Origin of the sequence: Chromobacterium sphagni (genome assembly GCF_001855555.1) — a bacterium.
Classification (GTDB): domain Bacteria; phylum Pseudomonadota; class Gammaproteobacteria; order Burkholderiales; family Chromobacteriaceae; genus Chromobacterium; species Chromobacterium sphagni.
The window spans coordinates 1-54147 of sequence record NZ_MKCT01000023.1 but is presented as its reverse complement, the minus strand read 5'-3'; the positions used below and the strand labels follow the sequence as shown (position 1 = coordinate 54147).

Here is a 54147-nt window from a genome sequence, read left to right as displayed (position 1 = left end):
AACGGGCCCTCCAGCAGGGCGATGGGGTGCTGGATGCCGGCTTCGCGCAGCGCGACGGCGTCTTCGATATTGAGCAGGGCAAAACCGTCGGCCAGATCGGCCAACGCCTTTGCAGTGTCCAATACCCCGTGGCCGTAGGCGTTGGCCTTGATCACGGCGAATAGGCGGCGGGCTTGCGCGTGCTGGCGGGTAAACTGGAAATTATGGCGGATGGCGGAGAGATCGATCTCCAGCCGGATAGGGCGTGTCATGTCAAGAAAGTGTGAACAAGAGGTGTGCTATTATACACCCCCGTTCTTGGACTTTTGCCGAACTGCCGTCCGCCTTGTCGCTATGACTTGATTGCCGGCAGACGGAACAATAATGGATACACTGCAGATACTTCTCGATTTTTTCACCGGCTATGGCTACCTGGCTGTATTTGCGGTGTTGCTGGTTTGCGGTTTCGGCGTGCCGATTCCCGAGGACATTACTCTGGTGGCGGGCGGCGTGATCTCCGGCCTGGGCTACACCAATGTGCACTACATGTTCCTGGTGGGCATGGCCGGCGTGCTGGTGGGCGACGGCATCATGTTCATGGCCGGCCGCACTTTCGGCAACAAGGTGCTGACATTCCGCCCGATCGCCCGCATCCTCACCCAAGAACGTTTCGAGGCGGTGCAGGAGAAGTTCGCCAAGTACGGCAACTGGGTGCTGTTCGTCGCCCGCTTCCTGCCGGGGCTGCGCTCCCCGATCTTCATCACCGCCGGGATGACCCGGCGCGTGCCCTACTGGCGCTTCTTGCTGATGGACGGCTTCGCCGCGCTGATCTCGGTGCCGGTGTGGGTGTATCTCGGCTATTACGGCGCGGCCAACCGCGAATGGCTGATGACCATGGTGCACCGCGGCCAAGCCGGCATTCTCGCCGTGGTGGCCTTGCTGCTGCTGGCGGTCGGCCTGGTTTGGCTCAGGCGCCGCCGCATGGCCTGCGCCAAGAAATAAGCGCGCCGGACAATGGAAAAAGGCCATCGCGAGATGGCCTTTTTTTACGGGCGCTGCGGATGGGATCAGCCTACCTGCAGCAGCTCCACTTCGAACACCAGAGTGGCGTTGGGGGGAATCACGCCGCCGGCGCCGCGCGCGCCGTAGCCCAGTTCGGCCGGGATGGTCAGCTTGCGCTTGCCGCCGACTTTCATGCCCTGCACGCCCTGGTCCCAGCCCTTGATCACATGGCCGGCGGCCAGCGGGAAGCTGAACGGCTGCATGCGGTCCTTGCTGGAATCGAACTTGGTGCCGTTGGTCAGCCAGCCGGTGTAGTGCACGGTGACTTCCTGGCCGGCCACCGCCTCGGCGCCTTCGCCGACAACCAGTTCTTCAATGATCAGTTCGCTCATGGCGTTTCCTTTCGCTTGCTTGGGGTTTGACCGCGCGATTGTAGCAGCCCGGCGGCCGCTTTGTGTTTTCCCCGGTGTGGCATATAACGAAATTCAGAGCGCCAGGTCTCTGCCTTTCCACGCGATGCAAGGGGTGTGCCATGGATGTCACTCAACATGAAGTCCCGCCAGTCCGCCCGGTCGCGCGCCGGGTGGCGTTCCAGCAGCCGTTTGTGTGGTTGAAGAGGGGGTTCCGCGACTTCCAGAAGGCGCCCGCCGACTGCCTGTTCTATGGCGCGGTCTTCGTGCTGATGGGCTATCTGCTGGGGGTTTACGCCGAACAGGCGCCGGAGCTGGTGATCACCTTCGCTACCATCTTCCTGCTGGCCGGCCCCTTCCTCGCCATCGGCATCTACGACATCGCCAAGCAGATGGAGGCCTTCGACGGCCACGGCCGGGTGAAACTGCTGCACAGCATGGCGGCCTGGCGCGTCAACATGCCGGGCTTCAGCTTGTACGCGGTGCTGCTGGCGGTGCTGGTGTTCGGTTGGTTCCGCGTGTCCTTGCTGATGTTCGCGCTGTTCTACGATACCGCGGCGCTGCCCAATCTGAACGAGATCGTCGTCGACGCCTTCACGCCGGACAATCTGCTGTTCCTGGTCGCCTATTTCGCCGTCGGCTTCCTATTCGCCCAACTGGTGTTCTCGATCAGCGTGGTATCCATTCCGCTGCTGCTGGACAAGGAGGTGGACACCATCACTGCGATGATAGCCAGCGTGCAGGCGGTGTACCGCAATGTGCTGACGATGGGGTTGTGGGCCGTTATCATTGTGGCGATGACGGTGGTGGGCTTCGCCACCTATTACCTGGGCCTGATCATCATCATGCCGGTGCTGGCGTTGTCCAGCTGGCATGCCTATCGGGATTTGATCACCTTCGAGCGATGACCTCCAAGCAATGACTCATAGCGTCGTATTCCTCGACCGGGACAGCCTGCCTGTCCCGGTTCCCGTTTTCAGCTTTCCCGTCCGCTACCGCGAATATCCGGCCACCGCCATCGAACAGATACCGGAGCATGCCGCCGGCGCCGAGGTGCTGATCAGCAACAAGGTGCCGCTGGACCGCGCCGCGCTGGCGCGGTTGCCAGACCTGAGGCTGGTGGCCATCGCCGCCACCGGCTACAACCATGTCGACCTGGACGCCTGCCGCGAGCAGGGGGTGGCGGTGTGCAATGTCCGCCACTATGGTGACCACACGGTGGCGGAGCACGCGCTGACGCTGATGCTGGCGCTGATGAAAAACCTGCCGGCCTACCAGCGCGACGTGGCGGCCGGCGTGTGGAGCCAGGCCAAGCGGTTCTGCCACTTCGGCGCGCCCATCCGCGAGATGCGCGGCGCGGTGCTGGGCATTGTCGGCGGCGGCGGCATCGGTCAGCAGCTGGCGCAGATGGCCACGGCGTTCGGCATGGAGGTGGTGTTTGCCGGGCGCAAGGGCGAGGCGACGGCGCGGGCGGGCTATCTGCCGTTCGATCAGGTGTTGGCGCGCGCCGATGTGCTGTCGCTGCATTGCCCGCTGACCGATTCCACCCGAGGCCTGATCGCCCAGGCGGAGCTGATGGCGATGAAGCCCGGCGCCATCCTGATCAATACCGCGCGCGGCGGCCTGGTGGACGAGGCCGATCTGGTGGCGGCGCTGAAGTACGGCCAGCTGGGCGGAGCCGGTTTCGATGTGCTCAGCAGCGAGCCGCCTGCGCCCGACAATCCGCTGCTCAAGGCCAGGCTGCCCAATCTGATCGTCACGCCGCATGTGGGCTGGGCCAGCGCTGAAGCGATGCGCAGGCTGGCGGCGCAACTGGTGGAGAATATCGAAGCCTTTGTCCGGGATGAGGCGCTGAATCGGTTGGTATAAATGGTTTGCTAAAAGCAGAAGTCGCTTTTATTGATAAAAGCCGGCTGTTTCCTACGGGATAGCCGGCTTTTTCCGTTCATGACGCTGTCTATTTTATTTGATTTATTTAATAAGAATTTGAAATTTGTTTAGTATCTGGCTATGTTGGAAAGGCTCGGTCGGCCATCGCCGGCTTGAGCTGCCCCGCTTGTTGCGCCGTTGCCGGTTTCCCGCCACGGTTTTTTTTGCCTGTCGGCGGCAGGGTTCAGTCCGGAATATCGTTGGGATTGATCCGCGGCTGCTCTTCCTCGCCCAGGCCCAGCTTGCCGCGCACACAGGAAATGTAGCGGTTGACGTCGGGGCCGCCGCCGTAGCGTTGGGCATGCCAGATCATTTCGCCCAGGCATTCCATGATCTCGTGCTGGGCGCGGTGCTCGTCGCCGTGGCGCAAGGCCAGTTGCGCGTACAGCGCGCGGATGCCGAAGGGCTGGTCTATCGAGCGCTGCTCGGCGATGGCGACATGCAGGCCCAGGTGCAGGAAGGGATTGCTCTCCCCCATGTCCGGCGTCCATTCCTGTCCCAGGAAAGTTTCCGGATTTTCCAGGATGGGATGATACTCCGGGTGGTCTATAAGAATGGTTAGGACCACCTGTTCCAGGTCGGACAAGGGCTGACTGGATTTGGACTTGCTCCAGGTGTCGAAAAAGAATCGGCGCGCGTCCTGGCGGCTGGGGTTGAACAGCATGGATATGAACCTCCGGCGGTGACAGTCTGGGCTCGGCGGCGACGCCGCATGCGCAGGCGTTGGATTTCAGAGAGTCGCAGGCGGTTGCCACTCCGGGCTGCGGCATTATACGGGACGGAGGTTGCGATGACCACGCTCTACGATTTTACCGTGCGCACCGCCGGCGGCGCGGCGCGGTCCTTGTCCGATTTTGCCGGCCAGGTGCTGTTGGTGGTCAACACCGCCAGCGAGTGCGGCTATACCAAGCAGTATGCAGGCTTGCAGGAGCTGCAGGACTTTTTCGCCGGCCAGGGTTTTTCCGTGCTGGGTTTTCCCTGCAATCAGTTTGGCGGCCAGGAGCCGGGCAGCGCCGACGAGATTCTGGCGTTCTGCCAGGGTCGCTTCGGCGTCAGCTTTCCCGTGATGGCCAAGCTGGAAGTCAACGGCGACGGCGCCGATCCGCTGTGGCGCTGGCTGACCCAGGCGGGGTCGGAGCATCCGCATCCGGTGAAGTGGAATTTCACCAAGTTCCTGATCGACGCGCGCGGCCGGGTGGTGAAGCGCTACGAGCCGGCGGTGGAGCCGTACGAGCTGGTGGACGATGTCCGTGCGCTGCTGGCGCGCTGAGGCGTAAATGAGACAGCCCGCTTAGGGCGGGCTGTAGGCGGCGCAAGCTTATTTGCGGCGGAAGATCAGGTCCCACACGCCGTGGCCCAGCTTGATGCCGCGGGCCTCGAACTTGGTCAGCGGGCGGTAGTCCGGGCGCGGCGCGTAGCCGTCGGCGCTGTTGGCCAGGCCGGCGTTGCCGCTGAACACTTCCATGATTTGCAGCGCGTAGTCCTCCCAGTCGGTGGCGGCGTGGATATAGCCGCCCGGCTTCAGCTTCTGCACCAGCTTGGCCACCAGCGGCGCCTGGATCAGGCGGCGCTTGTTGTGGCGTTTCTTGTGCCAGGGATCGGGGAAGAAGATATGCACGCCGTCCAGGCTGCCGTCCGCCAGCATATTGTCCAATACTTCCACCGCGTCGTGGCGGATCAGGCGCAGGTTGGAGAGCTCTTTTTCCGCGATCAGCTTGCACAGGTTGCCGACGCCGGGGGCGTGCACCTCGATGCCCAGGTAGTCCTGTTCCGGATTGGCGGCGGCGATTTCGGCGGTGGCGCCGCCCATGCCGAAGCCGATCTCCAGGATCTTGGGCGCGCTGCGGCCAAAGGCTTGCTCCAGGTCTAGCTGTTCGGGGCGGTATTCGATGCCCCAGCGCGGCATGCCTTCGTCCATGGCACGCTGTTGACCGGGCGACAGGTGGCCCTGACGCAGTACGAAGCTTCTGATCGCGCGTTGAAAAGCCGGATTTTCCATTTTGCTGGCCTGCTGAAAACTCAAAAAAAACGCGATGTTACCGAATCTTGGCGCGGCTTGCGAGTATTGCCGCCTTGCGCGGCTCATCCCGAGACAGCTCCGCCAGATAGTCCAGCACGGTGGGCCAGCGCAGCGGCGTGCCCAGTTCGCGCTTGATCCGGCTGTTGTCCAGCCGGCGCGACTCGGCCAGGAACGACCATTGCTGCGGCGAAACCCTGGCCTGGACTTCGCTGCGCGGCAGTTGCGGCGGGCAGGCAAGGCCCAGCGCCGCGCCCAGTTGCCGGTACCATTTGCTGACCGGCAGCGGCAGATCGTCGCAGGCGTTGTAGACGCGGATGCCCTGGCGGCGGCGCAGCGCGGCCACGCACAGGCGGGCCAGATCGTCGGCGTGGATATGGTTGCTGTAGCTGTCCTCGTCATCAACTATCAGCGGCGAGCCGTTGGCGAAGCGCGCCAGCGGCAGCCTTTCGTCGGCGTAGATGCCGGGCGCGCGCAGTATCGTCAGCGCGCCGCGATGGCGGCGGACAAAGCGGCGCAACTGGCTTTCCGCGTCGGCGCGGCGGCAGGCCCGTTCGCTTTGTGGCCGCAGCGCCGCAGTTTCATCCAGCACAATGCCGTTTGCATTGCCGTAGACGCCACTGGTGCTGATATAGACAAACTGCTGTGGTATGCTGTCGCCTTTTGCCAGCGCGTACAACAACTTGCGCATCCTTGGGTCTTTCGCGCCGGACAGCGGCGGCGGCGCGCACAGCAGCAGCGCATCGGCGATGCCGGCCAGCCGCGTCAGGCTGTCGCGATGGTCGAGATCGCCGGGAATGGGCTGGACGCCGAGGCCTCTCCATGCTTCGGCCGCCACCGCGCTGCGGCATAGGGCCAGGACTCGCCAGCGGCCCAGCAAGGCGGGCAGGGCGCGGCGGGCGACATCGCCGGCGCCGATTATCAGTAAAGTACGCATGGTGTGCATTTTAGCCAGAATTCGGGATTGAGATACGACATGACTTGCCAGGTGAAGGTGCTCCCCAGCGGGCATACATTCGGTGTGGAAGCGCACGAAACCATTCTTGAGGCCGCTCTGCGCCAGGGCGTGGGCCTGCCTTATGGCTGCCGCGACGGCGCTTGCGGCGCCTGCAAAGGCAAGGTAGTGGAGGGAGAGGTCAGCCAGGACGGCTTCCAGGAGAAGGCGTTGTCGGCCAGCGAACAGGCGCAGGGCCTGGCCTTGTTCTGTTGCGCCAGGCCGCAGGGCGACATCAGCATCGAGGTGCGCGAACTCACCGGCATGGGCGACATCCAGATCAAGACGCTGCCGTGCCGCGTGGAAAAGATGGAAAAGATTCATGACGTAGCGGTGCTGAAGCTCAAGCTGCCGGTGTCCGAGCGCCTGCAGTTCCGCGCCGGCCAGTATATCGACATCCTGATGAAGGATGGCAAGAAGCGTAGCTTCTCCATCGCCAATGCGCCGCACGACGACGCCTTCCTCGAATTGCACATCCGCCACCAGCCGGGCGGCTCGTTCTCCGACTATGTGTTCAGCCAGATGAAGGAGCGCGAGATCATGCGCTTCAAGGGCCCGCTGGGTTCCTTCTTCCTGCGCGAGGATTCGGACAAGCCCATCGTCCTCATCGCCAGCGGCACCGGCTTCGCGCCGGTCAAGGGCATCATCGAGCATGCGATCCACCACGGCATCCAGCGCCAGATGGTGTTCTACTGGGGCGCGCGCAGCAAGGCCGACCTTTACATGGCCGACCTGGCCGAGAGCTGGCAGGCCGCTCACCCGCATATCACCTTCATTCCGGTACTGTCCGAGGCGCTGCCGGAAGACAACTGGAACGGCCGCGCGGGCTTCGTGCATCAGGCGGTGCTGGAGGATTTCGCCGACCTGTCCGGCTATCAGGTGTACGCCTGCGGCGCGCCGGTGATGGTGGAGGCGGCGCATGGCAGCTTCACCCGCGAGCGCGCTTTGCCGGAAGACGAGTTCTTTTCCGATGCCTTTTTCCTGTCCAAGGACATGAAGAGTGGAAAGTAGACAGATAAATTGCTGATTTGCATACAGAAAGCCCCCGGCTCGTGCCGGGGGCTTTTTATTTGTTCTGCATCAATTCGCGTCGGGCGGCGGTTTGATGTGGGTCAATTTCCATGTCAGAATAATGGCTATTATGTCGTCAGCTAAGGATGTCGAGGCCGCGGGCCGGAAGGAGGAATCATGGAATTGTTGACCCTGTTGATGTCTGACGACGTGGGCCGCTTGAGCCTGCTGACTATCGTCGTGACCATGCTGGTGGTGCTGGGCGCGTTGTGGGTGATTTTCAAGAACATCAACAAACCCGGCAAGTAAGGTTTTGTACTCCTGCAGTTTTGGCATTTCCTCTTGATGTGTGTGTTGGCGGGTACGGCGGTGGGCCGTATCCGCTTTTTTTTGCCATGTCTGGCATCGTGAATGGCTGAACTTTCCCTGCGGGCCCGGGGTCTGTTTAATGATGGCAAAAGAATTTCAGCTCGGCGTTTTGACTTGCCATTGTCCTATAGGCGCTTGCGTCCCCGCTTATCCGCACCGGAATACAGCTGGAAATTCTGTATTTTTTGTCCGAGGTCATGGCATCCGCGATGCCGGCTTCTGTTTCGATGCTTCCCGCCTATGCTGAATTTTGCCGCGGTATCCGGCGATGACGTTTTGTCAGGGCATCGACGGGCATGACGCCTTGTCGCAAGCCCAGGTCGCATCTGCAGAGGTCGGCGGGTAGCCTGCCAAGTCCGCTTGATGTAAGTCAACTGAACAGATGACACGTCTGGAAACCCTGCTTTTGCCGGGTATACCATTATTTCAGATGATAAGAATTTAATAATAAACACGAATGCTCGGTTTACATCTCAGATCGGAGAACGAAAATGTCCACAGAAACTGCAAGTCAAGCCGGTATCGCCGAAAGCGCCTCGCCCAGGCTTAAACTGGGCGCGCTGACAGCGCTGGTCGTCGGCTCGATGATAGGCGGCGGCATCTTCTCGCTGCCGCAAAACATGGCTGCCGGCGCCGGCGCCGGCGCCATCCTGATAGGCTGGGCCATCACCTTTGTCGGCATGCTGGCGCTGGCCTTCGTGTTCCAGATGCTGGCCTCGCGCAAGCCTGAAGTGTCGGGCGGCGTCTACGGCTACGCCAAGGCCGGTTTCGGCGACTACATGGGTTTCAACTCGGCCTGGGGCTACTGGATTTCCGCCTGGATCGGCAATGTGTCCTACTTTGTGGTGATGTTCTCGGCGCTGGCCTTCTGGATTCCGGCCTTCGGCGACGGCAACACCCCCACCGCCATCGTCTGCGCCTCGGTGCTGCTGTGGTGCCTGCACTTTCTGGTGCTGCGCGGCGTGCACGGCGCGGCCTTCATCAACACCATCACCACCATCGCCAAGCTGGTGCCGCTGGCGCTGTTCATCCTGCTGATCGTGTTCGCTTTCAAGGTGGATACCTTCAATCTGGATTTTTGGGGCAACGCCAAGCTGGGTTCCATCGTCGATCAGGTGAAAAGCACCATGCTGGTGACGGTGTGGGTGTTCATCGGCATCGAGGGCGCGTCGATGTTCTCCGGCCGCGCCGACAGCATGAAGGACGTGGGCAAAGCCACAGTGATCGGTTTCCTGCTGACCATCGCCTTGCTGGTGGCGGTATCGGTGCTGTCGCTGGGCGTGATGACCCAGCCCGAGCTGGCCGCATTGAAGAACCCGTCCACCGCCTACGTGCTGCAGAAGGCCTTCGGCACCTTCGGCGCCAATCTGATGAACGCTGGTCTGGTGATCTCGGTCGGCGGCGCGCTGTTGGCCTGGACGCTGCTGGCGGCCGAAGCGCCTTACCTCGCCGGCAAGGACGGCGTGATGCCCAAGGTGTTCGGCACCGTCAATGGCAACGACACCCCGGCCGCCTCGCTGTGGCTGACCAACGGCCTGATCCAGCTGTTCCTGGTCATCACCCTGTTCAGTTCGGCCGGCTACCTGGCGCTGCTGTCGCTGGCCACCTCGATGATCCTGATTCCCTACCTGTTGTGCGCCGGCTATTCGCTGTTGGTCGCCAGGCGCGGCGAAGGCTACGCCCAGGGCGAAAGCGCCGCCAAGGAATTCTGGACCGCCGCGCTGGCCACGGTATACGGCGGATGGCTGATCTACGCCGCCGGACCCAAGTATCTGTTCCTGTCGATGATCCTGTACGCGCCGGGCCTGCTGTTCTACCTGTGGGCCAAGAAGGAACGCGGCGAGAAACCGTTCAACCTGATCGAGGCGGTATTGGCCGCGGCGGTGGTGGTGTTGGGCGTGATCGCCACCTGGCAGCTGGCCGTTGGCCATATCAGCCTGTAAGCAAGAATTTCGAAATCCAGTCGCGGGGGCGGATGGCTCGCCCCTGAAGTCAAACAAGACTCAAGGAGTATCGTTATGACCAAGTTCGGTGTTCATTCAGAGTGCGGCAAGCTGCGAACCGTGATGGTGTGCCGTCCCGGCCTCGCTCACAAGCGCCTGACCCCCGACAACTGCCACGACCTGCTGTTCGACGATGTGATCTGGGTGGAGCGCGCGCAGAGGGACCATGCTTATATGGTTGAACAGATGCGCGCCCGCGGCATCGAAGTGATCGAGGTGCACGAGGCGCTGGCCAAGGTTCTGGACGACAAGGCCGCCCGCAACTGGGTGCTGGACCGCAAGGTGAAGGCTGACAACGTCGGCATCGGCATGCTGCACGATCTGCGCGGTTGGCTGAACGAGATGCCATCGTCGCAGCTGGCCGAGCACCTGGTTGGCGGCATCGCCAAGTTCGAGCTGCCGTTCGACCCGAAAGGCCTGTTCGGCGGCTATCTCGACCAGTCCGAATTCGTGATCCCCCCGATTCCCAACAGCCTGTTCCAGCGCGACCCGTCTTGCTGGATCTACGAAGGCGTGACGCTGAACCCGATGTACTGGCCGGCGCGGCGCCAGGAAACGCTGGTGTTGCAATCGATCTACCAGTTCCACCCTTACTTCGCCGGCAAGGCCAATATCTGGTGGGGCGACTGCGACAAGGACCACGGCGCGGCGACGCTGGAAGGCGGCGACGTGATGCCGATTGGCAACGGCACCGTGCTGATCGGCATGGGCGAGCGCACCAGCCCGCAGGCGGTGGTGCAGGTGGCCAAGCGCGTGCTGGGCCGCGAGGGCGGCGCCAAGCGGGTGATCGCCTGCCAGATGCCGAAATCGCGCGCCGCGATGCACCTGGACACCGTGTTCAGCTTTCTCGACGTCGACCTGCTGTCGGTATTTCCGGACGTGGTGGACGACATCGTCTGCACCAGCATGTACGCCGGCGACCGCGAGGGCGAGATCCGCTTCGAGCGCCATGAGGGCGTGAAGCTGGTGGAGATCGTGCGCCAGGCGCTGGGCTTGAAGGAAATCCGCGTGATCCAGACCGGCGGCGACGCCTACCAGCGCGAACGCGAGCAGTGGGACGACGGCAACAACGTGGTGGCGCTGGACCGCCGCGTGGTGGTGGCCTACGACCGCAACACCTATACCAACCGCCTGATGCGCGAGCACGGCGTGGAAGTGATCGAGATTCCGGCATCCGAGCTTGGCCGCGGCCGCGGCGGCGGCCACTGCATGACCTGCCCGATCATTCGCGACGAAATCAAGCTGTAAGGCAATCCATTCTCCGGTCGGCATCCGGCCGGAGAGACCGAATACCGTTTGTTTGCACAAGACAGGTTGACCGCCGGTTTCCACGGAAACGGCGGCCGGCTTGCCCAGACTCTAATCAGGAGCAATATCATGGCTTTCAATCTGCGCAACCGCAACTTCCTGAGAATGCTGGACTTCACCCCGCGTGAGATCCGCTACATGCTGGACCTGGCTCGCGACCTGAAGCGCGCCAAATACTCCGGCACCGAGCAGCAGCACCTGAAGGGCAAGAATATCGCCCTGATCTTTGAAAAGACCTCCACCCGCACCCGCTGCGCGTTTGAAGTGGCCTGCTTCGACCAGGGCGCCAACGTCACCTACCTCGGGCCGTCCGGCTCGCAGATCGGCATCAAGGAATCGATGAAGGACACCGCCCGCGTGCTGGGCCGGATGTACGACGCCATCGAATACCGCGGTTTCGATCAGGACATGGTGGAAAACGAGCTGGCCAAGTTTGCCGGCGTGCCGGTGTACAACGGCCTGACCGATGAATGGCACCCGACCCAGATGCTGGCCGACGTGCTGACCATGTGGGAGAACAGCGACAAGCCGATTTCGCGGATCAGCTACAGCTACCTGGGCGACGCCCGCAACAATATGGGCAACTCGCTGCTGGTGATCGGCGCCAAGCTGGGCATGGACGTGCGCATCGGCGCGCCGAAACACCTGTGGCCGACCGACGAGCTGGTGGCCGAGTGCCGCGAGATCGCGGCCAAGACCGGCGCGCGCATCACCCTGACCGAGGACGCCAGGGAAGCGGTCAAGGGCGCCGACTTTATCCACACCGACGTCTGGGTGTCGATGGGTGAGCCGGCCGAAGTGTGGGCCGAACGCATCCGCCTGTTGAAGCCCTACCAGGTCAACGCCGCGCTGATGGCCGCCGCCGGCAACCCGCAAGTGAAGTTCATGCACTGCCTGCCGGCCTACCACAACAGTGAAACCAAGGTGGGCAAGGAAATCGCCGCGGAATATCCGGAACTCGCCAACGGCATCGAGGTGACCGAGGACGTGTTCGAGTCCGAGGCCTGCATCGCCTTCGAGCAGGCGGAAAACCGCATGCACACCATCAAGGCCATCCTGGTGGCGACGCTGGGCGACTGACGCGATGCCGCAGCCGGCGCAAGCCGGCCCGATATCACACCGACCGGCCAAGGCCTCCTGACCGGAGCCCTTGGCCGGCGTCGTTGAAAAGACCGAGAGAAGGAAACATTATGCGAGTCGTCGTAGCCTTGGGCGGCAATGCCCTGCAGCGTCGTGGCGAAGCCATGACCGCCGACAACCAGCGCGCCAACGTCAAGGTGGCCGCAGAACAACTGGCCGCGGTCACCCGGCTGGGCCACAACCTGGTGATGTGCCACGGCAATGGGCCGCAAGTGGGCCTCTTGGGCCTGCAGAACGACGCCTACGCCCGCCATGTGGACGGCAAGGTGACGCCGTATCCGCTGGATGTGCTGGGCGCGCAGACCGAGGGCATGATCGGTTACATGGTGGAGCAGGAGCTGGGCAATGTGCTGCCCTTCGAAGTGCCGATCGCCACCATCCTTACCCAGACCGAAGTGGATCCTAACGATCCGGCGTTCAAGAATCCCACCAAGTTCGTCGGCCCGGTGTACGGCAAGGACGAAGCCGAGAAGCTGGCGGTGGAAAAGGGCTGGGTAGTGAAGGCAGATGGCGAATACTTCCGCCGCGTGGTGCCGAGCCCGAAGCCGAAGCGCATTTTCGAGATGCGGCCGATCAAGTGGCTGATCGAGAAAGGCGTGGTGGTGATCGCGGCCGGCGGCGGCGGCATTCCCACCATGTACCAGGGCGACAGGCTGGTGGGCGTGGAGGCGGTGATAGACAAGGATCTGGCTTCGGCGCTGTTGGCGCGCGAGGTGGATGCCGATTACTTCGTGATCGCCACCGACGTGAAGAGCGTGTTCGTCGGCTGGGGCACGCCGGAGGCCAAGGCAATCCGCCACGCGCACCCGGACGAGATGGACAAGCTGGGTTTCGCCGCCGGTTCGATGGGGCCCAAAGTGGAGGCGGCCTGCGAGTTTGCCCGCCTGGCCGGCAAGAAGGCGGTGATCGGCGCGCTGGAGGATATCGAGCGCATCGTCAAGGGCGAGGCCGGCACGGTGATCTCCACCGCGCGGCCGGGCATAGAGTGGTACTGATCCGTCCGGAAACGGCGCAGTAAAAACGCAGGGCTGCCAAACGGCAGCCCTTTTTTCTTGCTCTGGCGCGAAAGGGCTTATCCGGATTTGAGCTGGCGGATCAGCGTTTCCAGCTCCGCCGGCTCCCGCGCCTGGCCATCCGCGTCGGAGTCGGCGTCGTCGATTTGCGTCACGCCCTGGTTGACGGCGGCCTGGCCCGCCATGCCCGGTTGCTGCTGGGACGAGGTGGCGCTTTCCCACAGGATGCCGCTGGCGTGGGCGATGGCCTGGTTGACGGCGACGACGGCCATGGCCGGGGCCTCGCCCAGCACCTTGACGTTGCTGGCCTGGGCGGCGGCGTCGGTGATCTGGCAGTTGACTGCGGTGGGGGGCCTTGGGAATCGCGCCGAAATCGCGCGCGTCCGTATCAGATTAACCGGTCGCGTTGGCGGATTGAATCGTTGCGACTACGCAGCCTGGCCGGCCATCGGGATGGCCGGGCCGATCAGGCCTTGATGCTCAGCTGGCGCGCGTATTGCCGGCAAGCGTCCTTGCCGGCCTGGTAACCGGCTTGATACAGCCGCGACAGGTTGGAATATGACCAGTCCAGTTCCTCGCGCGAGGTTTCCTTGCCGATGTGGGCGTCGAAATTGATCTTCAGCACCTCGGTGCGCGGCTGGCCGCGCTCGTCGCGGTTATGCAGCGCTTCGAACAGCCTGAGGTCGTCGCGGGCGATGGCGGTGAGCGGAGCGATGATGGATTGCACCCAGGCGTCGTACAGATTGCGCGGCGGGTGCAGCAGCCTGTCGCTGCCGAGCACGTCGAACACCACGGTGTAGTCGATGTGCGGATGCAGCTCGAACAGGCGCTTGAAGTTGAGGGTGTCGATGGCGGCGCCCTCGATGTAGTCGCCGTCCTCCAGACGATAGGGCGGGTAGATGAAGGGGAAGGACAGCGCGGCCAGGAAATGGTCGTGGTTGATCTCGCGCTTGTCCCAGCAGCGCATGGCGCCGTGGGTGATGTTGTAAGCGTTGAGGTAGAACTGGGGCTGGATGTCTTTCAGCTTGGCGAAGTCGACCACCTGGTCGATGAAGGGCACGTGCGCGCACATGCCCTGGCTGTCGCCGCTCAGGCTGCTGGGGCTGAAGCTGGCCAGCAGCAGCGAGGTCCAGTCGGCCAGCAGCCGCTGTGCCGGCCCCTGGTCGGCCTGCTGCTGTATCGCCTGCAGAACGGGGTTGCGCGCCTGCAGCGCGCGCCAGGCGTCCGCCAGCATGCCGGGCTTGTTGAACACCTTGTAGTTGACCGGGAACAGCTTGTAGATCGGGTCGGACACGCCCAGATCTGCCAGTTTGCCGAGCGCGGAGATGGCGTCGCCCTGCTTGGGGACGGCATAGAGCAGGCCGACGAGGGCGCCGGCGCCGGAGGCGGAGATGATGTCGAACTTGACGCCGGCTTCGGTAAGCGCCACCAGCGCACCGGCCATCAGCGTGGCGTTGGGCGCGCCGCCTCCCAGTACCAGAGCGATGGATGGTTTTGCGGATTGAGCCATGACGTATTTCTCCCATTTGATGTCGTTGGCGAGGACAGGGGCATGTCTGCAGTATGGTTGCTGGGCAGACTTTTGCAACGCAGGCTGCGGCCAAGCGCTTGTAGCGGAAAAACCTCAGCCGGATTCTTTTGTCATTACACAATGAAAGATACCTTGCTATACAAGGTATCTTGTCATACAGTTCAGTCAGACATCCGGATGCAGCAGTCCATCGATGTTGCTTGCAATGCAAGGTATCATGTATTGCCAGTCTATTAGGAAGGCTAAGAGATGAAGACGCAATTGAAAAAGGGCACGCTGGACATGTGCGTACTGGCGGTGCTGGCCCAAGCCGACAGCTACGCCTACGAGCTGGTCAGCAAGCTGTCGCAGGGAATGGAAATCAGCGAAGGCACCATCTATCCGTTGATGCGCAGGCTGCAGAACGAATCCTGGGTCAGCACCTATCTGGTTGAGTCGTCATCCGGGCCGTCGCGCAAGTATTACAAGCTGACCGAAGCTGGGCGGCTGGAGCTGGCGACGATGCGCCAGGAGTGGCAGGAGTTTGTGGCCGAAGTGGAAAACGTGCTGCGGGATGACCCGGCGGCATCGACAGAAGGGACACTGCAATGACGCGCAAAGACTTTTTACAGCAGCTGGAGCGGGCGCTGTCCGGACTGAAGCCGGAAATGGTGCGCGAAATCCTCTCGGATTACGACGAGTATTTCAACGACGCGCTGGCCGACGGCCGCGACGAGGCCGAGGTGGTGGCGGCGCTGGGCAGCCCGCAGAAACTGGCGCGCGAACTGAAGGCGCAAAGCCACTACCGGCAGTGGGAGCAGCACCGCTCCTTCGCCAACCTGTCGCGGGTGATGGTGTCCATCGCCGGGCTGGGCGTGCTCAATTTCTTCCTGGCCCTGCCTTTCCTGGCCTACCTGTTGTTTCTGACGGTCGGCTACATCGTCTCGCTCAGCTTCCTGGTGGCCGGGCTGGCGGTGGTGGTGGGCTGGGGCAGCCACAGCCTGTTCGGCTGGCCGCAATTCACCAGCGACGGCTCCGGCTGGTATATCGGTCGCCATGGCGATTATATCGGTCGCTATGGCGACAATGGGGCGGAAATGGCCTTGAGCAGCGATAAGAACGATCACGCCGGGCAGGTCTGGATTGATAACGGCCGCTTGATGCTGAACCCGGACGATGGCGACCGTTTCGAACTCAAGACCCGGCGGGGCGACTCGCTGCTGGTGTTCAAACAGCAGGGGAAATTGAAGGTCGATGCCAGCCAGCCGACCGTGCGCCAGCTTGCCCAGATTGAGGATGGCGAAGTCAGCATCAATGGCCGCGCGATCCGCGAACTGACTTTGCGTGAAGACAGCGGGGATGTGTTCACCGCCCGCGTCGATGACAACAGCCGCTTGGTGCAGTTTGACGCCTCGGCCGGCGGCACCGCACTTAAGCTTGCCGCCAATGGGCCGAAAAGCAGCATTTTGCTGAACGATGGCGGCAGCGCGCTGGAAATTTCAGAAAGCAAGATCGCGTTGAAAGATGGCACCGACCACATTCAGATCGACGCCTTGCCCGGCCTGTCGGTGGGAATGAGCGCGCTGGTGGTGGGTTTGGGCTTGTTGCTGAGCGGCGCGCTGGGACTGGTGTTCTGCGTGTGGCTGACCCGGCTGACCTGGCGAGTGCTGGTGTCCTATGTGAAGTATCAGATCGAACTGGTGTCCGGCAAGGACCGCGAAAACGCCGCGGCCTGAACCAAAACTTTGCAATCCAATGGGAGTGTTGATCATGAAAAACGATGCCTGCCTGCAGCAATTGCAACTGACTCTGGTGGAACTGCCGGAAGCCGAGCTGCGCAAGATCCTCAACGACTACCGCGGCTATATCCGCGACGCGGTGTCCGACCGCGGCAGCGAAAATCGCCTGCTGGCCATTCTGACCGAAACCCGGCAACTGGCCGCCGCCGCCTTCGCCCGCCGCCGCATCCTGCGCCACAGCCGCGGCCAGCTGGCGATCCAGGCGCTGGCCATCAGCGCGGCGGTCATCGTCAATGCCGCCAGCTACTGGCTGTATCTGCACTGAAACCATGGCAAGGAGAACCCTGATGAGCATAGCCAAGATCGCCGCCGGCCTGCTGCTGACAGCCAGCGCCGCGGCCCGCGCCGAGGAGGCCGGCAGTATAGACCGGCTGAATTTCCGCGGCGACGCCGCCAAGCTGGAGCTGACCGCCGACGCGGCCAAGCCTTACAAGCTGAGCCTCGAGAAGCGCAACTGGTCCGACACCGGTTGCAAGGTGCTGACCACCCGGCAGGGGGGCGAGCTGACTTTCCGGATCGACCTGGGAGCGGTGGCCGCCGAGCGCTGCGCGCTGGTGATCCGCGGCAACGTCAAGCCGGGCAAGCAGCTGGATGTAGACCTGAAGGCGGTGAACGGCGATATATCCGGCCAGTTCGACAAGGTGCGGATTCACGGCCAGGCGGTGCACATCGACCTGAAGGGCGCTTACGGCGCGATAAATCTGTCCGGCGATGCGGTCAAGAGCGATGTGAAAGGCAATGTCGGCGAGTTGAGGGTGAAGGGCGAAGCGGTGAACCTGGACTTCAAGGGCGTTAGCAAGCTGGTGGCGCTGGACGGCCAGGCGGTTACGGCCGACCTCGCGCTGCAGGGCGCGCAGCCGGCGGCGAGCGTCGAGGTCAATGGCCAGATGGTGAAACTGGATTTCAGCGCCGGCAAGACGGCGAAGCTGGATTACCAGGTGGAAGGACAGGCCAACAAGGTGAGCAGCGACTGGATCAATATGCCGGGCGCGCCGCTGAAGGTGAGGGTCAAGGGCCAGGCGGTTAAGGTGTCGTTGGCTCAGGATTGAAATACGGTATGACTCCGTGTCCCTTGCCCGGCCTTGCGCCGGGCTTTTTTTCGGCCATGAAAAAAGGAGCCGGAGGCTCCTTTTTCGATGCGGCCAAGACGGGGCTCAATGGCCTTCGTAGCTGCAGACGGTGAACAGGTCCAGGCCGCCGTCGCGCACCAGCTGGGCGCCGCCCAGCTCCGGCAGTTCGATGATGGCGGCGGCCTCCAGCACGTCGGCGCCCATGCGCTTCAGCAGCTTGTAGCCGGCCATCATGGTGCCGCCGGTGGCCACCAGGTCGTCGATCAGGATCACGCGGTCGCCCGGCTTGCAGGCGTCGGTGTGCATTTCCACCGCGGCGTTGCCGTACTCCAGCTCGTACTCTTCCTCAACCGTGGTGAAGGGCAGCTTGCCCTTCTTGCGGATGGGAACGAAGCCGACGTTCAGCTCGTAGGCCAGAACCGAACCGATGATGAAGCCGCGCGCGTCGAGGCCGGCCACCAGATCCACCTTCTCGATCATGTAGCGATGGACGTAGATGTCGATCAGCATGCGGAAGGTTTTCGGGTTTTGCAGCAACGGGGTGATGTCGCGGAACATCACGCCTTGTTGCGGCCAGTTGGGCACGGTGCGAATCCAGCCCTTCAGGTAGCTGGAGTAGTCGAGATTGCTGAGGTTTTCCATGGCGCTATTGTACTTCGAAATCAAGAGACTGCGATATTTGCCGATGGGCGTCGGCCAACAATAAGGCCCGCCGCTGTGGCGGCAGGCCTTTTTGCCAGGCGGTGCTCAAGTTTTCAGGCGAAGAAAGCCAGTTTGAACACCCACAAGGCGGCGATCACCAGCACCGCCGGCTTCAGGTCGGCGAAGCGGCCGGCCAGGATCTTGATCACCGCGTAGCTGATGAAGCCGAAGGCGATGCCGTCGGCGATGGAGAAGGTGAACGGCATCGCCAGCGCCGTCATCACCGCCGGGGCGGACTCGGTTAGGTCGTTCCATTCGATTTCCGCCAGGCCCCGGGCCATCAGCACCGCCACATAGCACAGCGCCGGCGCGGTGGCGTAGGCCGGCACAGTGGCGGCCAGCGGCGACAACCACAGCGCGGCCAGGAACAGCAGCGCCACCACCACGGCGGTGAGGCCGGTGCGGCCGCCCACCGCGGTGCCGGCGGCGGACTCCACGTAGGCGGTGGTGGACGAGGTGCCCATCATGGCGCCGGCGGTGATGGCTATTGAATCCGCCATCAGCGCGCGCTTCAGGCGCGGCAGCTTGCCGTCCTTGTCCAAGAGGCCGGCGCGGTGCGATACGCCCACCAGGGTGCCGGTGGTGTCGAATAGGTCGACGAAGAAGAACACGAAGATCACGCCTATCAGGCCGGCATGCAGCGCGCCCTGGATGTCCATCTGCATGAAGGTCGGCGCCATGCTCGGGATCGGCGATACCACGCCCTTGAACGGCGACAGGCCAAGCGCGATCGACAGCACGGTGACCACCAGGATACCGATGATGATGGAGCCGGGCACCTTGCGGTATTCCAGCGCCACGATCAGGAAGAAGCCGAAGATGGCCAGCAGGGTGGTGGGGCTGTGGATGTTGCCCAGCGTCAGGTAGGTGGCCGGATGGGCGGCGATCACGCCGGCGTTCTTCAGCGCGATGATGGCCAGGAACATCCCCACCCCGGCGGAGATGGCGAACTTCAGCGATTGCGGTATCGCGTTGACGATGGCTTCGCGCACCTTGAACAGGCTGACCGCCAGAAATACCAGGCCGGAGATGAACACCGCGCCCAGCGCGGTTTCCCATGACAGGCCCATGCCCTTGACCACGCTGAAGGTGAAGTAGGCGTTCAGGCCCATGCCCGGCGCCAGCGCGATCGGGTAGTTGGCCACCAGGCCCATGATGGCGGTGCCCAGCGCGGCGGCGAGGCAAGTGGCGACGAACACCGCGTTGAGGTCCATGCCGGTGCTCGACAGGATCAGCGGATTGACCAGGATGATGTAGGCCATGGTCAGGAAGGTGGTGAAGCCGGCAATGACTTCGGTCCTCACCGTGGTGCCGTGTTCCTTGAGCTTGAACAAGCTTTCCAGCAGTTGCATGAAGCGGTACTCCGGGCGGGTTGCATGAGTATGAAAACGGCGGCATTATCGATCAGCAGGGTCTGAAACACCTAAATCTTGACGTGAAAATATGTCTCTGCTTAACAATCGCCGCCCCGCTGTGCTATCCTGAAAAATTACTCTCCGGCAAACGTTTGTATTTATGAGCCAGCCTATCGGGAACATTTACATCGTGGTTGCGCCGTCCGGCGCCGGCAAGACTTCCCTGGTGGCCGCTCTGCTGCAGGCCGAGCCCAGCGTCGAATTGTCGGTGTCCTACAGCACCCGTCCGGCGCGCAAGGGCGAGATCGACGGCAAGCATTACCACTTTGTCGACCGGGCCGTCTTCGACGCCATGGTGGCGCGCGGCGATTTCCTCGAGCACGCCGAAGTCTACGGCAACTGCTACGGCACCAGCGCGCCATGGATACGCAGCCGGCTGGAAGTTGGCCAGGACATCCTGCTGGAAATCGATTGGCAGGGCGCCGAGCAGGTGCGCAAGGTCTTCCCCGGCGCGGTCGGCATCTTCATCGCGCCGCCCTCGATCGAAGAGCTGGAGCGCCGTCTGCGCGGCCGCGATACCGATACCGAAGACGTCATCCTGCGCCGGCTGGCCTCCGCCCGCGCCGAGATCGACAAGATCGCCGAGTACGACTACATCGTGGTCAACGACGACTTCGAACGCGCCCGCCAGGACCTGATCAGCATCGTCCGCGCGCGCCGTCTGCGCAGCGAGGTGCAGTGCCGCCGCCTGGCCGAGATGTTCCGTTACATGGGCAGCGCCGGCGCGCAGTAAAAATAGTCCGTCCTTGCTGTATTGCAAAGGCGAAAATTCGATATAGTGAACCCCATAACCCTTACATCTAGCTGAGAGAAACCATGGCCCGCATTACTGTTGACGACTGCCTGGACCGCATCCAGAACCGTTTTGACCTGACTCTGGCCGCCGCTTACCGCGCGCGTCAGGTTGCCTCCGGAGCCACCTCTTTCGTAGAGCCGGGCCGACACAAGCCGACCGTGGTCGCCCTGCGTGAAATCGCAGCCGGCCATGTCGGCAAGGAAATCCTCAATCGCGGCAAGGCCTGATTGCTGGACGGAGTAGATGATGGGCACCGGCATAGAGACAGGCATTGACTACAACGCCCTGATCGACTCCGACGCGGCGGCGTTCTTCGGGAATGCCGCGCGTTATCTCAAGCCGGAAGACATCGAGCTGCTCCGGTTGGCCTTCTCGGTCAGCCGCGAGGCGCACGAAGGCCAGACCCGCAAGAGCGGCGAACCCTACATCACCCACCCGCTGGCGGTGGCGACTATGCTCGCCGAATGGCGGCTGGACGTGCAGGGCTTGGCGGCCGCCTTGTTGCACGACGTGCTGGAAGACACCGGCGTCACCAAGCCGACGCTGATCGAGAAGTTCGGCAAGATCGTCGCCGATCTGGTGGACGGCCTGTCGAAGCTGGAAAGGCTGGAATACCAGACCAAGGAAGCCGCGCAGGCGGAGAGCTTCCGCAAGATGGTGCTGGCGATGGCGCGCGACATCCGTGTGATCATCGTCAAGCTGGCCGACCGGCTGCACAATATGCGCACGCTGGACTCGATGCGCGAGGACAAGCGCCGCCGCATCGCGCTGGAAACGCTGGAAATCTACGCGCCGATCGCCAACCGCATCGGTCTGAACAAGGTCTACCGCGAACTGCAGGACCTGGCGTTCAAGCATCTGCACCCGCACCGCTACGGCGTGCTGTCCAAGGCGGTGCGCGCCGCGCGCGGCAACCGCCGCGAAGTGGTCAACAAGATTTTGCAGGCGGTCAGCCAGCGCCTGGTGCAGAGCAATATCGAAGCCACCATCAAGGGCCGCGAGAAGAACCTCTACAGCATCTACAAGAAAATGCAGGAGAAGCATCTGTCTTTCTCCGAGGTGCTGGACATCTACGGCTTCCGCGTGGTGGTCAACGACATTCCCGCCTGCTATCTGGCGCTGGGCGCGCTGCACAGTCTGTACAAGCCGATTCCCGGCAAATTCAAGGATTACATCGCCATTCCCAAGGGCAATGGCTATCAGAGCCTGCACACCACGCTGTTCGGCCCCTACGGCACGCCGGTGGAGATGCAGATCCGCACCCGCGAAATGCACAGTGTGGCCGAGGCCGGCGTCGCCTCGCACTGGATGTACAAGAGCGGCGGCGGCGTCAACACCGCGCAGCAGCGCACGCACCAGTGGCTGCAGAAGCTGCTGGACATGCAGGAGGAGAGCGACGACGCGGTCGAGTTCCTGGAACACATCAAGATCGACCTGTTCCCGGACGAGGTCTATGTGTTCACGCCCAAGGGCAAGATCATGGTGATGCCGCAGGGCGCCACTCCGGTGGACTTCGCCTACGCGGTGCATACCGACGTCGGCCACCGCTGCATCGCCGCCCGCGTCAACCACGCGCTGGTGCCGCTGCGCACCGTGCTGCGCAACGGCGACACGGTGGAGATCATCACCTCCACCCAAGCCAAGCCCAATCCGTCGTGGCTGGCCTTCGTGCAGAGCGGCCGCGCCCGCTCCGGCATCCGCAATTACCTGAAGAGCCTGCAGCGCGAGGAAGCGGTGGCGCTGGGCGAGAAATTGCTGCGCCAAGCAGTTGGCGCCTTGGCGACCACGCCGCTGGCGGTCAGCGACGACCTCCGGGTGGAATATTTCGCCGCCTACGGCGAGAAGATGAGCAGTTTCGACGATGTGCTGGCCGAAATCGGCACCGGCAAGCTGCTGCCCATCGTGGTGGCGCGCCGCATGCTGGAGCTGGCCGGCGAGAGGCTGGGCGAGGGCGTGCGTGTCGGCCCCATCACCATCCGCGGCAACGAGGCCGGCATGGTGCAGCTGTCGCCTTGCTGCAATCCCTTGCCCGGCGACGAGATATTGGGCGTGATCACCAAAGGCCAAGGCCTGGTGATACACCGCACCGGCTGCCCGAACGCCCGCCGCGCCGACCACGACAAGCTGCTGGAAGTGAATTGGGAGGCGCAGCGCGACCGGATGTTCGGCGTCACCGTCGGCGTGCTGTCGCGTAACGAGCGCGGCGCGCTGGCCGATATCGCCACCGCCATCTCGCAGGCGTCGGCCAATATAGAGAGCGCCGACACCCAGGATAGCAGCCGCGATGGCGATGGCCTGTTCAACATCCACTTCCGCCTGCAGGTGGAAGGCGTCGAGCATCTGGAGCGCGTGCTGAACGCCGTCCGCCAGCTGGGGGTGGTGCAACGCGTGGAGAGAAGATGAATCAGTTGAATCTGCATATCAACGGCGAGGCCAGGCGCTTCGTCGGCGTGTCGACGCTGGCCGAACTGGTAGTGGCGCTGGAGTTGACCGGCAAGCGGGTGGCGGTGGAGCGCAACGGCGAGATCGTGCCGCGCAGCCAGTATCCGCAGGCGGCGCTGGCCGACGGCGACGAGCTGGAAATCGTGGTGGCCGTCGGCGGAGGCTGAGGCTGTCTTACCGTATCGAAGGGAAGGGGAAGCAGGTGAGCGATCAACTGGTGATAGCCGGCAGGACATTCAGTTCGCGGCTGTTGGTGGGGACCGGCAAGTACCGGGATTTTCAGCAAACTGCGGAGGCGCTGGACGCCGCCGGCACTGAAATCGTCACCGTGGCGATCCGCCGCGTCAATCTGGGGCAAAACGCTAACGAGCCGAATTTGTTGGACTTTTTGCCAAAGAACCGGTATAACCTGCTGCCCAATACGGCGGGGTGCTACTCCGCCGAGGACGCCATCCGGACTTTGCGGCTGGCCCGGGAGCTTCTCGACGACCATCGTTTCGTCAAGCTGGAAGTGCTGGGGATCCGAACAATCTGTACCCCAATGTAAAAGAAACCCTCAAGGCCGCCGAAGTGCTGGTGGCGGAGGGCTTCGACGTCTTGGTCTATACCTCGGACGATCCCATCGTCGCGCGCGAGCTGGAGCAGATCGGTTGCTGCGCGATCATGCCGCTGGCCAGCTTGATCGGTTCCGGCATGGGGATACTCAATCCGTGGAACCTGCAACTGATTATCGAGCAGTCCAAAGTCCCGGTGCTGGTGGATGCCGGCGTGGGCACCGCCTCCGATGCGGCGGTTGCGATGGAGTTGGGCTGCGACGGCGTACTGATGAATACCGCGATTGCCGGCGCCCGGCAACCGGTGCTGATGGCGCATGCAATGAAACTGGCCGTGGAAGCTGGCCGAGCCGCCTATCTGGCCGGTCGGATGCCGAAACGTTTTTATAGTGCAACGCCAAGTTCTCCTAGTGAGGGGGTGATTTCTTCCGTCAAGTCGTGATGTTCATGGCCCAGGCTGGCCGCGCCAAACCGCGCAAAACACCACAAGATGACCTGACGTTGTCGTTTCAGACTTTTACAAATGCAGTAACATTGCTAAAATGCTGTTTTTACAGGCGGCGGCCCTGGCCGCGCCCTAAAGAAATCTAAGGACCCTTAAGTAAATGCCGAATATTCGCGTTAAAGAGAACGAACCGTTTGAAGTTGCTCTGCGTCGCTTCAAGCGCGCTGTGGAAAAGACTGGTCTGCTGACCGAACTGCGCGCCCGCGAGTTCTACGAGAAGCCGACCACCGAGCGCAAGCGCAAGCACGCTGCTGCGGTTAAGCGCCACTACAAGCGCATCCGCAGCCAAATGCTGCCGCCGAAACTCTACTAAGAGCTTCCCGGCACCAAGCAGGACCGCAGGCCATGCCTGCGGTTTTGCCATTTGTACTTCCGAATTCCCTCTTCTGCTGCCCCAGGGCAGTGCCTGCATCCTAGTGAGCACGACATGAGCCTCAAAGTTCGCATCACCGACGACATGAAGTCCGCCATGAAGGCGAAGGAAACCGGCAAGCTGGGCGCGATTCGCCTGTTGTTGGCCGCCGTCAAGCAAAGGGAAGTGGACGAGCGCATCGAACTGGACGACGCCGGCATCATCGCCGTCATCGACAAAATGATCAAGCAGCGTCGCGACTCGATCGCCCAGTACCAGACCGCGCAGCGTCAGGACCTAGTGGACAAGGAGCAGGCCGAGATGGACGTGCTGATGGCTTATATGCCGCAGCAGTTGAGCCAGTCCGAAATCAAGGCGCTGATCGTCAAGGCGGTGGCCGAAACCGGCGCCGCCGGCATGCAGGACATGGGCAAGGTGATGGGCGCGCTGCGTCCGCAACTGGCCGGCCGCGCCGACATGGCGCAGGTGTCCGCTTTGATCAAGGCCACGCTCAGTGCCTGAGCGTAGTCGGGTCGCGCTGTTTTGATTCCGCAGGATTTCATTGATCAGCTGCTGTCCCGCGTCGATATCGTCGACGTGGTGGACCGCTACGTTCCCTTGAAGAAGGGCGGGCAGAACTATATGGCCTGCTGCCCCTTCCACAAGGAAAAATCGCCCTCATTTACGGTAAGTCCCAGCAAGCAGTTCTATCACTGCTTCGGCTGCGGCGCGCACGGTTCGGCCATCGGCTTCGTGATGGAGTACCAGGGCATAGGCTTTGTCGACGCGGTCAAGCTGTTGGCCGAAGGCATAGGCATGCAGGTGCCCAACGAGCGGGTGGTCAATCCTGAAGCCAGCCGCAAGGCGCGCGAGAAGCAGGTGTCGCTGGAACAGCTGATGCAGCTGGCCAACGATTTCTACCGCCGCGAGCTGAAAAGCGGGCCCAATGCGGTGGCCTACTGCAAGGGCAGGGGGCTGTCCGGCGAAATCGCCGCGCGCTTCGGCCTGGGCTACGCGCCGGACGGCTGGCAGAACCTGGAGGCAATCACCGACAACTACCAGGATGAAAAACTGGTGGAGGCCGGGCTGGTGATCGTGGCCGAGGACAGCGGCCGTCGTTACGACCGCTTCCGCGACCGGCTGATGTTCCCGATCCGCAACCAGCGCGGCGCCATCGTGGGCTTCGGCGGCCGGGTGCTGGGCAAGGGCGAGCCGAAGTACCTGAATTCGCCGGAAACGCCGTTGTTCGAAAAGGGCCGCGAGCTGTACGGCCTGTACGAGGCGCGCCAGGCGATACGGGATAAAAACCGGGTGCTGGTGGTCGAAGGCTATATGGATGTGGTGGCGCTGGCGCAGTACGGCGTCGGCTACGCGGTGGCCACGCTGGGCACCGCCACCACCGGCGAGCATGTGCGCAAGCTGCTCAAGCATGCCGATCAGGTGTATTTCTGTTTCGATGGCGACAAGGCCGGCTTGAAGGCGGCTTGGCGCGCGCTGGAGAACAGCCTGCCGCAGCTGGTGGACGGCAAGTCGCTGAGCTTTTTGTTCTTGCCGTCCGAGCACGATCCGGACAGCTATGTCCGCGAATTCGGCACGGATGCGTTTGAGCAGTTGTTGGAGCAGGAAAGCCTGCCGCTGTCGGTGTATTTCACCCGCGAGCTGTGCCGGGAGGTCAATCTCAGCACGCCGGAGGGCAAGGCCGACCTGATTCGCCGCGCGGCGCCGCTGTTGGCGCAGATCAGCGCGCCGGCGCTGGGCTTCATCATCAAGAAGCGTTTGGCCGAACTTGCCGGGGTGGAAGTCGACGAGTTCGACATGCTCACCGGCGGCAAGCCCAGGGCCGAGCGGAGCAGGAGCGGGCGGCGCGATTACAAGCTGCCGGCCGAATCGCAGCGCCAGATCAACACCACCATGGTCAAAAAACTGATCAAGTGGCTGTTGATGAACCCCGGCTGGGCCGGAGACGTGCAATTGCCGGACAGCATGGCGCTGTCCGACGAACTGGCCTGCTTCGCGATGCTGGCGGAGCGAGTGCAGGAGCATGGCGAAGAGCCCAATACCGCGCAGCTGATAGAAGGCCTGCGCGGCACGCCCTACGAGGGTCTGATAGACAGCGTGCTGCAGCAGGCGATGCAGGACCCGGACGAGTTTGCCGATCCCAGCGAGGACGACCGGCAGCTGTTCCAGGACGGCAACGCCAAGCTGTTGAAAATGCTGCATGCCGCGCAGTTGGAGCGGCTAAAACTGAAGGACCGGCACGAAGGGCTGACTTCCGAGGAAAAAGCCCTGTTCGGCCAGTTGTGGCGGGAAATGTTCTCGTCGCCGAACTAGCAGGTTCGGCGGAAAAACCCAGGTAGTTGTGTTATAATCAACTGTTTTTTTCGGCTTTTTTTCAAGCAGGAAGCGAAATGGCGGCCTCTCCCGAAAACCAGAAAGATGTGCAGGACAGCCAACAGGAAGTGATGAGCCTGGAAGAGCAGCGGAAACGCTTGCGCCAGCTGATCGCCCTGGGCAAAGAGCGTGGGTATCTGACCTACGCCGAAATCAACGACCACCTGCCGGAAGACGTATCCGACGCCGAGCAGATCGAAAACATCGTCACGATGATTGCCGGTCTGGGGATCCAGGTATGCGAAGAAGCGCCGGACGCTGAAACCTTGCTGATGTCCGACGCCACGCCGGCGGTCGCCGACGAGGATGCGGTGGAAGAAGCCGAGGCGGCCCTGTCTTCGGTCGACTCCGAGTTCGGCCGCACCACCGACCCGGTGCGCATGTATATGCGCGAAATGGGTTCGGTGGAGCTGTTGACCCGCGAAGGCGAAATCGAAATCGCCAAGCGGATCGAAGACGGCCTCAAGTACATGATCCAGGCCATCTCCGCCTGCCCCGGCACCATCGCCGAGGTGCTGGAGCTGATGGAGCGCGTGGCGCGCGATGAAATCCGCGTCGACGAAGTGGTGGACGGTTTCATCGACCTCAATGCTCCGACCGAGCAGGACCCCCAGTTCGTCGAGCCTGATGCCGACGACGAGCTGCTCGACGAGGAGGAGGAAGAGGACGAGGAGGCCGAGGAGGTCGACGCCGACGCCGACGCCGCCGCCAATCTGGAAGAGCTGAAGCAGGAAGCGCTGGAGCACTTTGCCGGCGTGCGGCTGTTGTTCGACAAGATGGTCAAGGTGCTGAACAGCAAGGGTCATCAGAGCAAGGAATACCTGGAGCTGCAGGACGCGATCACCACCGAGTTCATGCTGGTGCGCTTCGCCACCCGCCAGGTGGAAAGCCTCTGTGAGTCGCTGCGCGGCCGCGTCAACGAGATCCGCACTTACGAGCGCGATATCCAGGATATCTGCGTCAGCCGCGTGCGCATGGAGCGCGCCCACTTCATCAAGGTGTTCCCGGGCAACGAGACCAAGCTTGACTGGGTGGAAAAAGAGATCGATTCCGGCAAGGCCTGGAGCGAGGCGCTGACCCGCTTCAAGCACGCCATCATCGAGAAGCAGACCCGCCTGTCGGATCTGCAGGACCGCGCGATGCTGTCGATCAAGGCGCTGAAGGAGATCAACCGCCAGATGTCGGCGGGCGAATCCAAGGCTCGCCGCGCCAAGAAGGAAATGATCGAGGCCAACCTGCGCCTGGTGATCTCCATCGCCAAGAAGTACACCAACCGCGGTCTGCAGTTCCTGGATCTGATCCAGGAAGGCAACATCGGTCTGATGAAGGCGGTGGACAAGTTCGAATACCGCCGCGGCTACAAGTTCTCGACCTACGCCACCTGGTGGATTCGCCAGGCCATCACCCGCTCGATCGCGGACCAGGCGCGCACCATCCGCATTCCGGTGCACATGATCGAGACCATCAACAAGATGAACCGCATCTCGCGGCAGATCCTGCAGGAAAGCGGCCGCGAGCCCGATCCGGCGGAGCTGGCCGAGAAGATGGAGATGCCGGAAGAGAAGATTCGCAAGATCATGAAGATTTCCAAGGAGCCCATCTCCATGGAAACCCCGATCGGCGACGACGACGATTCCCATCTCGGCGATTTCATCGAAGACCAGAACAACCTGGCGCCGTCCGATGCTGCGATGTACTCCAGCCTGAAGGACGCCACCAAGGAAGTGCTGGACACGCTGACCCCGCGCGAGGCGAAAGTCCTGCGCATGCGCTTCGGCATCGACATGAACACCGACCATACGCTGGAAGAGGTGGGCAAGCAGTTCGACGTGACCCGCGAGCGCATCCGCCAGATCGAAGCCAAGGCGTTGCGCAAACTGCGTCATCCCACTCGTTCGGAGCGCCTACGCAGTTTCCTCGACAACGAGCCGGGCGGCCAGTAAGCAGCCAGCCTGTCTTGTAAAGAATCCCCAAGCATCCTGAATAAAGGGCTTGGGGATTTTTCTTTTTACCTGCTATAATTGCGCGCTCTGGGCCTCTAGCTCATGCTTGGTTAGAGCAGCGGACTCATAATCCGTTGGTGCCGAGTTCGACTCTCGGGGGCCCACCAAAAATTCAAGGGGTTGCGCGCAAGCGCAGCCCTTTTTGCTTTGTCGGGTTCAGCAAAGGTTCAACGCGCGTAGTGGGTTCAGTTTGCGGGTTGCGCTCAGATGATCGGGCGAAAGATGGGCGTAGCGCATGGTCATGGTGAGGTTGTGGTGGCCCAGCGCTCTTTGCGGTATCAGGATGTTGCCGCCGTTCATCATGACGTGACTGGGCTTTGTTGCATGACCCCGCCCAAGAACGTGCGTCTCCTTGCCCAGGGCGAATTCAGCCCATCGCTGCTGCTGCCACGGTCTTCGGCAGCCCAGAGCGATAAAATGGTTCAATAACGCCGCGCGTACTTGCAGTTCCGCCACCTGTCGATCAAAGGTGCGCGCCATCACCCGGCTACCCGGTCGCTTGAAATTCCGCCAGACTGCGGCGGTGATAGCCGCTCCAATGCTTCCAGATTCGCCGCCCCAAGCGTTTGCACGCCGCGATCGCGACGTTGCGCACCTTGCTGCCGGTGATTTTCGACTTCGACGGCTTGGCGTTCTTGCGCGGCGGAATCTCCGGCATGATCCCTCGGCCAAACAGCGCAGCGTAACGACCCTGTGCGTCATCGGCGCCATCCAGCGTCGCCGTGGCAGCCGGCTCCTCCGCCAGTTGCATTCACAACTCCGGCAGTATCAGCGCGTCGCCCACACCGTTGCCGGTCACCTCGATAGCTCGGATTTCCAGCGTTTCGGCGTCAATGCTCAGGTGTGCCTTGCGCCACTGCCGACCATCTTCGGCGCCGTGCTTTTTGCGTTTCCACTCGCCTTCGCCGAGAAACGGGATGCTGGTGCTATCGATGCATCCTGGCTCGTTTGGCAGAACGACTGCCAGCGATGCTAATCGACACCTTTCGCGAGCAATGGCGTGGTTTGACCCAGCTGGATCAGCAGATTGATGCGATTGAAAGCCGCTTGCGCCAATGGATGCATACAGATGCCAAGGCCAAGGCGATTGCTGAAATCCCAGGTGTGGCTTGTTGACTGCTACTGCTGCCGTCGCGGCAATGGGCGATGCCAAAGTACTCAAGTCCGGACGCGAGTTTGCCGCTTGGCTGGGGCTGGTTTCCAGGCAAACGGGCTCCGGCGGCAAGATCAATCTGCACGGCATCAGCAGGCGGGGTGATGCCGACTTGCGCACCCTACTGATACACGGTGCGCGTGCAGTGTATTACTGCCGATCCGAGACATGTCCTTGGTTGGTACAGGTTAGTCAGCGGCGGGCCAAGAATGTAGTGATCGTGGCGCAAGCTAACAAGATAGTCAGAACGATCTGGGCGGTGCTGGTCAGAGAGCAGGCGTATCAGGCAAACCACATCAGCATTAGGCCATGACCTGCTACCGGCAAGGTAAACAAGCCATAGGAATTGCGTTGAAAGGTTGCGCAGGCAATCAAGTGTGATGACAAACCAGGTAGGGCCGAGACTTGTGAAACCTGTATCAGGTGCCGAGCTTATAGGCTCGCGAACAGAATGAGGCGCCAGTCAGCGGATTTCATCGGGGTCCGCAGCAAGATGGACTGGATGGCAGTGTCGGTATATTTGGCAGGCCGGCCGTTGTTGCCGGCGGACTCGGCCAGCCATTGCATGTCTTTGTCAAGCCAGACCAATCATAAGGCAGGAATGCCTGCAGGAGCCGGGACAGTTCACAATGGTTACAACAATGCCCAGGGATGGCGCCACTTGGCGTGGCTATCCAGTGATGCCAAAATGGAAGGCCTAGGCAAAAAAAAAGCCCACTAGGGGCTTTTTTAATAGCAGCAATAATTTAGAGAGGCTGAATGCCAGATGCTGCCGGACCCTTTTGGCCCATGGCTCTGGTGAAGCTCACTTTTTGGCCTTCATTCAGCGATTTGAATCCATCGGCGCGAATTTCAGAAAAATGAGCGAACAGATCATCACCACCATTGTCCGGGGTGATAAAGCCAAAACCTTTTGCGTCATTGAAAAATTTAACGATACCAGTTTCCATAATTTACTCCTTGTGTCGGTTAAGGGCAATAAAATGCCGAAAAGCATGATAGTCAAGGAATAGATAAGGAAACAATGAAGACCAGCTGGGTGGGCAACGAGGTGTCGATAGATATGGCGCTTGAAGATCCTGCTTTTTTATTATGCACAGGTTGTTTTTCTATTGTCAACAAGATTTGTTATCTTGAAAGAATGTAGGCTGACCGCGCCCACGGCAAGTTGCATAAATAATTTTAAAATTTATTGAAAATGACTAGGGCCTGTTAACACTAATCTCCATGCTGGCACTTGATCTGAGATAGTGTCGGCATGGAACTGATCCCTGAATAGTTTTCTCGCATCCAACATTGCCTGCCACAACAGCGAGGCAACGTCAGCATGACCAATCTCCAAGTCATTAACGCCATCCTCCTATATGGAAAGTGAAATGGCGCATCTAGTGGAAACCATGGCCGATGTTGGCTCCACGCTATGGCATGGGCTGGGCAATCGTTTGTCTGAGGAGCTGCCGGTGGAGATCTGGCAGCGTGAGGCGGGTATGGATTGGCCGCACCATGCTGCGGGGCATTTGCAATTTGCCAATGGCCAGCGGCCGGCTTTCAGCGGGGTGGCCGCCTGGGTGGAGGATGCGGACAACGGAAGGGTGCTGCAGGTGGTGGCGGCAAGCTGCGCGCGTTGGATGCGATGGCGGATGGCCTGATCAGAGGGGCAGGCTGGCGTGGTTTCATGCCGGTGCTATGATTTTCCGCCTATGCAAGACTGTGCCAGCCATCAAACCGCCAAAGGAGCCTGCTCCGTGTCGCCAGCCGAAGCCCGCCGCATCGTAGAAGCTCTCGCCAATGGAGTGGATCCGGATGGCGGAGAATTATTGCCGCCGCAGGCGGTGTTCAACCAGCCTGGTGTAATACGGGCGCTGTTTCTGGCGGCGCGCGCGTTGCAGTTGGTGGAGAACCGGGAGCAGGCGCGGCGCGCCTTGCCGGACCACGGCGGCCATCCCTGGTCCGAGCTGGAGGATAATCAGCTGTTGCAGGCTTTCGACGCCGGCCTACCCTTGAAACAGATCGCGGCCGACCACGGCCGCAGCCGCAGCGCGATCTCCGCTCGGCTGGTGCGGCTGGGGCGTTTAAGCGAGCCGTCCGCGCTGGAAGCGGTGGGCGACGCGAAGGTAAATAGTCTGGATTAAAAATGTTTTTGGCATGATTGGGGCGGGGCTAAGATTCGCCTTTTCGTCCGCCAGTCTGCCCATGTGCCCGCGCCAATCTTCCTCATCCGGCCATTGCGCCAATTGCAACCACCCGGTCAGCGGCCGGTTCTGCCCGGAATGCGGCCAGAAGACCCATATCAAGATTCCCACGCTGTGGGAGTTCATTCATGAGTATCTGCACCACCATGTCAGCATGGAGAGTGCGCTGACGCGCAGCCTGTGGCTGCTGGCGGCGCAACCGGGCCGTTTGACCGAAGAATATCTGCTGGGGCGGCGGCAGCGTTACGTCAAACCGCTTCAGCTCTATCTGACCATCAGCTTCTTCTTTTTTGTGCTGCTTGGGCTAGCGGGCGGGGCGATGGTGTATTTCGATAAATCGGATGCGAGTCCGCAGACGGCTTCCTTGTCCAAGGCCGTGGCAAGCGATCCGGAGGTGCGGGCGGCATTTGGCGGGGACTCCAGCCAAGACTCGGTAATCCTGAGTACCGGAAACCAGCTATCCGACCTTTGGCTGAAACGCTGGGGCGATCATCTGGGCAAGGAGGTCAAAAGATTCCGCGAGCAGCCGGAAGAGGCCAATGCCGAGCTATTGCATTCCTTGCGCGGCCACGCGCCGTTTGTGTTGTTCAGCCTGATGCCGCTGTTCGCATTATTGCTGCGGCTGGCTTATTTCGGCCGGCACCGGGTGTATGGCATGCACCTGGTGTTCACGCTGCATTTCCATGCCTGGCTGTTTCTGGTGTTGTGCCTGGGTTTCGTTTTGACAGCGGTTTCCGCCTGGCTGTTTTTTGCCGGCACGCCGGTTTATTTGTGGCTGGCGCAGCGTCGGGTGTATGGCGGCGGCAAGTTCGCGCTCGCCTTGCGGACGCTGGGTTTGCTGCTGATATACACCGTGCTGGTTTGCCTGGGGATGGTGGTGCTGGTATCGCTGTAGGTCGGGACGGAAACGGGGCCGGAGCCCCGTTTTATCACAGCGCGGAGGCGGGCGTCAGCCCTTTGGGGAGCAGCAGCCACATGCTGCCTTGCTGTTTCATCCGCCCGGCGTACATGCCGGCTTCGGTGCCGTAGCCCCAGAACAGGTCGGCGCGCAAGGCGCCCTTGATCGCGCTGCCGGTGTCTTGGGCGTGCACCAGCCGCGTCAGCGGCAGGGTGGAGTGTGGCCAGGTGGTGGACAGGTAGACCGGCGCGCCCAGCGGGATGTAGCGTGGATCGACGGCGATGCTGTAGCCGCCGGTCAGCGGCACGCCCAGCGCGCCTACCGGTCCGCCGTTGTCGCCCGGCATGACCTTGAAGAAGATATAGCTGGGGTTGACCGCGAACAGTTCGTCGCGGCGTTGCGGATTGCGCGCGAGCCAGTCTTTGATGCCTTGCATCGAGGCGTCGCCCAGCGTCATCTGGCGCTGGTCTACCAGCCACTTGCCTATCGACTGGTAGGGATAGCCGTTCTGGTCGGCGAAACCCACGTGGATGAAGCTGCCGTCGTCCAACTGGATGCGGCCGGAGCCTTGCACCTGCAGGAAAAACAGCTCTACCGGGTCTTCCACCCAGGCGATCACCGGCGCATTGCCGCTGATGCTGCCCTGATTGATCTGGCCGCGGGTGAAATAGGGCAGCAGGCGCGAGCCCGACAGCCGGCCCTTCAGCCGGCTGCCGCGCGGGTCGGCGGGGAAGTCGGCCGGGTTGATCTCGATATCGCCGGAGGCGGCCAGCACCAGCCGGCCCGGCGCGGCCTGTTTGGCGCGCAGCGCGCCGCGGCCGCGCTGGCTGGCGGGGACGTCGACGCTGACCATGTCGCGAGGCACGCCGTATACCGGCCACGGCGTGCGCTCGGAGCGGGTGCGGCTGCCGCTGAGCAGCGGTTCGTAATAGCCGGTGACCAGGCCGCTGTCGCGGTTGCCGTCATGCAGCTTCCAGGCGGTGAAGCGGTTTTCGAAGAAGCGGCGCACGGCGTCGCCGTCGTTTTCCTGCAATTGGCCGGCTTCGCGGCAGACTCCGCTCCAGGCCGATTTCTTCTGCAGCGGCTTGCAGCTTTGCTTCAGCGCTTGCAGCGAATCCTCCAGCGTCTGGCTGTTCCAGGCGGGCAGGGCGGCCAGGCTGCTGGTTTCATTGCCGCTGGAAGGGTGTTGCGGGAAGCTGCTGGGCGGGGTGGTGCCACAGCCGGCGAGGATCAACAAGGCCAGCCATAGCGGCCAGCGTTTCGGGGACAGGATGTGCGTCATGCCTACTGGCCGTGGCGGCCTTCTCTTGATGGATGGGGTGGATTGTAACCTGCGTGTCGCGCAGCGTGTCGCTGGAATGTTGCAGTTGGCTCAATGTCATTGAGTTGCAACAAAACGGAAAAGTTTCACCGCTAACATGGTGGCGTTCCGTGTGGTCCGCCGGATGTGGATCGTGCCAGCCGGCATTTGTCGCGAGAAATTGGAGAAGATGATGAAACGTTTTGCAAGCCAAACCCTGCTGCTGGCCGCACTGGCCTTCTCTGGCGCTTTCGCCAGCCACGCTTACGCCGACGGCGCCGTTGCCGTGGCCGCGCCGACCGATGCCGAGTTGGCCTCCGCCGTCAAGCAGGCGCTGGACGCCGATTCCGAGTTGAAGGCGCTGGACTTGAAGGTCAGCAGCAGCAAGGGCGAAGTGACCATCGAAGGCCAGATGAGCGACGACCAGCAGATGTTCAAGGCCGGCCAGATCGCCGAGCAGGTTCCGGGCGTCAAGTTCGTGATCAACAAGATGGAACAGAAAAGCTGATCATCCCCAAGGATGAAGGAATGTGCGAAAAGGCCGGGCGTCGCCCGGCTTTTTCGCATGTGTTGCCCAGGGTCAGGCTTCCAGCGCCAGCAACTCGGCCATGGTCTGGCGGCGGCGGATCTGGCGGACCTGGTCGCCGTCGACCAGAACCTCGGCCAGCAGCGGCCGGCTGTTGTAGTTGGAGGACATGCTGGCGCCGTAAGCGCCTGCGTCGTGGAAGACCAGCCAGTCGCCGATCTCGGCCGGCGGCAACGGCCGGATTTCCACCGTGCCGCCTTCCTGTTGGGTGAACACGTCGCCGGATTCGCACAAGGGGCCGGCGACGACGGTGTCGATGCTGCCGGATTTAGGCGCGCCTTGGCGGTCCAGAATCGAGATGTGGTGGTAGCTGCCATACAGCGATGGCCGCATCAGGTCGTTGAAGCCGGCGTCCACCAGCACGAAATGGCGGCTGCCCATGTTTTTCACCGCCCGCACTTCGGACAGCAGCACGCCGGACTCGGCGACCAGGAAGCGGCCGGGTTCGATTTCCAGCCGCAACGGGTGGCCCAGCCGGGCCGCTATCCGCCGCCGCGCCTCGTCCCACAGCTGGAAATAGTGCTGGGGATCGATGCGGACTTCGCCGTCGCGGTAGGGGATGGACAGGCCGCCGCCAGCCGAAATGGCCTCGATGTCGCAGCCCAGTCGCTCAACCAGTTCCACCATCGCGCCGCATACCTGCCGCAGGTGGCCGTAGTCGACGCCGGAGCCGATGTGCATGTGCACGCCCACCAGTTTCAGCTTGTATTGGCGGACCGCCGCCAGCGCCTGCTCCAGCTCGGCGTGCCAGATGCCGTGTTTGCTGTTTTCGCCGCCGGTATTGGTTTTCTGGCTGTGGCCATGGCCGAAGCCGGGGTTGATGCGCAGCCACACCGGATGGCCCGGGGAGACTGCGCCCAGTTGCCTCAGCATGTCTATCGAGCCGGCGTTGACCGGGATGCCGCGCTCCACCACCTTGGCCAGCGTGGCGTGGTCCAGCACGTCGGCGGTGAACACGATGTCGGCCTCTTCGCCGCCGCTCTGGTAGCCGGCGGCCAGCGCGCGCTCTATCTCGCCCAGCGACACCGCGTCCACTTTCACGCCCTGTTCGCGCATCAGCCGCAGGATGTGGATGTTGGAGTTGGCCTTCTGCGCGTAGCGGATCACGTCGAACGACCGCAGTTCGGCGATGCGCTGGCGGATGGTGCCGGCGTGGTAGACCCACAAGGGAGCGTTGTGCTGGCGGGCGATGTCGGCGAGCTGGCGGGTGTCGAATGCGTGCATGCTGATGGTTCCGGATAGGTTTGTCCCATCATCAGCCGCTTTTTAGCAAAAATAAAATAGCAATTTGTGGCTATGTCTTTCATTTATGATATGGATTGATTTTTATCGGGGCTGGCCATGTCCATTAATCTGCGTCATATCGAAGTGTTCCGCGCAGTGATGACCAGCGGCAGCGTCAGCGGCGCCGCGCGCCTGCTGCATACCTCTCAGCCCACTGTCAGCCGTGAGCTGGCGCGTTGCGAACAGCTGTTGGGGCTGGTGCTGTTCGAGCGTAGCCGGGGGAGGTTGCGGCCCACCCAGCAGGCGCTGCAGCTGTTTGCCGAGGTGGAGCGCAGCTTTGTCGGCCTGGAGCGCATCGTCGGCAGCGCGGCCGCCATCCGCCAGTTCGCCGGCGGCCAACTGGCCATCGCCTGCCTGCCGGTGTTCGCCCAGGCGCTGTTGCCGGCGGTATGCGCGGAGTTCGTCGAGCGTTTTCCCGATGTCGGCATCGACATCAGCCCGCAAGAGTCGCCGTGGCTGGAGGAGTGGCTGTCGGCGCAACGCTTCGACCTGGGGCTGACCGAACAGCAGCAGGCGCCGGCCGGCTGCCAGCTGCAGCCCTTGTGGCAGGGCGATGAATTGTGCGTGCTGCCGGAGGGGCATCCGCTGGCGGCGAAAAACCGGCTGCGGGCGGCGGACTTCGCCGGGCAGTCCTTCATCAGCCTGGCCGCCAGCGACAGTTACCGCCAGCAGGTGGATGCCTGGTTCGCCCGCGAGGGGGTAGAACGGCGGCTGCAGCTGTCCAGCCACAGCGCCGCTTCGGTGTGCGCGATGGTGCGGCTGGGACTGGGCCTGGCCATCGTCAATCCGCTAACCGCGCTGGCGGAGGCCGGCAATGGCCTGGCGGTGCGGCCGCTGGCGGCGTCGATTCCCTTCTGCGTGCAGCTGGCGCTGCCGCAGTTCCGCCCGGCCTCGCCGCTGCCGCAGCAGTTTGCCGATTTGCTGCGGCGGCAGGCGGCGGTGCTTGACCGGCAACTGGCCGCTCTGGTGGCTTAGGGCTTGGCGGTGGCCCAGGACTTGGGATTGGCCTCCTCGGACTTGGGCTTGTCCGGACAGTCGCTGGCGAACAGACAGCACCATTCCGGCTTGGCCGGGCACATCTGCGCCACTTGGTTCCAGGTCTTGGCCGGGTCGGGTTTCTCCGCGCGGAAATTGTCGTAGTTCTGGCTGACGATCGGGGCGTCCGGTTCCGGGCTGGGGTCGCCGGAGAAGTAGAACGATTGCGGATGGCGGTAGGGCTTGCCGGCGGGCGCGCCGGAGTCGCGCGCCGCTTTTTTGTTGAAGGCGTAGCCGAACAGGATTTTCTGCGGTCCCACCAGCCGTGAGTAGGCTTGCAGGCTGTTGTCCAGATGGCTGCTTTCCGCTTGGTTGTAGGGCAGGTGGCGGATGAAGTCCTGCCGCGGCGGGTGGTTGTTCAGCGAAAACTGGCAGCATTGCGGCGTGCCGGGCGGTCTATCGGCGTAGCGCAGGAAATAGGCCTTGTTGCCGAGCGAGACGAAGCTGCAGCTGTAGTGGTTGCTGCCGGGGAAGATTGGCAGGCAGCGCTTGTCGTAGTGTTCCATCATCGCGCCTGCGCCATCGCCGTCGGCAGGCACGTAACTGGCGTCGTAGTAGCTGGCGCCGTAGGACACTTCGTAGTCGTCCGGGCTCAGGCCGGCCGGCGGCGAAGCGTAGGGCGGCGGATATTGTTCGTAGTTTTTGAACACCCGGTACATGGTCCATTCGCTGACCCACCACTTGGGAAACAGCGGGTTGCTGGGCTGGCCGGGCTGGCGCGGATAAGTGCAGTTGAAGGGCGGCAGGCACCACTTTTCATTGTGCACGCCGCCGGTGTAGTAGGTGTGGCGCAGGCGGGCGGCCAGTTCCTGCCAGGGCAGCGGGGTGGGGTCGAAAGGCGGGTTGGGCGCGGCTTGGGCCCCAAGGGCCAGCAGACACAATAGTGGAAGGCTTAGGCGGGGCAACGGCATGGCGGGCTTCCTCTTCTCTATGGGCTTACTTGGAGGAATAGTCCGCGTGGATGCCAGCCGTGCTGTTCTTTCGATCAGTTTATTCCGTGGCGTTCTTGTCAGTGGCCATCGAAATGGGGTTTCAAGCCTGCGGGTCTTGTTTGCAATTAAATTCTAAAAATAAACATTTTTTGGAATTTAAATTCATTTGGAAATGTTTTTTAAAAACCTTCACGTAAAATTAACCAATGCTTAATCAGATCGTGTTGGTGCCATTGGGATATCTGGGCCGGATTCCGGCCGCCTGCGTTGACAGCTGCGACCGTATGCTTCATCAATAGTTCCTGAACGCTATCTTTCATCAATCCAAGCCGATAATTTCGGTGTTTCTCTGATCGATGGCGGAAGTTTGCTTAACTTTTCAGTAGTGACCACTGTCTGTCCCACCCTGGCGTGACCGGCAACGGCCGGCGCGCTGCGCGTCTTGTCGTCGTCACCGATCCGGCCTGCAGAAGTCTTGACCTGGGTTCGCAGCAGCTGTGGCATCACGAGGAACCCAATATGACGTCGACCGCGCTCAATCCCTTGCGGCAACCCAAGCCGTTTTATCTGATCTTCTCGATCGAATTCTGGGAACGTTTCGGCTTTTACGGCTTGCAGGGCATTCTGGCCGTCTATCTGGTGAAGGCGCTGGGCCTGCGCGAGGCCGATTCCTTCACGCTGTTCTCGTCCTTCATCGCGCTGGTCTACGGTCTGGTGGCGGTGGGCGGCTGGCTGGGCGATAAGGTACTGGGCACCAAGCGCACCATTCTGCTGGGCGCGCTGGTTCTGACCGCCGGCTACGCGATGGTGACGGCTTCCGCCGACCACATCAGCCTGCTTTACCTGGGTATGGGCACCATCGCGGTGGGCAACGGTTTGTTCAAGGCCAATCCTTCGTCGCTGCTGTCCAAGTGCTACGAGGAGAACGATCCTCGCCTGGATGGCGCCTTCACCATGTACTACATGGCGATCAACGTCGGTTCGCTGCTGTCGATGCTGGCCACGCCGTGGTTGGCCGACCAGTTCGGCTATGCCCACGCCTTCGCGCTGTCGGTGGCCGGCATGCTGATCACAGTCGCCAATTTCCTGCTGATGCAGAGCTGGGTGAAGGACTACGGTTCCGCCGCCGACTTCAAGACGCCCAAGCTGTCCACCTGGCTGGCGGTATTGGCGGGCGTGGTAGCGTTCTGTCTGATCGCCGCGCTGCTGCTCAAGCATTCGCTGATCGCCAACATCGTGCTGGCGGTGCTGTCCATCGGTGTGATCGGCGTGTTCGCCAAGGAAACGCTGGCGCTGCAGGGCACCGAGCGCAAAAAGATGATCGTCGCCGCCATCCTGATGCTGCAGGCCACGGTGTTCTTCGTGCTGTACAACCAGATGCCGCTGTCGCTGAACTTCTTCGCCATCCACAACACCGTGCACGAACTGTTCGGCATCGCGGTGCAGCCGGAGCAGTTCCAGTCGCTGAACCCGTTCTGGATCATGCTGGCCAGCCCGCTGCTGGCGCTGTGCTACAACAAGCTGGGCAACCGCCTGCCGATGCCGCACAAGTTCGCCATCGGCATGGTGCTGTGCGCCGGCGCCTTCCTGGTGCTGCCGCTGGGCGCCAAGTACGCCAACGCCCAGGGCCTGGTGTCGTCCAACTGGATGGTGCTCAGCTACCTGCTGCAAAGCATAGGCGAGTTGCTGATTTCCGGCCTGGGCTTGGCGATGGTGGCGCAGTTGGTGCCGCAGCGGCTGATGGGCTTCATCATGGGCGCCTGGTTCCTCACCTCGGCGGCGTCGTCTGTGATAGCCGGCTGGGTGGCGGGCCTGACCGCAGCGCCGGACAATGTGACCGATCCGCTGGCGACGCTGGAGATTTACAGCCGCGTGTTCACCCAGATCGGGGTGGTGACCGGCGGCATCGCCCTGGTCACCATCGTCATCGCGCCGTGGCTGCACCGGATGACGCTGGACGAGAAAGCGGAGAAACCGGAGCACGAGCTGGCGCTGGACGCGCGCTGAGCCTGACGCCCATCCGGACAGTAACGGGGGCTTAGGCCCCCGTTTGCTTTAATCGGCCAGTTCGATCACCACCCGCTTGTTGCGCGCGCCCTTGTTTTCCATCTTCTTCACCCGCACCCGGCCGATTTCGCCGGTGCGCGCCACATGGGTGCCGCCGCAGGGCTGCAGGTCGACGCCGGCCACTTCCACCAGACGGATCTCTGGCAAATGCAGCGGCGGCGTCACCGACATGGTCTTGATCAACTCCGGCTGCGCCTTCAGCGCCTCGCCGCTGGTCATGCGTATTCCCACCGCCAGATCCTGCGCGATCAGCTGGTTGAGGCGGGTCTCGATATCGTCCTTGTCCAGCTCCATGCCTTCGGGCAGGTCGAAGTCCAGCCGGCCGGATTCTGCGGTGAGGTTGCCGCCGGTGACGCCCAGCGGGATCACCACCGACAGCAAATGCAGACAGGTGTGTATCCGCATGTGGCGGTGGCGGCGTTCCCAGTCCAGCTCCAGCGTCACCGCGGTGCCGGGCGCGAGGAGGACGTCGCCCTCGGTCTGGTGCAGGATGGCGCGGCTTTCGCGGTCGCGGCGGGTGTCGACGATGCGCAGCGCGCCGCCGTCCTCCAGCCTCAGCGTGGCGCTGTCGCCGGGCTGGCCGCCGCCCAGCGGATAGCACAGCGTGTCTTCCAGGACCAGGCCGGCATCGCCGTGGTTGAGCACGCGGGTGGCGAGGCGGGTTTGATAAGGATCTTGATAGAATTGTTCTGCCATGGTGCTTCCTTTGTCGTCTTGTCAGGGTAGGGTGATGGCTGCGCCGGCGGATTTCAAGTGACAGCGCCGCGAACAAAAGGTGGTAACAGCTTGTCGCGCAAGGCTTTAGCGCCGATAATCGCCGCCAATCGTTTTTTTGGACCGCAGTCGATGCAAGAACATAATCTGGAACACTACAATCCACCGCCGGACACCGGCCTTTCCGTGATCTACGCCGACAGCTGCCTGCTGGTGCTGGACAAGCCCTCCGGCCTGCTGTCGGTACCGGGACGCGGCGAGGACAAGGCCGACTGCCTGATCAGCCGCGCGCAGAAGGAATACCCGGACGCCTTGACCGTGCACCGGCTGGACATGGCCACTTCCGGCCTGGTGGTGATGGGACGCGGTCCGGCAATGCAGCGCGCGCTGTCGATCGCCTTCATGGAGCGCAAGGTGAAGAAGCGCTACATCGCGGTGGTGGACGGCATTGTCGAGACCAATAGCGGCGTGATAGACCTGCCGCTGAGCATAGACTGGCCGAACCGGCCGCGGCAGAAGGTGGATCTGGAGTGTGGCAAGCAAGCCATCACCCATTACCGGGTGATCTCGCGCGACACCGGCCGCGACCTCACCCGGGTGGAGCTGGACCCGCAAACCGGCCGCGCCCACCAGCTGCGCATGCACATGCTGCATCTGGACATGGGGCACCCGATACTGGGCGACGACATCTACGCGCCGCCGGAGGTGCTGGCCAAGGCCGACCGCCTGTTGCTGCACGCATCAAGGCTGGTGTTGCGGCATCCGGTGACGTTCGAGGAGATGGAGTTCGAGGCGCCGGCACCGTTCTGACGCCGTGCTGGACTGCAAACAAAAAGGGATGCCATTCAGGCATCCCTTTTTTTGTCCGCCGCCGGCGCCTTACTGGCGCGCGGCGCGGACGTTGTCCTGCGGCGCGGATTCGAAATTGCTGCGCCAGGGGTTGATGTCCAGGCCGCCGCGGCGGGTGTAGCGGGCATAGACGGTGAGCTGTTCCGGCGCGCAGGCGCGCAGCACGTCGACGAAGATGCGCTCCACGCACTGTTCGTGGAATTCATTGTGCTGGCGGAAGCCTATCAGGTAGCGCAGCAGCGCCTCGCGGTCTATCCGCGGGCCGGTGTAGCGGATGGCCACACTGCCCCAGTCCGGCTGGCCGGTGACCAGGCAGTTGGACTTCAAGAGATTGCTGCACAGCGTCTCGCTAACGATGTCGGCCGCGTCGGCCTGGAGAATGTGCGGGCAGGGCGCGTAGCTGTCCACTGCGATATCCAGATCGTCGATGTATTCCCCAGCCAGCTCTCGCACCTGTTCGGCGGCGAAGTCGCGCGGCAGCGTGATGCCCACTTCCACTTGCGCGCCGGCGGCTTCGGACAGGTCGCCCGCCAACTGCGCCGCCAGCGCGGCGACGCTGTCCAGCCGCGTCTGGTTGTAGCTGTTTAGATACAGCTTGAACGATTTGGATTCGATCAGTCTGGGGCTGTCGGCAGGGATGCGGAAGGTGGCGATGGCCACCTGCGGCTTGCCGCGGGTGTTGAGCCAGGACAATTCGAAGCCGGTCCAGATGTCGACGCCGGCAAACGGCAGCGCCGTTTCCTCCACGCCTATCTCGTCGCGCTTGGTCTGGCGGGCGATGGGAAAAAGCAGGCTTTTGTCGTAATGGTCCTGGTAGCAGACGGTTTTGCCCAGCGGCGAATGTTCCGGGGTGGCGGCGTGAGTGTTCATATTCGGTTTCCTTGTACTGCCAGACCCTGGCCTGGCTGTTTTATAACGGCAGGCGCCTCAGTGTTCCTTGCGCATGAATTCGCGCGGGCGGAAGCCCAGCGCGTACAGCGAGGCGAAATAGGCGACGGCGCCGGCGGCGACCAGCAGGCTCAGCCAAAGCGCGCGCTGCCAGGCGCGGCCATGCCAGTCTATCGGCAGGTAGTGCTGGCAGGCCAGCAGCACCGCCGCCATCACCAGGATGGCCGCCGCCAGCCGCAGGAGGAAGCTTTGCCAGCCGGCGCCGGGGCGGTAGATGCCGCGCTGGCGCAGGCGGGTCAGCAGCAGGCCGGCGTTCAGGCAGGAAGCCAGGCCGATCGACAGCGCCAGGCCGGCGTGCTTGAGCGGAAACACGAAAGCCAGGTTCATCGCCTGGGTGGCGCACAGCGTGATCACGGCGATGCGCACCGGGGTCTTGATGTCTTGGCGCGCGTAGAAGCCGGGCGCCAGCACCTTCACCAGGATCAGGCCCAGCAGGCCGAAGGAATAGGCGATCACCGCCTGCTGCGACATCAGCGCGTCGTGCGGGGTGAACTTGCCGTACATGAACATGGTGTAGAGCAGCGGACCGGACAGCAGGCCCAGGCCCACGGTCGCCGGCACCGCCAGCAGCAGCGACAGGCGGATGCCCCAGTCCAGCAGCACGCTGAATTCGGCGTCGGACTTGCTGGCGGCGTGCTTGGACAAGGATGGCAGCAGGATGGTGCCGAGCGCCACGCCCAGCACGCCGGAGGGGAATTCCATCAGCCGGTCGGCGTAATACATCCACGACACGCTGCCGGTGGGCAGGAAGGAGGCGAAGGTGGAGTTGATCAGCAGGGAAATCTGCGCCACCGACACGCCGAAGATCGCCGGGCCCATCTGGCGGATTACCCGCCACACCTCCGGGTCGCGGAAGGCGAACGCCGGCCGGGCCAGCATGCTTATCTGCTTCAGGAAGGGCAGTTGCCATACCAACTGCACCAGGCCGCCGACGAACACCGCCCAGGCCAAGGCCATGATGGGCGGGTGGAAGTAATGGGTGAGCCACAGCGTGAACACGATGAAGCTGAGGTTGAGAAAGGTGGGAGTGAAGGCTGGGATGGAGAATTTGCCCCAGCTGTTCAGGATGCTGCCGGTCATCGACGACAGCGAGATGAAGAAGATATAAGGAAAGGACACCCGCAGGATGTCGGCGAACAGCGCGGCCTTGGCCGGCTCGCGGTAGAAGCCTGGCGCGGAGATCCACATGATCAGCGGCGCGAACAGCATGCCCAGCGCGGTGACCAGCAACAACACCGAGCCGAGCACGCCGGTGACTTTGGCGACGAATTGGCGGGTTTCCTCGTGTGTGCGGTTTTGCTTGTATTCGCCCAGTATCGGCACGAAAGCCTGCGAGAAGGCGCCCTCGGCGAACAGCCGCCGCAGCATATTGGGAATCTTGAAAGCGGCGTTGAAAGCGTCGGCGGACAGGCCGGCGCCGAAAGTCCGTGCGACCAGGGTATCGCGGACCAGGCCGAGAACGCGGGACACCATGGTCATGCTGCTGACTGCAGCCAGGGCCTTAAGCAGGTTCATTGGGAATTAGGCAACACAGGGCGGGTTGAGCAAGGCCGCTAGTTTACGCCGGCCCGTTTATTGTTGCAAAACCTGAGTTTAGGGCTTAGAATCGCGAGTTTCAGATTCCGCTCATCAGGAGATAGATTCATGGCTAACAGCGCACAAGCTCGCAAGCGTGCACGCACAGCCCTTAAGCAGCGCGCGCACAACGCCAGCCTGCGTACTGCGTTCCGTACCGCAGTTAAGAAAGTGCTCAAGGCAATCGAAGCCGGTGACAAGGCTGCCGCTAAGGTAGTATTCCACGCTTCCGAAAAAGTGATCGACCGCATTGCTGACAAGGGCGTGTTCCACAAGAACAAGGCTGCTCGTCACAAGAGCCGTCTGTCCTCGCAGATCAAGGCTATGGCCTGATCCTCAGCCCAGGCTGAAAAGAATACGCAAAGGCTCCGCAGCGCGGGGCCTTTTGTGTTCGGCAAACACCCCCGCCTGCATCGCGCAGCGGGGGTGTTTGCCGTCGCGCATCGACATTCCATGCGGATTTCACGATACTGGCTGTTCCAGCTTTAGCATAAGGAATGGGCCGCCATGAAAACCGCTATTGCCATTCGCCATCTGGCCTTTGAGGATCTGGGCATTCTGCAGCCGCTGCTGCAGGCGCGCGGCTTCCGCATCGAGTACCGCGAGGCCGGCGTGGACCGGCTGGACGGGCTGGCGCTGGAGCAGGTGGATTTATTGATCGCGTTGGGCGGGCCGATCGGCGCCTTCGACGACGAGCTTTATCCCTTCTTGGTCGACGAACTGGGCGCGATCCGGCGCCGGCTGCAGGCGCGCCGTCCGATTCTGGGCATCTGCCTGGGGGCGCAGCTGATGGCGCGGGCGTTAGGCGCGGGCGTGGCGGCGATGGGGCATAAAGAAATTGGTTTTGCCGAGCTGCAACTGACTGAGGCCGGCATGCGCTCGGCGCTGGCGCCGCTGGCCGACTCGCCGCTGGCGTTGCATTGGCATGGCGACCAGTTCGACATCCCGGACGGCGCGCAGCGGTTGGCGGCCAGCGCCCGGTGTCCGAACCAGGCTTTCGCCATCGGCAATCACGCGCTGGGCCTGCAGTTCCACCTGGAGGCCGATCCGCAGCGGCTGGAAAGCTGGCTGGTAGGCCATGCTTGCGAGCTGGCCGCCGCCGGCATCGATCCGCGCACGCTGCGCGAGCAGTGCCGCCGCCATGGCGAGATGCTGCGGCGGCAGGGCTCCCTGGTGTTCGCGCGCTGGCTGGACGGGCTGGGGTAAGCGCAGCGAGCGCTATTTTTGAGATGAGAACCGGCCCGCCTGCGCGGGCCTGCTGGTTTACAGCAGCCGGGCGGCCTGGCGCGCCATCTCGCCCTCTTCGTCGGTGGGCAGCACGTAGGCCGGCAGGCGGCTGGCGGCGGTGGTGAGGCGGCGGGCATGGGTCAGGTTGGCGGCGTGGTCTAGCTCGAAGCCCAGCCAGGACAGCTGCTGCAGTATTCTGGCGCGCACCTCGGCCGAGTGCTCGCCGATGCCGGCGGTGAAGATCAGTCCGTCCAGCCCCCTGAGCGCGCCGGCCAGGCTGGCCACTTCGCGCGCTGCCCGGTAGCAGAACAATTCCACCGCCTCGCGCGCGGCCGGCTGCTCGCTGTCCAGCAGCTCGCGCATGTCGGCGGAAATGCCGGACACCCCTAACAGGCCGGAGTTCTTGTACAGCTCGCGCCGCACATCCTTCACCCCCATGCCTTCATGTTCCTGCCAGTACAGGATCACTTCCGGGTCGATATAGCCGGGGCGGCTGCCCATCACCAGACCGTCCACCGCGGAGAAGCCCATGCTGGAGGCGATGCTGCGGCCAGACTCCAGCGCGCAGGCGCTGGCGCCGCTGCCCAGGTGGCACACCACCGTCTTGCGGTGGTCTAGATTCAGCTCCGGCAGGCGGCGGGCGATGGCGGCGTAGGACAGGCCGTGGAAGCCGTAGCGGCGCACGCCTTCGTCATGCCAGTGACGGGCGATGCCGAAGCGGGTGGCGATCACCGGCTGGCTGGCGTGGAAGGCGGTGTCGAAGCAGGCGATCTGCGGCAGCCGGCTGTCCATCGCGGCGAAGGCGTCTATCACCTCCAGGCTCACCGGCTGATGCAGCGGCGCCAGCGCGATGTAGTCCTCCAGCGCGCTTCTCACCTCGGCGTCTATCCGCACCGCCTGCACGAAGCGGTTGCCGCCATGCACCACCCGGTGCGCCAACGCCCGCGTTTCCAGCGCCTGGTCGGCCAGGCTGTCCAACACCGCCGCCAGCGCGGTGGCGTGTTCGGCATCGGGCAGCGCCTGCTCCTCCAGCGTCTGGCCTTTGGCGTTGGCTAGCTGCAGACGGGCGTTGTCGCTGCCGAAACGGTCCACCATGCCGCGGGCTAGCAAGATCTGGCCGTCGGCGCTGAAGGCGCGGAATTTCAGCGTGGCGGAGCCGGCGTTGATGGCCAGCAGGCAGGCGCTCATGGCCGTCCTCCGCCCTGGCGACGCTTGTGCGCCAGCAGATTGGCGATGGCGCTGGAGGCCAGGCGGCCGCTGGCGTCGTCGGCGCGGCTGGTCAGCACCATCGGCACCCGCGCGCCCATCACCACGCCGGCCGAGGCGGCGCCGGCCAGGTAGGTCAGCTGCTTGCCCAGCATATTGCCGGCCTCCAGGTCCGGCACCAGCAGGATGTCCGGGTCGCCAGCCACCGGCGAGACGATGCCCTTGCTGGCGGCGGCCTCCTTGGAGATGGCGTTGTCGAAGGCCAGCGGGCCGTCCAGGATGGCGCCGGTGATCTGGCCGCGGTCGGCCATCTTGCACAGCGCGGCGGCGTCCAGTGTCGAGCGCATCTCGGGATTGATGGTTTCCACCGCGGCCAGGATGGCCACCTTGGGGCAGGCGATGCCCAGCGCGTGGGTCAAGTCGATGGCGTTCTGGCAGATGTCGCGCTTGGTGATCAGGTCGGGCTCGATGTTGATCGCCGCGTCGGTGATGAACAGATAGCGCGGATAGCTTTCCACCTTCATCACCCAGATGTGGCTGATGCGGCGGTCGGTGCGGACGCCGGTGTCGCGCGCCAGCGCCGCGCTCATGAATTCGTCGGTGTGCAGGCTGCCCTTCATCAGGATGTCGGCGTAGCCGTCGCGCACCAGCTGCACTGCCCGTTCGGCGGCGGCGTGGCTGTGTTCCACGTCTATGCACTCGAAGCGCCGGAGGTCGATGCCCAGTTCGTCGGCCAGTTTTTTCAGCTTGGCCAGCGGTGCCACCAGGATGGGGGTGGCGATGCCGTTTTCCGCGGCCTCTACCGCGCCCAGCAACGATTCTCGGCTGCAGGGGTGGGCTACCGCCATCGGCAGCGGGCCCCGTTCGCGCGCCTGTTGCAGGATGTCGTCGAATGCGTGGTCGTCGTGCGTCATGCTGCGCTCCTCAAGCCTTGATGTGGTAGCCGCCGTCGACGTAGATGGTCTGGCCGGTGAGGCCGCTGGCGGCGTTGGAAATCAGGAAGGCGCAGGTGGCGCCCACTTCCTCGATGTCGACCAGGCGGTTCTGCGGCGCGCGGGCGATGGCGTCTTCGATCAATTGGTCGAAGTGGGCGATGCCGGAGGCGGCGCGGGTTTTCAGCGGGCCGGGCGACACCACGTGCACGCGGATGCGCTTGGGGCCCAGTTCGTTGGCGAGGTAGCGGGACACGCTCTCCAGCGCGGCCTTCACCGGGCCCATGATGTTGTAGTTCTCCACCACCTTGTCGGCGCCGTAGTAGCTCATGGTGATCAGGCTGCCGCCGTTCTGCATCAAGGGCTCGGCCAGGCGGGTCATTTCGATGAAGGAATAGCAGGACACGTGCATTGCCTGCTGGAAGCCAGCCAGCGAACAGTCGGTCACCCGGCCGTGCAGATCTTCCGCCGGGCAGTAGGCGATGGAGTGGATGATGAAGTCCAGCGTGCCCCAGTGTTTGGCGATCTGCTCGAACACCGTCCGCATCTGCTCCGGCTGCTCCACGTCCATCGGCATCACCAGCGGCGACTGCAAGGCCTCGGCCAGCGGCCGCACGTATTTCTCGGCCTTGGCGTTGAGGTAGGTGACCGCGCATTCCGCGCCCAGCTGGCGCAGCACGCTGGCGCAGCCGTAGGCTATGCTGTTCTCGTTGGCGATGCCGACGATCAGTCCTTTTTTGCCGGCGAGAATGTTGCGAATGCTTTCCATCTGACCTTCTTGGTAAACCATGTAGACCTCCGGGATAGCGTTGCGGGACGGTGTTGCGGGAAGCGGATGTGAAAGTGGTTTTTGTATTGCCGTTTCAGTCGGATATAATCACCGGTTTGCAAGGCGGCGCACTTGAGTTTGAAAGCCGGTGGCCGCACCTGTACAGTCAAGCCTGTACACAGTTTAGTTCCAAGTGTGGTGCAGTGCAGCATCCAAGGGTATTATGCCATTGTGGTCAATTGGCGGGGAAATAAAGCTATGCCGATCTATGAATATCGTTGCAGCGCCTGTGGCGTTGCCAAGGAACACCTGCAAAAACTCAGCGACGCGCCGGTTGCCAACTGCCCGGCCTGCGGCAGCGCCGACTATCGCAAGCAGTTGTCGGCCGCCGGCTTCCAGCTGAAGGGTTCGGGCTGGTACGCCACCGACTTCAAGGGCGGCGCCAGCGCCGCCAGCAGCAGCGATGGCGGCGGCGGCCACAGTTGCGGCACCGGCTGCGGTTGCGACTGATGTCGGTATCCCCCAAGATAAAAATGACCCTCAAGGGTTACCTGATCGCTGGTCTGGTCATCTGGCTGCCGCTGGCGGTGACCCTATGGGTGCTCAACCTGATCATCAGCTCGCTGGACCAGACGCTGACGCTGCTGCCGCGGGAGTGGCGGCCGGAGGCGCTGTTCGGCATGCATGTGCCAGGCCTGGGCGTGGTGTTCGCCGTGCTGGTGGTGATGGGCACCGGCATGCTGGCGGCCAATGTGCTGGGCCGCAAGCTAGTGGCGTTCTGGCACGGCCTGTTGTCGCGCACCCCGGTGGTGCGTTCGATCTACAACAGCGTCAAGCAGGTCAGCGACACGCTGTTCTCCGACTCCGGCAACGCCTTCAAGAACGCGCTGTTGGTGCGCTGGCCGCACCAGAACGCTTGGACCGTGGCCTTCCAGACCGGCACCCCGGCGCAGCAGGTGCTGCAATACGCTGAGGACGGCGAGGAGCTGGTCAGCGTCTACGTGCCGACCACCCCCAATCCCACCTCGGGCTACTTCATCGTGGTGCCGCGCAGCGACACCCGCCAACTGGACATGAGCGTGGACGACGCGCTCAAGTACGTCATCTCGATGGGCGTGGTGGTACCCAATCCGCCGCCGGAAGCCCAGCGTCCGCGCTTGAATGACGAACATAATCGGCAGGGCTAGGCCGTCACCCTGTCTAGCCCCTAAACGCCTTTCTCCCTTGCGGGAGCTTTACCGGATTCAATAAAAAGGTTTACCCAATGCGTACCGATTACTGTGGACTTATCGACAAGAAATACCTCGGCCAGACCGTCACGGTCAAAGGCTGGGCGCACCGCCGCCGCGACCACGGCGGCGTGATCTTCATCGACCTGCGCGACCGCGAGGGCCTGGTGCAGGTGGTGATCGACCCGGATACCCCGGAAGCGTTCAAGCTGGCCGACAGCAGCCGCAACGAATACGTGCTGTCGATCAGCGGCATCGTGCGCGAGCGCCCGGCCGGCACCGCCAACAGCAAGATGATCTCTGGCGAGATCGAGATCCTGGCCAAGGAAATCGAAATCCTCAACGCCGCGGCCACGCCGCCGTTCCAGATCGACGACGAGAACCTGTCGGAAAACGTCCGCCTGACCAACCGCGTGATCGATCTGCGCCGCCCGGCGATGCAGAAGAACCTGCGCCTGCGCTACCGCGTGGCGATGGGCGTGCGCAACCACCTGGACAAGCAGGGCTTCATCGACATCGAAACCCCGATGCTGACCCGCTCCACTCCGGAAGGCGCCCGCGACTATCTGGTGCCGTCGCGCGTGCACCCGGGCGAATTCTTCGCGCTGCCGCAATCGCCGCAGCTGTTCAAGCAGCTGCTGATGGTGGCCGGCTTCGACCGCTACTACCAGATCACCAAGTGCTTCCGCGACGAAGACCTGCGCGCCGACCGCCAGCCTGAATTCACCCAGATCGATATCGAAACCTCGTTCCTGAACGAGGACCAGATCATGGACATCACCGAAAATATGACGCAGGAGATTTTCCGCGACGTGATGGGGGTGGAGCTGGGCAAGTTCCCGCGCATGACCTATGGCGACGCGATGTTCTACTACGGCTCCGACAAGCCGGACATGCGCGTGTCGCTGAAATTCACCGAACTGACCGATCTGATGAAGACCGAGGAGTTCAAGGTGTTCCGCGGCGCGGCAGACATGGCGGGCGGCCGCGTGGTCGCCCTGCGCGTGCCCGGCGGCGCGGCGCTGTCGCGCAAGGAAATCGACGACTACACCCAGTTCGTCGGCATCTACGGCGCCAAGGGCCTGGCCTACATCAAGGTCAACGACAAGAGCAAGATCACCAACGACGAGAACAGCGGCCTGCAGTCGCCCATCGTCAAGTTCCTGTCGGTGAACGGCCTGAGCGAGATCATGGCCCGCACCGGCGCCGACGACGGCGACATCATCTTCTTCGGCGCCGACAAGGCCAAGGTGGTGAACGAGGCGATCGGCGCGCTGCGCATCAAGATCGGCCACGAGCGCGGCGAAGCCGGCGGCTACTTCGTGCGCGAATGGCGCCCGTTGTGGGTGGTGGACTTCCCGATGTTCGAGCACGACGAGGAAGCGGACCGCTGGACCGCCTGCCACCATCCATTCACCAGCCCCAAGGTCGGCCACGAGGACCTGATGGAAAGCAACCCGGGCGCCTGCCTGGCGCGCGCCTACGACATGGTGCTGAACGGCTGGGAAATCGGCGGCGGCTCCATCCGTATCCACCGCGCCGACGTGCAGGAGAAGGTGTTCGGCGCGCTGAAGATCACTCCGGAAGAGCAGCAGAACAAGTTCGGCTTCCTGCTGGACAACCTGAAGTTCGGCGCGCCGCCGCATGGCGGCCTGGCCTTCGGCCTGGACCGTCTGGTGACGCTGATGTGCGGCGCGGACTCCATCCGCGACGTGATCGCCTTCCCCAAGACCCAGCGCGCCCAGTGCCTGCTGACCAACGCGCCGAACGCGGTGGACGACAAGCAGCTGCGCGAACTGAACCTGCGCCTGCGCCAGAAGGCCGAGCCCAGCGCCTGAGCCTGACCGCGGCGAATCATAAAACGGACACCTGGGTGTCCGTTTTTTTTTCCGGCGGGGCGTCCATGGCTGGGGCGGCGGCTGGCGACCGCGCGCCCTTCGGTCTCCGGCAAGTCGCTTGAAACCTTGAGCGCTCATCCCCATATAAGTGTGATAAGCCAGTTGTGGCTGCGGGCCGCCCTGCTGTTGCGGCGATTGCAAAACTTTATCGCAACGATATCGATTTACAATTTGCCGGGTCCGGGCTGGCTGATTTATAAAGCCTCGCAATCCGCGACGTTTTCCGATGCCCGATCAGGGAAGCGTTGTCATACCAAGACCTTTAAGGAGATCCAAATGGCCGTACTCGTTGGCAAGCAAGCCCCCTTCTTCGCTGGTGAAAAAACCTTCTCCGCCGTGCTCGGCGATGGTCAGATCGTTGACAACTACTCCTTCAAGCAGGCCACCGCCGGCAAGTACGCCGTGGTGTTCTTCTATCCGCTGGACTTCACCTTCGTGTGCCCGTCGGAACTGATCGCCTTCGACCACGCCTGGCCGAATTCAAGGAACGCAACGTGGAAGTGATCGGCGTGTCCATCGACAGCCAGTTCACCCACGCCGCATGGCGCAACACTCCGGTGGAAAAGGGCGGCATCGGCCAAGTTGGCTACACCCTGGTGGCCGACATCCAGCACGAGCTGTGCCAGGCGTTCGACGTTCAGGCCGAAGGCGGCGTGGCCTTCCGCGGCTCCTTCCTGATTGACCGCTCCGGCGTGGTGCAGCACCAGGTGGTCAACAACCTGCCGCTGGGCCGCGACATCGGCGAAATGCTGCGCGTGGTTGACGCGCTGCAATTCACCGAAGAGCACGGCGAAGTGTGCCCGGCTGGCTGGAGCAAGGGCAAGAAGGGCATGAAGCCGTCCGCCGAAGGCGTGGCTTCCTACCTGGCCGAGAACGCCAAGGACCTGTAATCCCGCCTGAGGGATAGCCTGTCCTGACACCCCGCCCGCGCAAGCCGGCGGGGTGTTGTCTTGTCGGCGGGGGGGCGTGTATCAGCGGGGGCGTCAGCCGACCGGGGCCGGCCGCAGCATCTTCCTCAGGGCGCCGTGCTGGATCGCCACGCCCAGGCAGGCCACCAGCGCGCACAGCCACCACAGCGCCGCGCCGCCCAGATGGCCGTACAGCGCCGTGCCCAGCGCCGGCGCCACCAGGGTGCGGCCGTTCCAGGCGGCGTTGTACAGGCCGAGGTAGCTGCCGCGCAGCCGGCCTTCGGAGCGGTGCATCACCAGTGCGCGTAGCTGGGCGACAGCAACAGCTCGCCGAAGGTCAGCGTCACCATCATCAGGATGGGCCAGAGCACGCTGTGGCCGACGTTCAGCCACAGGAAGGAACAGCCGGTCAGCAGCACGCCGAGCTGGGTGCTGAGGCCCAGGCCCCAGCGCAGGATGCGGCGGCTGATGGGGAGCTGCAGCGCCACCACCATCAGGCCGTTGATGGTGAACAGATAGCCGACCCATTGCGGTCCGAGCTGGTAGTGTTCGCGCAGGAACAGCGCCAGCGTCACGTACATCTGGTCGAAGGCCAGCGTTATCAGGATCAGCGCGGCGATGCTGCGCAGAAAGCTGACGTCGCGCCACGGGCCGACTAGGGTGACGTCCGCCTGTTCGTCGCGGCGTCCGGGCTGGGTGCGCTCGCGCTGGCGGCGGTACGACCAGGCCAGCCAGCAGGCGGCCAGCAGCGTGCCGCTGGCGTTGGCGGCGTATACCCACTGGTAGCCATAGGCGGCGAGAAAGCCGCTGGTGACGCCGGCGATGGCCACCCCAGGTTGAACGCCACCCGCATCATGCCCTGGGCCACCGGCCGTTGCTGCGGGGTGCAGGGCTCCAGCGCCAGCCGCTGGTTGACCGGACGGAAACCGCCGTCGGCCATGCCGGACAGCACCAGCACCGGCATGAACAGCCATACTGGAATCTGCAGCGCCAGCAGCGCCATGCACAGGCCGGACAGGGACAAGGCCAGCACCGCCAGCGCCCGGCTGTCGAAACGGTCGCTCAGGCTGCCGCCCTTGAGCGAGCCTATCAGCATGCCGGCGCCGTAGAAGGCCATCAGCATGCCGATCTGCTGTAGGGCAGATGGTAGCCCTCGCGCAGGTACAGCGGCAGGAACAGCTTGGAAATGCCGCCGACGTTGTTGATGAAGCTGCACAGCACCTGGATGTAGACGCTGGGCGGCAGGCCACGGTATGGCCGCAGCCATCGCTGCAGGAAGGACGGGGTGTGGTTTGGCATGTGCGTGGGCCGGCGGGCCGTGGAGTTTTCGCGGGGCGAAGTGCCGAAGCGCCGCTGGCGGATGTTATTATGCGATTCGCCTATTCTGTTCGTGCTGATGCGAACAAGTCAATCATATTGCTGGATTATTTCACTGGCAGTTTCGCCTTCACCGTGCGCATCATGGTGATCTGCTTGTCGGCGCGCGGGTGCAGGCCATCGGGCTGGAAGCTGGCCAGATCGCCGGCGAAGCCCGCCACCAGTAGCGGCACGTAGGCCAGATGGTTGCTTTTGGCGATTTCATCATAGGCGGCGCGGAACTCGGCGCCGTAACGGGGGCCATAGTTCGGTGGCAGCGCCATGCCCACCAGCAGCACCCTGGTCTTGCGCGCTTGCGCCAGGTCGACCATGCGCTGCAGGTTCTGCCGCATGTCGGCCAGCGGCAAGCCGCGC

General features: G+C 62.9%; 58 protein-coding genes, 1 tRNA gene and 5 pseudogenes (1 of these 64 only partly in view). 39 read left to right on the top strand and 25 right to left on the bottom strand.

What is annotated here, in order from left to right:
• Nucleotides 1-251 carry the 5' portion of an alanine racemase gene (gene alr, locus BI344_RS12040; RefSeq protein WP_071113187.1) on the bottom strand. It extends 823 nt beyond the left edge of the window, so 251 of the gene's 1074 nt are visible here — the first part of the coding sequence; its start codon is at nt 249-251; the stop codon falls past the left edge of the window.
• Between the two features lie 112 nt (nt 252-363).
• Here alr and BI344_RS12035 point away from each other — a divergent pair, with 112 nt between their 5' ends.
• Nucleotides 364-981: a DedA family protein gene (locus BI344_RS12035; protein ID WP_071113186.1), complete on the top strand. Its 618-nt coding sequence runs from the start codon at nt 364-366 to the stop codon at nt 979-981.
• Between the two features lie 65 nt (nt 982-1046).
• On the opposite strand, the gene BI344_RS12030 is transcribed toward BI344_RS12035, so the two are convergent.
• Nucleotides 1047-1373 carry an FKBP-type peptidyl-prolyl cis-trans isomerase gene (locus BI344_RS12030; protein ID WP_071113185.1) on the bottom strand — a complete coding sequence of 109 codons (327 nt, stop codon included), beginning with the start codon at nt 1371-1373 and terminating at the stop codon, nt 1047-1049.
• A gap of 140 nt (nt 1374-1513) precedes the next feature.
• On the opposite strand from BI344_RS12030, the gene BI344_RS12025 reads away from it, so the two are divergent.
• Together BI344_RS12025 and BI344_RS12020 are read left to right on the top strand one after the other, a co-directional pair.
• A complete protein-coding gene (locus tag BI344_RS12025) occupies nt 1514-2299 on the top strand; it encodes a DUF2189 domain-containing protein (protein WP_071113184.1) in 786 nt (261 codons plus the stop codon).
• A gap of 10 nt (nt 2300-2309) precedes the next feature.
• A complete protein-coding gene (locus tag BI344_RS12020; protein WP_071113183.1) occupies nt 2310-3260 on the top strand; it encodes a D-2-hydroxyacid dehydrogenase in 951 nt (316 codons plus the stop codon).
• A gap of 244 nt (nt 3261-3504) precedes the next feature.
• Here BI344_RS12020 and BI344_RS12015 read toward each other — a convergent pair whose 3' ends face one another.
• Entirely contained in the window at nt 3505-3984 is a 480-nt protein-coding gene (locus BI344_RS12015; RefSeq protein ID WP_204378003.1) for a DUF1841 family protein, read from the bottom strand.
• 126 nt (nt 3985-4110) lie between these two features.
• Between BI344_RS12015 and BI344_RS12010 the strand changes: the two genes are divergently transcribed.
• A complete protein-coding gene (locus tag BI344_RS12010; RefSeq protein ID WP_071113182.1) occupies nt 4111-4590 on the top strand; it encodes a glutathione peroxidase in 480 nt (159 codons plus the stop codon).
• A 48-nt stretch (nt 4591-4638) separates the two neighbouring features.
• Here BI344_RS12010 and trmB read toward each other — a convergent pair whose 3' ends face one another.
• Together trmB and BI344_RS12000 are read right to left on the bottom strand one after the other, a co-directional pair.
• On the bottom strand, nt 4639-5319 hold the full coding sequence (gene trmB / locus BI344_RS12005) for a tRNA (guanosine(46)-N7)-methyltransferase TrmB (protein WP_071113181.1): 681 nt from the start codon (nt 5317-5319) through the stop codon (nt 4639-4641).
• A 37-nt stretch (nt 5320-5356) separates the two neighbouring features.
• Nucleotides 5357-6274, bottom strand: coding sequence for an SDR family oxidoreductase (locus BI344_RS12000; protein WP_071113197.1), 918 nt, complete (start codon nt 6272-6274; stop codon nt 5357-5359).
• Nucleotides 6275-6313: 39 nt separating this feature from the next.
• Between BI344_RS12000 and BI344_RS11995 the strand changes: the two genes are divergently transcribed.
• The 6 genes from BI344_RS11995 (at nt 6314) to arcC (ending at nt 13157) form a co-directional block, all read left to right on the top strand.
• Complete coding sequence (locus BI344_RS11995; protein ID WP_071113180.1) at nt 6314-7342, top strand: CDP-6-deoxy-delta-3,4-glucoseen reductase; 1029 nt, start codon at nt 6314-6316, stop codon at nt 7340-7342.
• A gap of 177 nt (nt 7343-7519) precedes the next feature.
• Entirely contained in the window at nt 7520-7651 is a 132-nt protein-coding gene (locus tag BI344_RS22960; RefSeq protein WP_083338704.1) for a DUF3149 domain-containing protein, read from the top strand.
• Nucleotides 7652-8202: 551 nt separating this feature from the next.
• Nucleotides 8203-9654 carry an arginine-ornithine antiporter gene (gene arcD, locus BI344_RS11990; protein ID WP_071113179.1) on the top strand — a complete coding sequence of 484 codons (1452 nt, stop codon included), beginning with the start codon at nt 8203-8205 and terminating at the stop codon, nt 9652-9654.
• A gap of 75 nt (nt 9655-9729) precedes the next feature.
• A complete protein-coding gene (locus BI344_RS11985; protein WP_071113178.1) occupies nt 9730-10962 on the top strand; it encodes an arginine deiminase in 1233 nt (410 codons plus the stop codon).
• Between the two features lie 129 nt (nt 10963-11091).
• Complete coding sequence (locus BI344_RS11980) at nt 11092-12102, top strand: ornithine carbamoyltransferase (RefSeq protein ID WP_071113177.1); 1011 nt, start codon at nt 11092-11094, stop codon at nt 12100-12102.
• 110 nt (nt 12103-12212) lie between these two features.
• Entirely contained in the window at nt 12213-13157 is a 945-nt protein-coding gene (gene arcC / locus BI344_RS11975; protein WP_071113176.1) for a carbamate kinase, read from the top strand.
• A gap of 77 nt (nt 13158-13234) precedes the next feature.
• On the opposite strand, the gene BI344_RS11970 is transcribed toward arcC, so the two are convergent.
• Together BI344_RS11970 and BI344_RS11965 are read right to left on the bottom strand one after the other, a co-directional pair.
• Nucleotides 13235-13504, bottom strand: coding sequence for a RebB family R body protein (locus BI344_RS11970; RefSeq protein WP_277620444.1), 270 nt, complete (start codon nt 13502-13504; stop codon nt 13235-13237).
• 137 nt (nt 13505-13641) lie between these two features.
• Complete coding sequence (locus BI344_RS11965) at nt 13642-14685, bottom strand: patatin-like phospholipase family protein (protein ID WP_071113174.1); 1044 nt, start codon at nt 14683-14685, stop codon at nt 13642-13644.
• Between the two features lie 270 nt (nt 14686-14955).
• Here BI344_RS11965 and BI344_RS11960 point away from each other — a divergent pair, with 270 nt between their 5' ends.
• Genes BI344_RS11960 through BI344_RS11945 form a run of 4 tightly spaced genes read left to right on the top strand, consistent with a single transcriptional unit; the run spans nt 14956 to nt 17533 of the window.
• Nucleotides 14956-15297: a PadR family transcriptional regulator gene (locus BI344_RS11960; protein WP_071113173.1), complete on the top strand. Its 342-nt coding sequence runs from the start codon at nt 14956-14958 to the stop codon at nt 15295-15297.
• Nucleotides 15294-16421, top strand: coding sequence for a DUF1700 domain-containing protein (locus tag BI344_RS11955; RefSeq protein WP_071113172.1), 1128 nt, complete (start codon nt 15294-15296; stop codon nt 16419-16421). The genes BI344_RS11960 and BI344_RS11955 overlap by 4 nt, the downstream gene beginning before the upstream one ends.
• 34 nt (nt 16422-16455) lie before the next feature.
• Nucleotides 16456-16749 (top strand): DUF1700 domain-containing protein, encoded by a 294-nt coding sequence (locus tag BI344_RS11950; RefSeq protein ID WP_139166979.1) that lies wholly within the window; start codon nt 16456-16458, stop codon nt 16747-16749.
• Between the two features lie 22 nt (nt 16750-16771).
• Nucleotides 16772-17533 (top strand): hypothetical protein, encoded by a 762-nt coding sequence (locus BI344_RS11945; protein WP_071113170.1) that lies wholly within the window; start codon nt 16772-16774, stop codon nt 17531-17533.
• Nucleotides 17534-17638: 105 nt separating this feature from the next.
• Here the strand turns inward: BI344_RS11945 and BI344_RS11940 are convergent, their stop codons facing one another.
• Entirely contained in the window at nt 17639-18196 is a 558-nt protein-coding gene (locus BI344_RS11940) for an adenine phosphoribosyltransferase (RefSeq protein ID WP_071113196.1), read from the bottom strand.
• A 113-nt stretch (nt 18197-18309) separates the two neighbouring features.
• On the bottom strand, nt 18310-19608 hold the full coding sequence (locus tag BI344_RS11935; RefSeq protein ID WP_071113169.1) for an NCS2 family permease: 1299 nt from the start codon (nt 19606-19608) through the stop codon (nt 18310-18312).
• Nucleotides 19609-19771: 163 nt separating this feature from the next.
• Between BI344_RS11935 and gmk the strand changes: the two genes are divergently transcribed.
• From gmk to BI344_RS11885, 10 genes and pseudogenes are all read left to right on the top strand, one after another.
• The gene (gmk, locus tag BI344_RS11930; protein WP_071113168.1) at nt 19772-20404 is read left to right on the top strand and encodes a guanylate kinase; all 633 of its coding nucleotides are present in this window, start codon (nt 19772-19774) and stop codon (nt 20402-20404) included.
• An 83-nt stretch (nt 20405-20487) separates the two neighbouring features.
• Complete coding sequence (gene rpoZ, locus BI344_RS11925; RefSeq protein WP_071113167.1) at nt 20488-20694, top strand: DNA-directed RNA polymerase subunit omega; 207 nt, start codon at nt 20488-20490, stop codon at nt 20692-20694.
• A 19-nt stretch (nt 20695-20713) separates the two neighbouring features.
• Nucleotides 20714-22870, top strand: coding sequence for a RelA/SpoT family protein (locus tag BI344_RS11920; RefSeq protein WP_071113166.1), 2157 nt, complete (start codon nt 20714-20716; stop codon nt 22868-22870).
• The gene (thiS, locus tag BI344_RS11915; RefSeq protein WP_204378004.1) at nt 22867-23076 is read left to right on the top strand and encodes a sulfur carrier protein ThiS; all 210 of its coding nucleotides are present in this window, start codon (nt 22867-22869) and stop codon (nt 23074-23076) included. The genes BI344_RS11920 and thiS overlap by 4 nt, the downstream gene beginning before the upstream one ends.
• Nucleotides 23077-23111: 35 nt before the next feature.
• Nucleotides 23112-23905, top strand: a pseudogene (locus tag BI344_RS11910) (thiazole synthase).
• Between the two features lie 163 nt (nt 23906-24068).
• Nucleotides 24069-24281 (top strand): 30S ribosomal protein S21, encoded by a 213-nt coding sequence (gene rpsU, locus BI344_RS11905; RefSeq protein ID WP_043578765.1) that lies wholly within the window; start codon nt 24069-24071, stop codon nt 24279-24281.
• A gap of 114 nt (nt 24282-24395) precedes the next feature.
• On the top strand, nt 24396-24842 hold the full coding sequence (locus BI344_RS11900) for a GatB/YqeY domain-containing protein (protein WP_071113165.1): 447 nt from the start codon (nt 24396-24398) through the stop codon (nt 24840-24842).
• Between the two features lie 21 nt (nt 24843-24863).
• On the top strand, nt 24864-26651 hold the full coding sequence (gene dnaG / locus BI344_RS11895; RefSeq protein WP_071113164.1) for a DNA primase: 1788 nt from the start codon (nt 24864-24866) through the stop codon (nt 26649-26651).
• 77 nt (nt 26652-26728) lie between these two features.
• Nucleotides 26729-28654: an RNA polymerase sigma factor RpoD gene (gene rpoD / locus BI344_RS11890; RefSeq protein ID WP_071113163.1), complete on the top strand. Its 1926-nt coding sequence runs from the start codon at nt 26729-26731 to the stop codon at nt 28652-28654.
• An 89-nt stretch (nt 28655-28743) separates the two neighbouring features.
• Nucleotides 28744-28821: transfer RNA gene (locus tag BI344_RS11885), tRNA-Ile, on the top strand.
• Nucleotides 28822-29081: 260 nt separating this feature from the next.
• Here the strand turns inward: BI344_RS11885 and BI344_RS25245 are convergent.
• Nucleotides 29082-29648, bottom strand: a pseudogene (locus BI344_RS25245) (IS5 family transposase); the annotation flags it as partial.
• Nucleotides 29649-29650: 2 nt separating this feature from the next.
• On the opposite strand from BI344_RS25245, the pseudogene BI344_RS11865 reads away from it, so the two are divergent.
• Nucleotides 29651-30180, top strand: a pseudogene (locus BI344_RS11865) (transposase); the annotation flags it as partial.
• Nucleotides 30181-30299: 119 nt separating this feature from the next.
• Here BI344_RS11865 and BI344_RS26145 read toward each other — a convergent pair.
• Together BI344_RS26145 and BI344_RS22950 are read right to left on the bottom strand one after the other, a co-directional pair.
• Nucleotides 30300-30455 carry a transposase gene (locus BI344_RS26145; protein WP_420837162.1) on the bottom strand — a complete coding sequence of 52 codons (156 nt, stop codon included), beginning with the start codon at nt 30453-30455 and terminating at the stop codon, nt 30300-30302.
• A 158-nt stretch (nt 30456-30613) separates the two neighbouring features.
• Nucleotides 30614-30817, bottom strand: a complete 204-nt coding sequence (locus BI344_RS22950) for a cold-shock protein (protein WP_083338705.1) — start codon at nt 30815-30817, stop codon at nt 30614-30616.
• A gap of 426 nt (nt 30818-31243) precedes the next feature.
• On the opposite strand from BI344_RS22950, the gene BI344_RS23885 reads away from it, so the two are divergent.
• From BI344_RS23885 to BI344_RS11850, 3 genes are all read left to right on the top strand, one after another.
• Nucleotides 31244-31516: a hypothetical protein gene (locus BI344_RS23885; protein WP_071113158.1), complete on the top strand. Its 273-nt coding sequence runs from the start codon at nt 31244-31246 to the stop codon at nt 31514-31516.
• 96 nt (nt 31517-31612) lie between these two features.
• Nucleotides 31613-31999, top strand: coding sequence for a hypothetical protein (locus BI344_RS11855; RefSeq protein ID WP_139166975.1), 387 nt, complete (start codon nt 31613-31615; stop codon nt 31997-31999).
• Nucleotides 32000-32060: 61 nt separating this feature from the next.
• Nucleotides 32061-32954 carry a DUF3667 domain-containing protein gene (locus BI344_RS11850; protein WP_071113156.1) on the top strand — a complete coding sequence of 298 codons (894 nt, stop codon included), beginning with the start codon at nt 32061-32063 and terminating at the stop codon, nt 32952-32954.
• 34 nt (nt 32955-32988) lie between these two features.
• Here the strand turns inward: BI344_RS11850 and mltA are convergent, their stop codons facing one another.
• Nucleotides 32989-34239, bottom strand: a complete 1251-nt coding sequence (gene mltA / locus BI344_RS11845; protein WP_071113155.1) for a murein transglycosylase A — start codon at nt 34237-34239, stop codon at nt 32989-32991.
• Between the two features lie 211 nt (nt 34240-34450).
• Here mltA and BI344_RS11840 point away from each other — a divergent pair, with 211 nt between their 5' ends.
• Nucleotides 34451-34765 (top strand): BON domain-containing protein, encoded by a 315-nt coding sequence (locus tag BI344_RS11840; protein WP_083370191.1) that lies wholly within the window; start codon nt 34451-34453, stop codon nt 34763-34765.
• 72 nt (nt 34766-34837) lie between these two features.
• Here the strand turns inward: BI344_RS11840 and lysA are convergent, their stop codons facing one another.
• Nucleotides 34838-36067, bottom strand: coding sequence for a diaminopimelate decarboxylase (lysA, locus tag BI344_RS11835; RefSeq protein WP_071113154.1), 1230 nt, complete (start codon nt 36065-36067; stop codon nt 34838-34840).
• 117 nt (nt 36068-36184) lie between these two features.
• Here lysA and BI344_RS11830 point away from each other — a divergent pair, with 117 nt between their 5' ends.
• Nucleotides 36185-37102 carry a LysR family transcriptional regulator gene (locus BI344_RS11830; protein WP_071113153.1) on the top strand — a complete coding sequence of 306 codons (918 nt, stop codon included), beginning with the start codon at nt 36185-36187 and terminating at the stop codon, nt 37100-37102.
• Here the strand turns inward: BI344_RS11830 and BI344_RS11825 are convergent.
• Nucleotides 37099-38073 (bottom strand): hypothetical protein, encoded by a 975-nt coding sequence (locus BI344_RS11825; protein WP_139166973.1) that lies wholly within the window; start codon nt 38071-38073, stop codon nt 37099-37101. The genes BI344_RS11830 and BI344_RS11825 overlap by 4 nt on opposite strands.
• A gap of 540 nt (nt 38074-38613) precedes the next feature.
• On the opposite strand from BI344_RS11825, the gene dtpA reads away from it, so the two are divergent.
• The gene (gene dtpA / locus BI344_RS11820) at nt 38614-40101 is read left to right on the top strand and encodes a dipeptide/tripeptide permease DtpA (protein ID WP_071113151.1); all 1488 of its coding nucleotides are present in this window, start codon (nt 38614-38616) and stop codon (nt 40099-40101) included.
• Nucleotides 40102-40149: 48 nt separating this feature from the next.
• Here the strand turns inward: dtpA and BI344_RS11815 are convergent, their stop codons facing one another.
• Nucleotides 40150-40857: an alanyl-tRNA editing protein gene (locus BI344_RS11815; protein ID WP_071113150.1), complete on the bottom strand. Its 708-nt coding sequence runs from the start codon at nt 40855-40857 to the stop codon at nt 40150-40152.
• 150 nt (nt 40858-41007) lie between these two features.
• Between BI344_RS11815 and BI344_RS11810 the strand changes: the two genes are divergently transcribed.
• Nucleotides 41008-41685 (top strand): pseudouridine synthase, encoded by a 678-nt coding sequence (locus tag BI344_RS11810; protein WP_071113193.1) that lies wholly within the window; start codon nt 41008-41010, stop codon nt 41683-41685.
• 69 nt (nt 41686-41754) lie between these two features.
• On the opposite strand, the gene queF is transcribed toward BI344_RS11810, so the two are convergent.
• Both queF and murJ read right to left on the bottom strand, forming a co-directional pair.
• On the bottom strand, nt 41755-42594 hold the full coding sequence (queF, locus tag BI344_RS11805) for an NADPH-dependent 7-cyano-7-deazaguanine reductase QueF (protein ID WP_071113149.1): 840 nt from the start codon (nt 42592-42594) through the stop codon (nt 41755-41757).
• Nucleotides 42595-42651: 57 nt separating this feature from the next.
• Nucleotides 42652-44187 carry a murein biosynthesis integral membrane protein MurJ gene (murJ, locus tag BI344_RS11800; RefSeq protein WP_071113148.1) on the bottom strand — a complete coding sequence of 512 codons (1536 nt, stop codon included), beginning with the start codon at nt 44185-44187 and terminating at the stop codon, nt 42652-42654.
• Nucleotides 44188-44316: 129 nt separating this feature from the next.
• Between murJ and rpsT the strand changes: the two genes are divergently transcribed.
• Both rpsT and BI344_RS11790 read left to right on the top strand, forming a co-directional pair.
• Entirely contained in the window at nt 44317-44580 is a 264-nt protein-coding gene (gene rpsT / locus BI344_RS11795; RefSeq protein ID WP_071113147.1) for a 30S ribosomal protein S20, read from the top strand.
• 174 nt (nt 44581-44754) lie between these two features.
• Nucleotides 44755-45453: a glutamine amidotransferase gene (locus BI344_RS11790; RefSeq protein WP_071113146.1), complete on the top strand. Its 699-nt coding sequence runs from the start codon at nt 44755-44757 to the stop codon at nt 45451-45453.
• Nucleotides 45454-45510: 57 nt separating this feature from the next.
• On the opposite strand, the gene BI344_RS11785 is transcribed toward BI344_RS11790, so the two are convergent.
• Genes BI344_RS11785 through fabI form a run of 3 tightly spaced genes read right to left on the bottom strand, consistent with a single transcriptional unit; the run spans nt 45511 to nt 48402 of the window.
• Nucleotides 45511-46662, bottom strand: a complete 1152-nt coding sequence (locus BI344_RS11785) for an acetate/propionate family kinase (protein WP_071113145.1) — start codon at nt 46660-46662, stop codon at nt 45511-45513.
• Complete coding sequence (locus BI344_RS11780) at nt 46659-47594, bottom strand: phosphate acetyltransferase (protein WP_071113144.1); 936 nt, start codon at nt 47592-47594, stop codon at nt 46659-46661. The genes BI344_RS11785 and BI344_RS11780 overlap by 4 nt, the downstream gene beginning before the upstream one ends.
• A gap of 10 nt (nt 47595-47604) precedes the next feature.
• Nucleotides 47605-48402: an enoyl-ACP reductase FabI gene (gene fabI / locus BI344_RS11775; protein WP_239690823.1), complete on the bottom strand. Its 798-nt coding sequence runs from the start codon at nt 48400-48402 to the stop codon at nt 47605-47607.
• Between the two features lie 237 nt (nt 48403-48639).
• Between fabI and BI344_RS11770 the strand changes: the two genes are divergently transcribed.
• The 5 genes and pseudogenes from BI344_RS11770 to BI344_RS26310 all read left to right on the top strand — a co-directional run bounded on the left by BI344_RS11770 (nt 48640) and on the right by BI344_RS26310 (nt 52398).
• Nucleotides 48640-48891, top strand: coding sequence for an FmdB family zinc ribbon protein (locus BI344_RS11770; RefSeq protein WP_071113143.1), 252 nt, complete (start codon nt 48640-48642; stop codon nt 48889-48891).
• A complete protein-coding gene (locus tag BI344_RS11765; protein ID WP_071113142.1) occupies nt 48891-49568 on the top strand; it encodes a DUF502 domain-containing protein in 678 nt (225 codons plus the stop codon). The genes BI344_RS11770 and BI344_RS11765 overlap by 1 nt, the downstream gene beginning before the upstream one ends.
• A 77-nt stretch (nt 49569-49645) precedes the next feature.
• Nucleotides 49646-51448: an aspartate--tRNA ligase gene (aspS, locus tag BI344_RS11760; RefSeq protein ID WP_071113141.1), complete on the top strand. Its 1803-nt coding sequence runs from the start codon at nt 49646-49648 to the stop codon at nt 51446-51448.
• A 336-nt stretch (nt 51449-51784) separates the two neighbouring features.
• Nucleotides 51785-52167 (top strand): annotated as a pseudogene (locus BI344_RS26315) (redoxin domain-containing protein); the annotation flags it as partial.
• An 87-nt stretch (nt 52168-52254) separates the two neighbouring features.
• Nucleotides 52255-52398: a hypothetical protein gene (locus BI344_RS26310; RefSeq protein ID WP_479415223.1), complete on the top strand. Its 144-nt coding sequence runs from the start codon at nt 52255-52257 to the stop codon at nt 52396-52398.
• Between the two features lie 93 nt (nt 52399-52491).
• Here the strand turns inward: BI344_RS26310 and BI344_RS24840 are convergent, their stop codons facing one another.
• The 4 genes and pseudogenes from BI344_RS24840 to BI344_RS11730 all read right to left on the bottom strand — a co-directional run.
• Nucleotides 52492-52710, bottom strand: coding sequence for a hypothetical protein (locus tag BI344_RS24840; RefSeq protein WP_071113140.1), 219 nt, complete (start codon nt 52708-52710; stop codon nt 52492-52494).
• Nucleotides 52710-53512, bottom strand: a pseudogene (locus BI344_RS25230) (MFS transporter). The gene BI344_RS24840 and the pseudogene BI344_RS25230 overlap by 1 nt, the downstream one beginning before the upstream one ends.
• Before the next feature lie 20 nt (nt 53513-53532).
• Entirely contained in the window at nt 53533-53715 is a 183-nt protein-coding gene (locus BI344_RS25225) for a hypothetical protein (protein ID WP_071113137.1), read from the bottom strand.
• Between the two features lie 125 nt (nt 53716-53840).
• Nucleotides 53841-54147, bottom strand: a 307-nt coding sequence (locus tag BI344_RS11730) for a GDSL-type esterase/lipase family protein (protein ID WP_479415222.1), incomplete at its 5' end; no start/stop codon positions are given.

Excerpts from the sequence above, each read along its gene's own strand:
- BI344_RS12035 (WP_071113186.1), top strand. The coding sequence starts at position 364 with ATGGATACACTGCAGATACTTCTCGATTTTTTCACCGGCTATGGCTAC.
- BI344_RS12030 (WP_071113185.1), bottom strand. The coding sequence starts at position 1,373 with ATGAGCGAACTGATCATTGAAGAACTGGTTGTCGGCGAAGGCGCCGAG.
- BI344_RS12025 (WP_071113184.1), top strand. The coding sequence starts at position 1,514 with ATGGATGTCACTCAACATGAAGTCCCGCCAGTCCGCCCGGTCGCGCGC.
- BI344_RS12020 (WP_071113183.1), top strand. The coding sequence starts at position 2,310 with ATGACTCATAGCGTCGTATTCCTCGACCGGGACAGCCTGCCTGTCCCG.
- BI344_RS12015 (WP_204378003.1), bottom strand. The coding sequence starts at position 3,984 with ATGCTGTTCAACCCCAGCCGCCAGGACGCGCGCCGATTCTTTTTCGAC.
- BI344_RS12010 (WP_071113182.1), top strand. The coding sequence starts at position 4,111 with ATGACCACGCTCTACGATTTTACCGTGCGCACCGCCGGCGGCGCGGCG.
- trmB (WP_071113181.1), bottom strand. The coding sequence starts at position 5,319 with ATGGAAAATCCGGCTTTTCAACGCGCGATCAGAAGCTTCGTACTGCGT.
- BI344_RS12000 (WP_071113197.1), bottom strand. The coding sequence starts at position 6,274 with ATGCGTACTTTACTGATAATCGGCGCCGGCGATGTCGCCCGCCGCGCC.
- BI344_RS11995 (WP_071113180.1), top strand. The coding sequence starts at position 6,314 with ATGACTTGCCAGGTGAAGGTGCTCCCCAGCGGGCATACATTCGGTGTG.
- BI344_RS22960 (WP_083338704.1), top strand. The coding sequence starts at position 7,520 with ATGGAATTGTTGACCCTGTTGATGTCTGACGACGTGGGCCGCTTGAGC.
- arcD (WP_071113179.1), top strand. The coding sequence starts at position 8,203 with ATGTCCACAGAAACTGCAAGTCAAGCCGGTATCGCCGAAAGCGCCTCG.
- BI344_RS11985 (WP_071113178.1), top strand. The coding sequence starts at position 9,730 with ATGACCAAGTTCGGTGTTCATTCAGAGTGCGGCAAGCTGCGAACCGTG.
- BI344_RS11980 (WP_071113177.1), top strand. The coding sequence starts at position 11,092 with ATGGCTTTCAATCTGCGCAACCGCAACTTCCTGAGAATGCTGGACTTC.
- arcC (WP_071113176.1), top strand. The coding sequence starts at position 12,213 with ATGCGAGTCGTCGTAGCCTTGGGCGGCAATGCCCTGCAGCGTCGTGGC.
- BI344_RS11965 (WP_071113174.1), bottom strand. The coding sequence starts at position 14,685 with ATGGCTCAATCCGCAAAACCATCCATCGCTCTGGTACTGGGAGGCGGC.
- BI344_RS11960 (WP_071113173.1), top strand. The coding sequence starts at position 14,956 with ATGAAGACGCAATTGAAAAAGGGCACGCTGGACATGTGCGTACTGGCG.
- BI344_RS11955 (WP_071113172.1), top strand. The coding sequence starts at position 15,294 with ATGACGCGCAAAGACTTTTTACAGCAGCTGGAGCGGGCGCTGTCCGGA.
- BI344_RS11950 (WP_139166979.1), top strand. The coding sequence starts at position 16,456 with ATGAAAAACGATGCCTGCCTGCAGCAATTGCAACTGACTCTGGTGGAA.
- BI344_RS11945 (WP_071113170.1), top strand. The coding sequence starts at position 16,772 with ATGAGCATAGCCAAGATCGCCGCCGGCCTGCTGCTGACAGCCAGCGCC.
- BI344_RS11940 (WP_071113196.1), bottom strand. The coding sequence starts at position 18,196 with ATGGAAAACCTCAGCAATCTCGACTACTCCAGCTACCTGAAGGGCTGG.
- BI344_RS11935 (WP_071113169.1), bottom strand. The coding sequence starts at position 19,608 with ATGCAACTGCTGGAAAGCTTGTTCAAGCTCAAGGAACACGGCACCACG.
- gmk (WP_071113168.1), top strand. The coding sequence starts at position 19,772 with ATGAGCCAGCCTATCGGGAACATTTACATCGTGGTTGCGCCGTCCGGC.
- rpoZ (WP_071113167.1), top strand. The coding sequence starts at position 20,488 with ATGGCCCGCATTACTGTTGACGACTGCCTGGACCGCATCCAGAACCGT.
- BI344_RS11920 (WP_071113166.1), top strand. The coding sequence starts at position 20,714 with ATGGGCACCGGCATAGAGACAGGCATTGACTACAACGCCCTGATCGAC.
- thiS (WP_204378004.1), top strand. The coding sequence starts at position 22,867 with ATGAATCAGTTGAATCTGCATATCAACGGCGAGGCCAGGCGCTTCGTC.
- rpsU (WP_043578765.1), top strand. The coding sequence starts at position 24,069 with ATGCCGAATATTCGCGTTAAAGAGAACGAACCGTTTGAAGTTGCTCTG.
- BI344_RS11900 (WP_071113165.1), top strand. The coding sequence starts at position 24,396 with ATGAGCCTCAAAGTTCGCATCACCGACGACATGAAGTCCGCCATGAAG.
- rpoD (WP_071113163.1), top strand. The coding sequence starts at position 26,729 with ATGGCGGCCTCTCCCGAAAACCAGAAAGATGTGCAGGACAGCCAACAG.
- BI344_RS22950 (WP_083338705.1), bottom strand. The coding sequence starts at position 30,817 with ATGGAAACTGGTATCGTTAAATTTTTCAATGACGCAAAAGGTTTTGGC.
- BI344_RS23885 (WP_071113158.1), top strand. The coding sequence starts at position 31,244 with ATGGCGCATCTAGTGGAAACCATGGCCGATGTTGGCTCCACGCTATGG.
- BI344_RS11850 (WP_071113156.1), top strand. The coding sequence starts at position 32,061 with ATGTGCCCGCGCCAATCTTCCTCATCCGGCCATTGCGCCAATTGCAAC.
- mltA (WP_071113155.1), bottom strand. The coding sequence starts at position 34,239 with ATGACGCACATCCTGTCCCCGAAACGCTGGCCGCTATGGCTGGCCTTG.
- BI344_RS11840 (WP_083370191.1), top strand. The coding sequence starts at position 34,451 with ATGAAACGTTTTGCAAGCCAAACCCTGCTGCTGGCCGCACTGGCCTTC.
- lysA (WP_071113154.1), bottom strand. The coding sequence starts at position 36,067 with ATGCACGCATTCGACACCCGCCAGCTCGCCGACATCGCCCGCCAGCAC.
- BI344_RS11830 (WP_071113153.1), top strand. The coding sequence starts at position 36,185 with ATGTCCATTAATCTGCGTCATATCGAAGTGTTCCGCGCAGTGATGACC.
- BI344_RS11825 (WP_139166973.1), bottom strand. The coding sequence starts at position 38,073 with ATGCCGTTGCCCCGCCTAAGCCTTCCACTATTGTGTCTGCTGGCCCTT.
- dtpA (WP_071113151.1), top strand. The coding sequence starts at position 38,614 with ATGACGTCGACCGCGCTCAATCCCTTGCGGCAACCCAAGCCGTTTTAT.
- BI344_RS11815 (WP_071113150.1), bottom strand. The coding sequence starts at position 40,857 with ATGGCAGAACAATTCTATCAAGATCCTTATCAAACCCGCCTCGCCACC.
- BI344_RS11810 (WP_071113193.1), top strand. The coding sequence starts at position 41,008 with ATGCAAGAACATAATCTGGAACACTACAATCCACCGCCGGACACCGGC.
- queF (WP_071113149.1), bottom strand. The coding sequence starts at position 42,594 with ATGAACACTCACGCCGCCACCCCGGAACATTCGCCGCTGGGCAAAACC.
- murJ (WP_071113148.1), bottom strand. The coding sequence starts at position 44,187 with ATGAACCTGCTTAAGGCCCTGGCTGCAGTCAGCAGCATGACCATGGTG.
- rpsT (WP_071113147.1), top strand. The coding sequence starts at position 44,317 with ATGGCTAACAGCGCACAAGCTCGCAAGCGTGCACGCACAGCCCTTAAG.
- BI344_RS11790 (WP_071113146.1), top strand. The coding sequence starts at position 44,755 with ATGAAAACCGCTATTGCCATTCGCCATCTGGCCTTTGAGGATCTGGGC.
- BI344_RS11785 (WP_071113145.1), bottom strand. The coding sequence starts at position 46,662 with ATGAGCGCCTGCCTGCTGGCCATCAACGCCGGCTCCGCCACGCTGAAA.
- BI344_RS11780 (WP_071113144.1), bottom strand. The coding sequence starts at position 47,594 with ATGACGCACGACGACCACGCATTCGACGACATCCTGCAACAGGCGCGC.
- fabI (WP_239690823.1), bottom strand. The coding sequence starts at position 48,402 with ATGGTTTACCAAGAAGGTCAGATGGAAAGCATTCGCAACATTCTCGCC.
- BI344_RS11770 (WP_071113143.1), top strand. The coding sequence starts at position 48,640 with ATGCCGATCTATGAATATCGTTGCAGCGCCTGTGGCGTTGCCAAGGAA.
- BI344_RS11765 (WP_071113142.1), top strand. The coding sequence starts at position 48,891 with ATGTCGGTATCCCCCAAGATAAAAATGACCCTCAAGGGTTACCTGATC.
- aspS (WP_071113141.1), top strand. The coding sequence starts at position 49,646 with ATGCGTACCGATTACTGTGGACTTATCGACAAGAAATACCTCGGCCAG.
- BI344_RS26310 (WP_479415223.1), top strand. The coding sequence starts at position 52,255 with ATGCTGCGCGTGGTTGACGCGCTGCAATTCACCGAAGAGCACGGCGAA.
- BI344_RS24840 (WP_071113140.1), bottom strand. The coding sequence starts at position 52,710 with ATGCACCGCTCCGAAGGCCGGCTGCGCGGCAGCTACCTCGGCCTGTAC.
- BI344_RS25225 (WP_071113137.1), bottom strand. The coding sequence starts at position 53,715 with ATGCCAAACCACACCCCGTCCTTCCTGCAGCGATGGCTGCGGCCATAC.